This is a genomic window from Janthinobacterium sp. 1L-D-8-B-C4, from assembly GCF_057291295.1.
Map to the genome: position 1 here is coordinate 57,672 of NZ_JBXAVX010000002.1, position 56,585 is coordinate 114,256.

Here is a 56,585-nt window from a genome sequence, read left to right on the forward strand (position 1 = left end):
GTGTGCGTGAGGAGCAGGATGCCGACCTGGCCGAAGCGACCGACCGTTATGACCTGGAGTTCCGCATGCGCAAGCAGGACCGTTCGCATGGCGGCAGCTACTGGAGCAATGGCAACAATCGCTGATCCTTCGGCTGATACGCCGACTGTAATTTGAAAAGCCCCGTACCTGCTTGCCAGGTACGGGGCTTTTTTATATTACTGCTTCATCACATTGGGCCGCGCCTGCGGTGGCACGGGCACCGTGCCGCTGCGTCCCGGCGCGAATGACGCTTCCGTCGTGCCCTGGACCGGTACCGACGTCTTGCGCAACTTGGCCACCTGCGCGGCCGTTGCGGCGCTGCCGTAATTGCCCCAGCTGGTCTGGATAAAGCTGACCACCTCGGCGATCTGCTGGTCGTTCAGGGTCTTGGCGTAGCCGCCCATCACCAGCGCGGAAGGCGCCGTATGGGTGGCCGGCACCATGCCGCCCGACAGCACGATATTGATGGCCGAGGTCGGATCTGCCGTCTGCAGCACTGCGTTGCCGGCCAGCGCCGGGAAGGCTTTGCTATAGCCCTTGCCGTCCGAACGGTGGCAGCCGGCGCAGTTGTTCAGGTACAGCTGCGCGCCGGTGGTGTCGACCTTGCCTGCAAACAGCGCCTTGGCCACCTTGTCGTCGCCGACAAACGGCTTGGCGCTGGTATTGGCCGGCGGCAGCGATTTCAGGTATTTGGCGATGCTGCCCAGATCGTCCTTGCTCATGTACTGCATCGAGTGGGCGACCACATCGTTCATGGCGCCAAACGAGGCGCTATGGCTGTTGCGGCCGGTTTTCAGGAACTCGGCAATATCGGCTTCGCTCCAGCGCGCCAGGCCACCGCCGTGCTCGTTGCGCAGCGACGGCGCGACCCAGCCGTCGATGGCGGCGCCGCCTGCCAGCCAGGCGCTGCTGTCGAGTTCGGTCAAGGCTTTTTCCTGCATGCCGACGCCGCGCGCCGTATGGCAGGCGCCGCAGTGGCCCAGGCCCTGCACCAGATAGGCGCCGCGCAGCAATTGCTGGTCGCCGCCTGCGGTTGGGGTGTACGGCGCCGGCGTCGGCGCAAATACCCAGCGCCACACCGTCAAGGGAAAGCGCATCGACAGCGGCCAGGGGATGTCGGAGGCGCGGTTTGGTGACGCGTTGGCCGGCACGCCATGCATCAGGTAGGCATACAGCGCACGCATGTCGGCGTCGCTCAGGCGCGAATACGAGGGGTAGGGCATGGCCGGGTAGACCGTGTAGCCCTGTTTCGTCACGCCGGTGCGCATCAGCTTGTCGAAGTCTTCAAACGTCCAGTTGCCGATGCCGTGCTGCTTGTCGGGCGTGATATTGGTGGAATACACCTTGCCGATCGGCGTGGCCATGCCGAGGCCACCGGCATAGGGCTTGCCTTGCGGGGCCGTGTGGCAGGCGATGCAGTCGCCGGCGCGGGCAAGGTATTCGCCCTGCTTGATCAGTTGCGCGTCGGCCGGGGCCGCCTGGCTGGCGGCGGACAGCAGCAGCGACAGGGCGGCAAGCAAGCGTTGTGTATGTTTTTTCAAGGGGCGCTCCTTACGCGGCGACCAGCGGTCGCGGGTCTTTCAGATATTGTTCGCGCACGGCCTTGGCGCACCAGTAGGTCAGGGCCGCAGCCAGGCCGGTCGGGTTGTAGCCGATGCCGACCGGGAACACGCTCGAACCGACGACAAACACGTTCGACACATCCCAGCTTTGCAGGTAGCGGTTGACGACGCTGGTACGGCGGTCCGTGCCCATGGCGGTGCCGCCGGCCCAGTGGGTAGTCTGGTAGTTGCGCAAGTCCAGATGATCACCGAAGTTTTTCACCGACACGTGGATCGATTTCGGCTTCATGGCTTTCGCCACTTCCGTCATTTTTCCCGTCACGTAACGGCTCATCTTGATGTCGTTGTCCTTCCAGTCGAAGGTGAAACGCAGCAGCGGCTGGCCGAAGACGTCGGTATAGGTCGGATCGAGGTCGACATAGCAGTCGCGATACACCATATTGGCGCCGTGCACGTCGAACGACACGGTATTGGTGTAATTGTCCTTGACGGCTTTTTTCCAGCCAGAACCCCACGACGGCGTGCCGTCCGGCACCGGAATGCCGGCGATCGGCTTGACGCCGGCCGGGTTGCACCAGGCCGGCGAGCCGCCGACAAAGCCCAGCGGGCCATGGTCGAAATTGTCGCCGTTATAGTCGTCGACCGCCACGCCGTTGCCGCCGGAACCGATGAAGGGGTTGGTATTCTTGCCAGGCTCGTAGAACATCTGTACGGTCGACATGGTCTGGTAGGCGATATTGCGCCCGACCACGCCTTCGTTGCTCACCGGATCGTACGGCTTGCCGATGCCCGACACCAGCAGCAGATGCGCATTGTTGTAGGCAAAGGTACTGGCGATCACCAGGTTGGCTGGCTGCTCGACGGTCTTGCCGTCGGCATTGACATAGGTCACGCCAGTGGCCTTATGCTTGCCGCCGTCGAGGTTGATGCGCAGTACATTGCAGTTGGCGCGCAGTTCGAAGTTGGCCGCCAGGCGCAGCGCCGGCATGATATTGACTTGCGGCGAGGCCTTGGAATAGTTGTAGCAGGCAAAGCCGGAACAGAAGCCGCAGAAATTGCACGGCCCCATCTGGCAGTTGTACGGGTTGGTGTAGGGCTGCGAGGCGTTCGACGAGGCCGACACGAACGGATGCAGTCCCACTTCCTTGGCGGCCAGCTGGAACAGGTGCGCCGTGTACGGCACTTTCTGTGGCGGCAGCGCAAAGTTGTCGGAGCGGTCGGCCTCGAAGACATTGCCGTCGCCGACGATCTTGCCCTTGACCTTGTAGGCCTGGCCCGAAGTGCCAAACACTTTTTCGACGAAGTCGAAATGCGGTTCGAGCTCTTCATAGGTGACGCCGAAATCCTGGATCGTCATGCCTTCGGGAATGAATTTCTTGCCGTAGCGCTTTTCGTAGTGGCTGCGCAAATTCAACTCTTCCGGCAGCACGCGCCAGTGCTGGCCCGACCAGTGCAGGCCGGCGCCGCCGACGCCGGTGCCCGGCTTGAAGGCACCGATCTGGCGATATGGCACGGCGATGCCTTTGACCTCGTGACGGAAGGTGAACGAGCTCTTCGACATGTCCTGGAAGATCTTGCTGCGCTGGATATAGGTCAGTTCGTCCAGCGTCTTCGGATACGCGCCGTCCGGGTAGGTGTCGCGATACGGGCCGCGCTCCAGGGCCAGCACGTTCAGGCCCGCCTCCGTCAGTTCCTTGGCCATGATGGCGCCGGTCCAGCCGAAGCCGACGATGACGACGTCGACCGGTTTCAATGTAATGTCTGCCATGGTGTGTCCTTATGCGATCGAGGCGGGTGGCAGCGGGTATTTGACGCCGTATTGTTCGACCCAGTCCATGTAGTCGGCGCGCGCGCCCGGGAAATTGATCATGCGCCAGGCGGCCATGTCCTTGTTGCCGCCATGGGCGGGGTCGCAGAAATAGCCTTCGCGCGTGTTTTGCAGCAACTGCTTGAAGAACACGGTGGCCGGTACTTCGCCGATCGGCAAGCTGCCTTTTTCCAGTTCGCTGATCAAGGCGTCACGCTGCGCCACCGGCAGGTCCCCATAGGCCTTGCCGGTCTTGCGCTGCACGGCTTGCGCGAAGCCGGGCAGGGCGCTGCGGTACAGTTCGCGCGGCGCCATATGGAACTGGTAGCCGAATTCGTCCGGCGATGGCACGAATGGCGCCTGCATGTACCACAACTTGCCGTAGGCATACGGCGTGTCCATTTGCAGGTCGATGAATTCATGCACGCCAGCCTGCAGCGCGCCCGGCCCTTCCGCATCGGCCGGGATCAAACGGTCGACCAGCGCGCACAAGGTGGCCCATTCGGCGGCGGTGAAATAGGTGGGCTGGTAGGGTTTGTCCTGCCCGTCGCCGGTGGCCAGCACGGTGCCGGCCGTGCCGATCGCACCGATGGTGGCCGCGACCGGGACGGCGACAGCCGCCTTGCGCAGGAAATTGCGTCTGTGTGGCGAGATGCCGATGACTTTCATGTAAAGCTCCTATGGCGGTATGGCTGGGCGGATATGGATTGTAACATTTTCATTCATGTATATTACATTTATGAATTAAGTAGTGGTGCGTAGAACAGAATGAAACAGTGTCAACATGGTTGCATTACAGCATGTTCGACTGTCGGAGGATATGGCAAAAGGATAGGGAGGGGCGCCGGGGTGGCTGAGAGGTACGGCTGTGGATATTTATGCGCGTAGGTAACGCCTGCTTTTACAACAGAAGCAAGAGCTGGGGTCAGACCCGACGGGTCTGACCCCGGAATTCCGCTGCGTGTCGTCGGCTAAAACTCCACGATACGCCGCTCGCGCATCGCCACCGTCATAGCAATGGCCAGCCGCGTCGCTTCGGTGGCGTCATTCAGGGTCAGCGACAGGGTGCGCCGGCCCAGCGCCGCGTCGGTGAATTCCTGCGCTTCGGTCAGGAAGGCGTCGGCAAATCGGGCGTAGAAGTCGGGCGTGCACTCGTTGCGCACGCCGTGCACGTCGGAAATCTCGACGCGGTTCAGGCGCGGATTGCTGCCCACGCTCAAACGTCCTTTGGTGCCGAACACTTCGGTCAGCGTTTCGTGGCCGTGCGCCAGGGTGCGCGAGGCCATGAAGGTGGCCATGCTGCCGTCGGTAAATTCGACTGTCGCCAGGCCGTTGTCGACGTCGCCGAATTCCTGCAGGCCCTTGTGGATGGCGTTGGTGCCGCTGGCATACACGCGGGCCGGCACGGGGTTGCCCAGCAGCCAGCGCGCCAGGTCGATATCGTGCACGCTGCAGTCGAGAAAGATCCCGCCGCTGGTCGGTGCAAAGCGCATGAAGGCGCCGCTGGGGTCGTTCTGGTCGCAGGTTTGCGAGCGCACCAGGTACGGTTTGCCGATCAGGCCACGGGCGATCTTTTGCTGGGCGTCGTGGTAGCTCGTGTCGAAACGGCGCACGAAGCCGATCATGGTAATCAACTGCGGGTGGCGCGCCGCTTCCGCTTCCACCTTCAAACAGTCAGCCAGGTCCAGCGACAAGGGCTTTTCGCAAAACACGTGCTTGCCGGCGCGCAGGGCGGCGATGATCTGGTCCGGATGCATGGACGTGGGCGTGACCAGGAACACGGCGTCCAGGCCAGGGTGGGACAGCAGCGCGTCATAGTCGGCGTAGCCGGTCGTGATGCCCAGTTCGCGCGCGGCCCAGTCCAGTTCGCCTGGCACCGGGCTGCAGGCGGCGACGACGTCGGCGTTCGGCACGCGCTGGGCCAGGTTGATGGCGTGGCGCTGGCCCAGCCGGCCCAGGCCGACAATGCCGATTTTCAATGTTGGGGATGCCATGTGCTCTCCGATGTTTACAGGGTGACGACGCGCTGTTCACGCCACGACAGGGTCGCCGCTTCAGCCAGTTCCAGGGCTTTCAGGCCGTCTTCGACGGTGGTGCGCAGCGGCGTGCCGTGGCTCAATGCGTCAAAAAAGTGCGCCATCTCCTCGGCATAGGCGACGCGGTAGCGTTCCAGGAAAAAGTCTTCCGGCTTGTCCACGCTGACATTGACCGCGCCATAGGCCGTCACTTCGGTCGGCTTGTGGTTGCCCGCTTGCAGCATCCCCTTGCTGCCCAATACTTCGAAGCGCTGGTCGTAGCCATAGGCGGCGCGGCGCGTGGCGTTGATCTGGCACAGGCGGCCCGACCTGGTGCGGATAGTGACCACCGCCGTGTCCAGGTCGCCCGCCTCGCCGATGGCCGGATCGACCAGGCAGCTGCCGGTGGCGTGCACGCTGACGGCGTCGTCGTCGAGGATCCAGCGGAAGATGTCGAAGTCGTGGATCAGCATGTCCTTGAAGATGCCGCCCGATACCTTGATATAGCTGACCGGCGGCGGGCCGGGATCGCGGCTGGTCACCACCAGCAGTTCCGGCGTGCCGATTTCACCGGCTTCGATGCGCTGCTTGACGGCCTTGAAAGTGGGGTCGTAGCGGCGCTGGAAGCCCAGCATGCACAGCACGCCCGCTTCCTTGACGGCGGCGGCGCAGGCGCGAGCCCTGTCGATGGTCAGGTCGACCGGTTTTTCGCAGAAGATGGCCTTGCCGGCGGCGGCCGAGCGCAGTATCAGGTCGGCGTGGGTGTCGGTGCTGGAGGCGATCACGACCGCCTTGACTTCCGGGTCGGCCAGCGCCGCTTCGACCGAAGCGCTGCTGCCGCCATGGATGGCAGCCAGCGCGCCAGCCGCTTCGGCGTTGACGTCGACCACGTACTTGAACTGTACGCCGGCCTGCGCGGCCAGGTTGGCGGCATGGATCTTGCCGATGCGGCCGGCGCCAAACAATGCTACTTGGATCATCTGTGTTCTCCTGTTGTGGTGTGGATCGTCTCGCAATAATTATAAGAGCGATTTCAAAAAACAGAAACAATTTTCTATTTGAAAAAATCTTGAAATTTTCATTGCGTTCGCGTCAAGGCTGGACTAATCTATGCGCAGTGCACCGGACTGCATGCCGCAAAGGTGGCGCAGGCCGGTGTCACCCTTCATAAAAGCTGGCAACTATAAAAATTAATCCATCTAGGAGACATTCATGCAAAGCAATAAAAGCAAGGGTTTGTTGAAGTGCCTGGCGATCGCCGCCCTTGGTACTACTCTGGGCCTGAGCGCCGGCGTCAGCCATGCCGCAGGCGAAAAGTTCGTGATGGTCAGCCATGCGCCGGATTCCGATTCCTGGTGGAACACCATCAAGAACGCCATCAAGCAGGCCGGCGAAGACTTCAATGTCACGGTCGACTACCGCAATCCACCGAATGGCGACCTGGCCGACATGGCGCGCCTGATCGAGCAATCGGCGGCGCGCAACTACGATGGCCTGATCGCCGACATCGCCGACTTCAGCGTGCTGCAAAAGCCGCTGGGCACGGTGGTGGCCAAGAAGATCATGCTGGTCACCATCAACTCGGGCACCCTGGCGCAAAGCGAACAGCTGAAAGCCATCATGCACGTCGGCCAGCCCGAGTATGACGCGGGCCTGGGCGCCGGCAAGCGCGCCAAGGAAGCGGGCATCAAGTCGTTTGTGTGCGTGAATCACTATGCGATGAATGCGTCGTCGTTCGAACGCTGCCGCGGCTTTGCCGATGCGCTGGGCGTCGACTTCAAGTCGTCCACCCTGGACACCAACGGCGTCGATCCTGGCGTGATCGAAAGCAAGGTCAGCGCCTACCTGCGCAGCAATCCGAAAACCCAGGCGGTACTGGCGCTGGGCCCCGATTCGGCGCCGCCGGCGATGCGCGCGGTTGAAAAGATGGGCCTGAAAGGCAAGATGTATTTCGCCAGTTTTGATTTGTCCGAGGAAATCGCCAAGGGCATCAAGGATGGCAGCATCCAGTTCGCGATCGACCAGCAGCCCTACCTGCAAGGCTATATCCCGGTCGCCGTGATGGCCATCATGAAGCAGCAGAAGATCACCGACCTGGCCAAGGTCAAGGAGATCCTGATTGCCAATCCGAAGTACCAGGCGCGCCTGGCCGAATACGGCCTGACGCCTATCTATGGCCCGCGCCACATCAGCTCCGGCCCCGGTTTCGTGACCAAGGACAACATCTCCAAGGTCGAGAAGTACGCCGGACAATACCGCTAACCCCGACTCCGCCAGCGGCCCGCGGCTGTCAGCTGGCGGGCCGGTTCCCGGCGTTTCGCCGTCCGGTGGGCGGCGTGCGGCAGGCGCTCGCCTCGCGTCCGTATTTCTGGCAAACAAGTAACTGAAAGGATTTCACATGACTGCGCTCAAATCCAGCCTGTCCGCCCCCGGCGTGACCGCGCCTCCGAAGCAGGTACAGCCTGCAGCCGACGAACGGGTCGGCACCACCAGCCGCACCAAGCAACTGTTCGGCCGGCCCGAATTCGCCTCCATCTCCGGCACCGTGCTGGTATTTGCCTTCTTTATCATTACCGCCGGCGACTCCGGCATGTTCAACCTCGATGGCGTGGTCAACTGGATGCAGGTCGCGTCCTATCTGGGCATTATCGCCATCGGCGCCTGCCTGTTGATGATCGCCGGTGAATTCGACCTGTCGATCGGCTCCATGATCGGTTTTGCCGGCATGATGATCGCCATTCCCACCGTGTATTTCCACTGGCCGCTGTGGGCCGCCATCGTGTTCGCGTTTGCCGGTTCGATGGCGCTGGGCTGGCTGAACGGCTATATCGTCATCAAGACCCGCTTGCCCTCGTTTATCGTGACGCTGGCCTTTTTGTTCATCCTGCGCGGCCTGACCCTGGCGCTGTCGATCATGTTTGCCAACCGCACCATCGTCAGCGGCGTGGGTGATCTGGCGGCCAACGACTGGCTGGCCAGCCTGCTGTTCCAGGGCAATGTTGCCACCGGCCTGTTCCACTGGCTGGGCGCGCATGGCTGGATCGCCGTACTCGATGACGGCTCGCCGCTGGTCAAGGGCATACCGAAAGTGATCGCCTGGTGGGTAGTGCTGGCCGCTGGCGCCGCCTTCGTGTTGTCGCGTACCCGTTTCGGCAACTGGATGTTTGCCGTCGGCGGCGACGCCAATGCCGCCAAGAACGTTGGCGTGCCGGTACGCAAGGTCAAGATTTCGCTGTTCGTCTTCACCGCTTTCTGCGCCTGCCTGTTTGCAACCCTGCAAGTGTGCGACATCGGCTCGGCCGCCGCCGACCGCGGCATGCAAAAGGAATTCGAAGCGATTATCGCGGCAGTCATCGGCGGCGCCTTGCTGACCGGCGGCTATGGCTCGGTGGTTGGCGCCTGCTTCGGCGCGCTGATCTTCGGCGTGGTGCAGATCGGCATCACCTACACCAATATCAATTCGGACTGGTTCCGCGTGTTTCTCGGCGTGATGCTGCTGATCGCGGTGCTGTTCAATAACTTTGTACGTTCACGCGTCACGGAATCGAGGTAAATCATGAGCGAGCATATTCTTGCCCTGGAAAATGTCAGCAAGCGCTTCGGCTCCGTGCTGGCGCTGCAGAACATCACCATGCGCTTGCGCGAGGGGGAGGTTCATTGTCTGCTGGGCGATAACGGCGCCGGCAAGTCGACCCTGATCAAGACTCTTGCCGGCGTGCACAAGCCAACCGATGGCCAGTACCTGGTCGACGGCAAGCCGGTGGTCTTCAATTCGCCCAGCGAGGCGCTGGACGTGGGCGTGGCCACGGTGTACCAGGATCTGGCGCTGGTGCCGCTGCTGTCAGTGGCGCGCAATTTTTTCATGGGCCGCGAGCCGATGAAAAAGCTGCTGGGCCTGGTGCCGGTGATGGACATCGATTATGCGGCCGAAACGGCGCGCGCCAAGCTGGCCGAGATGGGCATCATGGTGCGCGACCCGCACCAGGCCATCGGCACCATGTCGGGCGGCGAAAAGCAGTGCCTGGCGATCGCCCGCGCGATCCACTTCGGCGCGCGCGTGCTGATCCTCGATGAACCGACTGCCGCGCTGGGTGTGAAACAGTCGTTCAATGTGCTCAAACTGATCTACAAGGCGCGCGAACGCGGCATCTCGGTGATCTTCATTACCCACAATGTGCACCATGCGTATCCGGTCGGCGACTCGTTCACCCTGCTGAACCGGGGCAAGTCTCTCGGTACCTTTACCAAGGACACGGTGACCAAGGAAGAATTGCTGGACATGATGGCGGGCGGCGCGGAAATGCAGACGCTGATGAGCGAACTCGACGGCGTCACGATTTAAGGACAACCATGAAAAACACCACACAATTTGCCCCGGGCCGCAGCCTGGACGTGATCTGCCTGGGCCGCCTGGCGGTGGACCTGTACGCGCAGCAGATCGGCAGCACCCTGGAAGACGCCACCAGCTTTGCCAAATACCTGGGCGGCTCGTCGGCCAATATCGCCTTCGGCACGGCGCGGCTGGGATTGAAGTCCGCCATGCTGTCGAAGGTCGGCGACGACCATATGGGCCGGTTTTTGACCGACACCCTGGCCAGGGAAGGCTGCGACGTCAGCCATGTCGGCGTCGACCATGACCGGCTCACCGCGCTGGTGATGCTGGGCATCAAGGACAAGGATACCTTTCCGCTGATTTTCTACCGTGAAAACTGCGCCGATATGGCGATTGAAGCGGCGTCGGTGGATCAGGCGTTTATCGCATCGAGCAAGGCGCTGTTGATCACCGGCACGCATTTTTCCACCGCCGCCATGCACGCCGTCAGCTCGCAGGCATTGGCCCTGGCGCGCGCCAATAACGTGCGCACCGTGCTCGATATCGACTACCGGCCGGTGCTGTGGGGTTTGTCGGGCAAGGCCGATGGCGAGACGCGCTTTGTGTCGAATGACGGTGTCACGCAACATCTGCAGGGCATCTTGCCGCAGTTCGACCTGGTGGTCGGCACGGAAGAGGAATTCATGATCGCAGGCGGCGGCGCGGACATCATGGCCTCCTTGCAGGCGGTGCGCGCGGTCAGCTCTGCCACGCTGGTGGTCAAGCGCGGCCCGCTCGGTTGCGCCGTGATCGAAGGGGCGATTCCGGCCAGCCTGGACGACGCCTACAACTATCGCGGCGTGCGCGTGGCGGTATTGAATGTGCTGGGCGCCGGCGATGCTTTCCTGTCGGGCTTTTTGAGGGGCTGGCTGCGCGGCGAAGACTACGAGGCCTGCTGCCGCTACGCCAATGGCTGCGGCGCGCTGGTGGTGTCGCGCCATGGCTGCGCGCCGGCCATGCCGTCGCCGGTCGAGCTCGATTATTTCCTGGCTAACGCCGACAAGCTCACCCATCCCGACCAGGATGCGACGCTGGCGCGTTTGCACCGCACCACCGTGGCGCGCAAGCAATGGGATGAGCTGTGCGTATTCGCGTTTGACCATCGCACGCAGTTTTTCGAACTGTCGCAGCAGGCCGGCGCGAACGAGGCGGCCATTTCAAGGCTGAAACAGTTGATGGTGCAGGCGGTGGCGCAAACGCAGGAGTCGCTGCAGTTGTCGGGCAAAACCGGCGTGCTGATCGATGGACGTTATGGCGTCGATGCCTTGAATGACGCGACCGGACGCGGCTGGTGGATCGGCCGCCCGGTCGAGCTGCCGGGCTCGAACCCGCTGCAATTCGACTGGGGCCGTTCGATCGGTTCGCACCTGGTCAGCTGGCCGAAGGAACATGTGATCAAGTGCCTGGTGCAGCTGCACCCGGACGACCTGCCAGAAAACCGGCTGGAACAGGAAGCGCAGATCAAGGCCCTGTACGATGCGGCGCAAGTGAGCGGTCACGAACTGCTGCTGGAAATTATTCCGTCCGATGCATTCCCGCAAGACGACAACACCGTGCTGCGCGCCGTCAAGCGCCTGTACAACCTGGGCATCTACCCGGAATGGTGGAAGCTGGAAAGCCTCTCCGCTGCCCAATGGCAGGCCATCGATGCGCTGGTGCACGAGCGCGATCCCTACTGCCGTGGCGTGGTGCTGCTTGGCCTGAACGCGCCGATCGACAAGCTGGCCGCCAGCTTCGAGGAAGCGCGCCATAGCACCTCCTGCCGCGGCTTTATGGTTGGCCGCACCATCTTCCAGGAACCGAGCCGCCGCTGGCTGGCCGGCCAGATCGATGACGCCACATTGATTGCGCAGGTACGCGCCAACTTCGAACAACTGATCAAGCTGTGGCGACAGACCCGCAACCAGCTGGAGCGTGCGGCATGAGCGCGACCATACGACTGACCATGGCGCAGGCGCTGGTACGTTACCTGGCGGCACTGCGTGTCGAGAGCGGCGAGCCGCTGTTTGGCGGCGCGTTTGCGATATTTGGCCACGGCAATGTGGCGGGCTTGGGCGAAGCCTTGTACCAGTATCGCGAGAGTTTTCCCACTTACCGCGCCCATAACGAACAGGCGATGGCGCATGCGGCGATTGCGTATGCCAAGGCCCATATGCGCCGGCGCATGATGGCGGTGACCAGTTCGATCGGTCCCGGCGCCACCAATCTGCTGACGGCCGCCGCGCTGGCACATGTCAACCGCTTGCCGGTGCTGCTGTTGCCGGGCGACGTGTTTGTGTCGCGCGCACCGGACCCGGTACTGCAGCAGCTGGAAGACTCGGTTGATGGCAGTGTGTCCGTCAACGACGCCTTCAAGCCGCTGTCGCGCTATTTCGATCGCATTATCTATCCGGAACAGCTGCTGACGGCCCTGCCGCGCGCCATCGCCGCCCTGACCGACCCGGCCGCTTGCGGCCCCGTCACCCTGTCGCTGCCGCAGGATGTGCAGACGATGGCGTATGACTATCCGGAGGAATTTTTTGCACCGAGGGTGGTGCGTTTCCGCGCCATTCCGCCGGTAGCTTCCGAACTGGACGAAGCGGCGGAAGTACTGAAAAAGTCCAGGCAGCCGTTGATTGTGGCCGGTGGCGGCGTGCTGTACGGCAAAGCCGGCGAGGCCTTGCGCGCGTTTGCCGAGCGCCATGGCGTACCGGTCGCCGAAACCCATGCCGGCAAGAGTTCCTTGCCGTGGGATCATCCGCTGCAGTTGGGCGCCATTGGCGTCACCGGTGCGCCGTCGGCCAATGCGCTGGCCAGCCAGGCCGATGTGGTACTGGCTGTGGGCACGCGCTTGCAGGACTTTACAACCGGCTCGAACTCGCTGTTTGCCAAAGCCGAACTGGTCAGCCTGAACGTCAATAGTTTCGATGCGCTCAAACGCCGTGGCCTCGGCGTGCAGGCGGACGCTACCCTGGGCCTGCAAGGACTGTCGGCCTTGTTGCCTGACTGGACCAGCAGTGCCGAATGGAACGAGCTGGCGCGCCGTGAAGCGGCCGGCTGGTGCGAAACCGTCACGGCGATTGCCGGCAAGCGCGAGGTGGCCGGCTTGCCGTATGACGGCGAGGTGATCGGCGCCGTGCAGCGTTCATCAACCACCTCGGCCAGCAACGATATCGTTGTTTGCGCGGCAGGTACCTTGCCGGCTGAGCTGCACAAGCTGTGGCGCACCAGCACGCCCGGTGGCTACCATATGGAATACGGTTATTCCTGCATGGGCTATGAGATCGCCGGCGGCCTGGGCGTGAAGATGGCGAAACCCGAGTCCGACGTGATCGTGATGGTCGGCGATGGCAGCTATCTGATGATGAATTCGGAAATCGCCACCTCGGTCATGCTGGATAAAAAGCTGATCATCGTGGTCCTGGATAACCGTGGCTATGGCTGCATCAACCGCCTGCAGCAGGCCTGCGGCAATGTGCCGTTCAACAATATGCTGGCCGATTGCCTGCAGGCGGGCGAGGGCGCTCCCCATATTGATTTTGCGCTGCATGCGAAGTCCCTGGGTGCCTTGTCCGAACATGTCGATGGCATTGCCGGCCTGGAAGCCGCGCTGGTACGCGCCCGTGCCGCCAGCCGCACCTATCTGATTTGCATCGATACCGACGACACGCGCACGACAGAGGAGGGCGGCTGCTGGTGGGAAGTGGCCGTGCCCGAGGTTTCGACCCAGCCCGGCGTGCAAGCGGCACGCGCCCGTTATGAACTTGAGCGCCAAGGACAATCAAAATGAATACATGGAATGTAAAAATCGGCATCAACCCGATCTCGTGGATGAACGACGACCTGCCATCGCTGGGCGGTGAAACGCCGTTGGAAACGGCCTTGAAAGAGGGCGCCGAAATCGGCTATGCGGGTTTTGAGCTGGGCAACAAGTTTCCCAAGGAATCGTCCGCCTTGCGCGCCGTGCTGGGCAAGTATGACCTGGCCTGCGTCTCGGGCTGGTATTCGGGCCGGCTGGCCAGCCGTTCGGCCGAGGAAGAAATCGAAGCAGTGCAATCGCATTTGCGCTTGCTTGCCGAAAGCGGCGCCACCGTCATGGTCTATGGCGAAGTGGCCGACGCGATCCAGGGCGAAGCGCGCCCGCTGTATAAACGCCCGCGCTTCCAGTCGCAACAACAATGGCAGGACTATGCCGACAAGCTGACCGTGTTTGCCAGACATCTGCTCGATAACGGCGTGCGCCTGGCCTACCACCACCATATGGGCGCGTATGTGGAGTCGCCGGCCGATGTGGATCAACTGATGGCCTTGACCGGCGACGAAGTGGGCCTGCTGTTCGATACCGGCCATATTACCTTTGGCGGCGGCGATGCCTTGACAGTGTTAACGAAGCATATCGATCGTATCTGCCATGTGCACTGCAAGGACGTGCGCCCGAACGTGATCAAGCTGGCGCGCAACGGCCACTGGAGTTTCCTGCAGGCCGTAATCAATGGCGCCTTCAGCGTGCCCGGCGACGGCAGCATCGATTTTCCCGGCATTTTGACGGCGCTTTATCGCCATGGTTATCAGGGCTGGCTGGTGGTGGAAGCCGAGCAGGACCCGGCGGTGGCCCCCAGCTATCAGTACGCCAAGATGGGTCATGATTATTTGGCCAAACTGGTCGACGAGATTCCGCGCCTGGGACAGGAGGCCGCATGAACAGCCTGCTGGTCAAGGCGCAGGCTGGCCCAAAAATTGTCGAAGTGACGCCAGAGTCGGCCGGCTGGACCCATGTCGGCTTCGCCGCGCACCGGCTGGCGGCCGGCGAGCAGATCAGCCTGGAAACTGGTGAGCGCGAGCTGTGCGTGGTGGTGATGACCGGTACGGTCACGGTGCAGGCTGGTGACCAGGTGTGGCGCGATATTGGTACGCGCCAGAGCGTGTTCGACGACCGCGCGCCGGCAGCCGTGTATGTACCGCGCCGCATGCAGGTCACGGTCACTGCGAGCACCGGCGCCGAAGTGGCGCTGTGCAGCGCGCCGGGCACTTCCGACCGTCCGGCCCGCCTGATCGACACCAATACCATGACGCGCTCGGTGCGCGGCAAGGGGGCCAACACGCGCTATGTGTGCGACATCCTGCCGCAAACGGAAGCCGCCGATGGCCTGCTGGTGGTCGAGGTGGTCACGCCATCTGGCCACTCGTCGAGCTACCCGCCGCACAAGCACGATAACGACAATATTCCGCTGGAGAGTTCGCTCGAAGAAACCTATTACCACCGCCTCAATCCCGAGCAGGGTTTTGCCTACCAACGCGTGTATACGGACGATCGCAGCATCGACCAGGCGCTGGCGGTGGAAAACCACGATGTGGTGATGGTGCCGCGCGGCTACCACCCGGTCACCGTGCCGTATGGCTACGACGGCTACTACCTGAATGTGATGGCCGGCCCGAAACGGGTCTGGCATTTTAAAAACGATCCGGCCCATGAATGGCTGATGACAAAATAATCAAGGAAAAATAATGACAACCCCGACAATTGGTCACTTTATTGGTGGCAAAGCCATGGCTTCGCGTTCCGAGCGCCTGTCCGATGTATTCAACCCGGCCACCGGCGCGGTGACAGCCAAGGTTGCGCTGGCGACCAGCAGCGAACTGAATGCGGCCGTGGCCGCGGCCCATGCGGCGTTTCCGGCCTGGTCGCAAACCTCGCCGCTGCGCCGCGCGCGAGTGATGTTCAAGTTCAAGGAACTACTGGAAACCCACTCCGATGAACTGGCGGCCTTGATTACCGCCGAGCATGGCAAAGTATTTACCGACGCGAAAGGTGAAGTGACGCGCGGTATCGAAGTGGTGGAGTTCGCCTGCGGCATCCCGCAAATGATGAAGGGCGAATACAGCGAGCAGGTGGCCGGCGGCATCGACGCCTGGTCGATCCGCCAGGCACTGGGTGTCTGCGTGGGGATTACGCCATTCAATTTTCCGGTGATGGTGCCGATGTGGATGTTCCCGATGGCAATTGCCTGCGGCAACACGTTCGTGCTGAAACCGTCCGAGCGCGATCCGTCGGCCAGCCTGCTGCTGGCAAAATTGCTCACCGAAGCAGGCCTGCCGGACGGCGTGTTCAACGTGGTGCAGGGCGACAAGGAAGCCGTCGATGGCCTGCTCAACCACCCCGACGTGCGCGCCGTCAGCTTTGTCGGTTCGACGCCGATCGCCGAATATATCTACGCCACCGGCTGCGCGCAGGGCAAACGGGTGCAAGCCTTGGGCGGCGCGAAAAATCATATGGTGGTGATGCCCGACGCCGATATCCCGCAAACCGTGGACGCGCTGATGGGCGCTGCCTTCGGCTCGGCCGGCGAGCGCTGCATGGCCATTTCGGTGGTAGTGGCAGTGGGCAATGTGGCCGACCAGCTGGTCGAAGCCTTGCTGCCAAGAATTGCAGAGTTGAAAATCACCCAGGGCATGGATCTGTCGGCCGAAATGGGCCCGGTGGTCACGCAAGTGCACAAGGATAAAATCAGCGGCTATATCGCCACCGGCATCACGGAGGGAGCAAAGCTGGTGGCCGACGGCCGCGGCTTTGTGCTGCCGGGCCATGAAAAGGGCTTCTTCCTCGGCGGCAGCCTGTTCGACCATGTGACGCCGGAAATGACCATCTACAAGGAAGAGATCTTCGGCCCGGTGCTGTGCATCGTGCGCGTGCCCGATTTCACCACCGCGCTGGACCTGGTCAACGCCCATGAATACGGCAACGGCACGGCGATCTACACGCGCGACGGCAACACGGCCCGCGAATACACGCACCGGGTGCAGGTCGGCATGGTCGGCGTCAATGTACCGATTCCCGTGCCGATGGCCTTCCACAGCTTCGGCGGCTGGAAACGCAGCCTGTTTGGCGACCATCATGCACATGGCCCGGAATCGGTGCGCTTCTATACCAAGCAGAAAGCGGTGACGCAGCGCTGGCCGGCGTCGACGGCGGCCGGCGCTGAATTTGCCATGCCGACCCTGAAGTAAAAAAGGTGGTTTGATTCTTGCTTGCTACGATGGCACTGTAGCCATTGTAGAAAAGCCCATGACGCCCAGCCCGTCTAGCCGTAACCCGCCGCCGCATGCCGAGCGTCCCTTGCGCATCGTGGTCGTCAATACCATTGTCGACCACGCTGCGCATACGGATAGTGCGCTGGCGGCCCAGGCGCAGCGCGGCAATGCCCTGCGCATCGGCCTGCTGGAAGCGGGCTACGACATTATCGCCTCGCTGCCGGCCGACCTTTACCTGCCCGAGCGCATCGCCCAGCTGCAGCCCGACCTCATCATTATCGACGCCGAATCCGATGCACGCGACGTGCTCGAGCATATCGTGATCGCCACGCGCGACGAGCGCCGCCCGATTGTCTTGTTTACCGAAGACAGCGCCACGGCCAGCATCGATGCGGCCATGGCGGCCGGCGTGTCGGCCTATATCGTTGCCGGCCTTCAATCGGAGCGCATCGCGCCCGTGCTGAACGTGGCGCTGTCGCGCTTTCGCCAGGAAGAAAAGCTGCGCACCGAACTCGACGATACACGCCACAAGCTGCTTGAACGCAAGGTGATCGAGCGCGCCAAGGGCTTGCTGATGACGCATCACGGCCTGACGGAGGAGCAGGCTTACCAGCGCCTGCGCACCATGGCCATGAACAAGAAACTGAAACTGGCGGAGATCGCCCAGCGCATCCTTGACGTGGAGGACCTGCTGGGATGACGCAGCGACGCCGAATGGCCAGCTCATTGTGGTGCGATGCACCAATGCAGTGCATTATTTTGAATGCCGCGACACGGCAGACTTTTCAGCAAGGAATGGTATGACTGAGCAAGCAAGTGGTCAGATGCGATTGACGCAGCCTGAAAAACAAGTGGTACGGATCGGTTATCTGCCGTTGACCGATTGCGCGTCGCTGGTGATGGCGTCGAAACTGGGTCTCGATGAAAAGCATGGCATCAAGATAGCGTTGAGCCGCGAAGCCTCTTGGGCCGGCGTGCGCGACAAGCTGGGCAATGGCGAACTCGATGTGGCCCATGTGCTGTATGGCCTGGTGTTCGGCGTGCAGATGGGCATAGGCGGCCAGCAGCATGACATGGCCGTGCTGATGAATCTGAACCAGAACGGGCAGTCGGTGTCGCTGTCGGCGGACCTGGCGCGCGCCGGCGCGGTCGATGGCCCCTCGCTGGCGCGGCAGGTACGCGGCGCCGCGCGGCTTCCCGTGTTTGCGCATACCTTCCCGACCGGTAACCACGCGATGCTGCTGCAATACTGGCTGGCCGCGCACGGCATCGATCCGGTGCGCGAGGCGCGCGTGATGACGGTGCCGCCATCGCAAATGGTGGCGGCCTTGCGCGCCGGCCAGATGGACGGCTTTTGCGCCGGCGAACCATGGGGCTACAAGGCGATTGTCGACGGCGTGGGCGTGACAGCCACCAGCAGCGGCGCCATCTGGCCCGATCACCCCGGCAAGGTGCTGGGCACCAGCGCCGCATTTGCGCATGCCAACCCCAATACCTGCCGCGCGCTGATCGCCGCCGTGCTCGAAGCGGGCCGCTGGATCGATGCAAGCGATGCCAACCGGCTGCAGATGGCGGCTACGCTGGCCGCGCCCGAGTTCCTCAATACGCCGCAGGAAGTGCTGGCGCCGCGCATCCTTGGCCATTACCAGGATGGTGTCGGCAAGACCTGGCAGGAACAGCATGGTTTGCGCTTTTACCAGGATGGCGCCGTGAATTTCCCGTATCTGTCCGACGGCATGTGGTTCATGACCCAGCACCGGCGCTGGGGCCTGCTGCGCGACGAGCCAGACTACCTGGCCGTGGCCCGGCAGGTCAGCCGCCTCGACCTGTACCGCCAGGCGGCCGAGATGACGGGCACCCCGGTGCCCGCCAGCCCGATGCGCGCCTCGACCCTGTGCGATGGCGTGGTGTGGGACGGCAGCAATCCCGAGCAGTACGCGGCCGCATTTGAAATACGCCACTTTTTTTAACTCAATCATTGCAGGCAGGAGATTCAATCATGGCACAAGGCTACGTTACCCTGGTGGGCGCCGGTCCCGGCGACCCGGATCTGTTGACCTTGAAGGCCGTCAAGGCCATCGCAGCGGCCGATGTGGTGCTGATCGACGATCTGGTCAACCCGGCCATGCTGGCCCATGCGGCACCCGGCGTGCGGGTAGTGGAAGTGGGCAAGCGCGGCGGCTGCGCCTCGACGCCGCAGGCATTCATCGAACGGCTGATGCTCGCTGAAGCGCGTGCCGGCCTGCATGTGGTGCGCCTGAAAGGGGGCGATCCTTATCTGTTCGGGCGCGGCGGCGAAGAGCGCGCCTACTTGCGCAGCCATGGCGTGCGGGTCGAGGTGGTGCCCGGCATCAGCAGCGGCCTGGCAGCGCCGTCGGCCATCGGCGTGCCATTGACCCACCGCAGCTGGAGCCAGGGGGCGATTTTTGTTACCGGCCACGGCAAGGACGCCGCCTCGGAACCGAACTGGGCGGCGCTGGCGCAAAGCGGGCTGACCCTGGTGATCTACATGGGCGTGGCGCGCGTGGCGGCGATCCAGGCCGGGCTGCTGGCCGGCGGCATGGCGCCCGGCACGCCGGTGGCCGTGGTGCAATCGGCCAGCCTGGACGCGCAGCGCCAGTTGCTGAGCACCTTGCAGGACTTGCCGCGTGACCTGCAGGCCAGTGGCATGGGCAGTCCCAGCATCATCGTGGTGGGCGAAGTGGTGCGCTGCGCCGATGCCTGGGATGCGCATGGAGCGGCGCTCCAGGCGGCCACTGCTTGCTAAAGGGAAATTTTTTTCCATGCGTGTATTGTGTGCGGGCTTTGATAGTATCCTCATGACGTGCGGGGCATTGCGCCCCCAGGCTGAGGAACCGGAAAAAGCGATCGACAATGCATACTCTGAACAAGGGCTGGACGGTATCACATGTGAGGATATGGGCCGGCGGCTTGCTGCTGGCGCTGGCGGTTGGCGGCGCCCTGTACGCGGGTGCGCAGCGTACCGTCAACCAGGATGCACGCCAGCGCTTTGAAAACCTGACCTACAGCGCCCAGCAGAGTCTTGCGGCGCGCGTGAAAAGCTATTCCGACCTGCTGCGCGGTCTCGAAGGTCTCTTTCGCACCAACGACAAGCTGTCGCGCAAGCAGTTCCATGACTACGTGTCGGGGCTCGATATCAAGCGCCAGTTCCCGGCCATCGATTCAATCAACTATGCTGCGGCTGTCGGCGCTGGCCAGCGCGCCGCCTTTATCGACGCCGTGCGTGCCGACGACAGCCTGGTGGCGGGCGGCTATCCCGGCTTCGAGATCCGCCCCGCTGGCGAGCGCGCCGAATATACGGTGCTGACTTTCCTGGAGCCCGATGCCCTGGTGGCCGAGCGCCAGGGGGTCGATATCGGCGCCAGCCCGGCCATCGCGCAGGCCCTGGCGCAGGCGCGCGACAGCGGCCAGATCAGCGCATCGGGCCAGGTCATCATGATCAAGGGCCCGCCTGCACGCGTGGGCCTGGGCATGCGCCTGCCCGTCTACCGCAACGGCATGCCGCGCGCCACGGTTGTCGAGCGCCGCGCCGCCTATCAGGGCTCGGTCGGCATCGGTTTTGGCGTGGCGCAGCTGGTACACAGCGCGCTCGAAGGCAGTACCCTGCAACCATTGCACCTGACCTTGTACAGCGCGACCCAGCCTGCCGCACCGGGCACTGCGCTGCAGCTCGCGCCGCAGGACCGGCTGCTGTTCAACGACGACGGCGACCTGATGACGGCGTCCAAGCCTGGCAAGGACGAGGCGTATTTCGACCAGTTGCTGCCCATCGAATACCACGGCGGCCTGTGGAAAGCCCATTTTCGCGTGCGCAAGAGCGATCTCTACAGCAGCTTTGACAGCTATCTGCCGATGCTGGCGCTGGCCGTCGGCGCGGCCGGTACCTTGCTGATCTATGGCTATATCCTGATGCTGTACCGTTCGCGCCGCAGCGCCATCACCCAGCGCATGCTGCTCGACACGGTACTCGACAGCGTCGACGCCTATGTCTACATGAAAGATGAAAACCTGCGTTTTCGCTATGTCAATGCGCGCATGGTGGAAATGCTCGAGCGGCCGGTCGAGCAGATCCTCGGCCGCCAGGCGGGCGAGCTGATCGGCGAAGAACTGGCGGCGGTTTTCCATGGCCGCGAACAGCAGATCTGCGCCACCGGCGTCAAATATGTTGGCGAGGAGCGCTTTGTCGACAGCCAGGGCAGGGTGCATCATCTGTGGAGCGTGAAAGTGCCGATGGGCCCGCCGGGCGCCGTGACGGGCATGATCGGCCTGTCCACCGACGTGACCGAATTGCACCGGCTCAAGGAACGTGCGGACGCGGCCAGCCAGGCCAAGAGCGACTTTTTGTCGAACATGAGCCATGAAATCCGCACGCCGATGAACAGCATTATCGGCATGGCCCACCTGGCGCTGAAGTCGGTGGCCGATGCGCGCCAGCGCGACTACCTGCAAAAAATCTACCATTCGGGCCAGCATCTGCTGGGCCTGATCAACGATATCCTCGATTTTTCCAAGATCGAGGCGGGCAAGCTGGAGCTGGAAGTCAAGCAGTTCCGCCTCGATACCCTGCTGGCCAATATTTCCAGCCAGCTCGGCGAGGCGGCTGCCGCCAGGCGCTTGCAGCTGCATTTCGAGATTGCGCGCGAGTTGCCGCAGCGCTGGTGCGGCGACGCCCTGCGGCTCGAACAGGTTTTGCTGAACCTGACCAGCAACGCCATCAAGTTTTCCGACAGCGGCAAGGTATTCGTGCGCGTCGGCATGGCCGAGGAGGAGGGTCGCCACGCCATGCTGCGCTTCGAGGTGCAGGACAGTGGCATCGGCATGAGCCAGGAGGAAGTGACGCAGCTGTTCCGCTCCTTCCACCAGGCCGACACCTCGACCACGCGCAAGTATGGCGGCAGCGGGCTGGGGCTGGTGATCAGCAAGCAGCTGGCCGACCTGATGGGGGGGACTGTGGGCGTGAACAGCCAGCCGGGGCTGGGCAGCACCTTCTGGTTTACTGCCCGCCTGGAAAAATACGCGGGCGCGCCGGAAGACAGCACCAGCACGGGCGAGCCGCCGTTGCTGGACGTGATACGCGGCGCTTCGATCCTGCTGGTGGAAGACAATGTGTTCAGCCAGCAGGTGGGCTGCGAACTGCTGGAAGACGCGGGCGCCTTCGTGCGCGTGGCCAACAATGGCCGCGAGGCGCTCGAATTGCTGGCACAGCAAAGCTATGACTGCGTGCTGATGGACGTGCAGATGCCCGAGATGGACGGCTTCGAGGCCACCCGCCGCATCCGCGCCGATCCGCTGCTGGCCGGCCTGTTGGTGATCGCCATGACGGCCAATGCGGGCAGCGAAGACCGCGTGCGCTGCCTGGAGGCGGGCATGGATGAATTCGTCACCAAGCCGATCGCGCCGATGCTGCTGTTCCAGCTGCTGGCCAAATGGCTGCGCCGGCGTGGCGGCATCGCCGTGCAGGCGCCGGCTGCCGCACCGCCGTCGTCAACGGACGCTGCGCGTGACATGTCGGTGCTCGACGTGGCAGCCTTGTCGCAGACCTTCAGCAACGATCCGGTCAAGATGCGCAAGTATGCCCAGCTGTTCATCGATACGGCGCGCGACGGCCTGGCCGAAATGGAGCAGGCGCTGGCGCTGGAGGACCTGAAACGCCTGGCCGACCTGGGCCACCGCACCAAATCGTCGGCGCTGGCCGTCGGTGCCAATGTGTTCGCGGCCCTGTGCCTGGCGCTCGAAGGCTTGCGCCATGGCGGCGACCTGGCGCAGGCGCGCGCCTTGACGTCGGCCATGGGGCCGGCGCTGGCGCGGGTGGCCGAACAAATTTCCCTCGATTTTGCCAGCAGCGACACCACCTGAGGCAGGCAGCGGCGATAATAGGCGCTGGCCCACCCTGAACTTCACCGCATGCATACTCCCATCACGCCTGGCCTGTTGATTTTGCACGGCAACCAGCTGGAACACCTGCGCGCCGCCGTCTTCCAGTGGCTGCGCAATCATCCGCTGGCGCCGCTGGAAACCGATATCTTCCTGGTGCAGTCGAACGGCGTGGCCGAATGGCTGAAAATCGCGCTGGCCGAGGAAATGGGGGTCTGCGCCGCCACCCGCATCGCCTTGCCGGCGCGCCTGCTGTGGGAAAGCTATCGCGGCATGCTGGGGCGCGAGCGCGTGCCGCGCATCTCGCCGTTCGACAAGTCGCCGCTGACCTGGCGTTTGATGCGGCTGCTGCCGTCCTTGCTGGCCGATCCGGTGTTCGCGCCGCTGCGCTACTTTCTGGCCGATGGCGACTGCGAACGGCGGCTGCAGCTGGCCGAACGCCTGGCCGACCTGTTCGATCAGTACCAGGTGTACCGCGCCGACTGGCTGGCCGACTGGGCCGCCGGGCGCAATGTGCTGAAAACGGCGCGCGGCGAGGATATCAGGCTCAGGGAAGAACAGTTGTGGCAGCCGCAGCTGTGGCGCGCCGTCAATGCCGACGTGGCGGCGTTCGAACGCGACACCGGCCGCGCCGATATCCATGACGCCTTTCTGGCGGCGATTGCCGCCGGCGCAGCGCCCGCCGGCAAGCTGCCGCGCAGGGTGGTGCTGTTCGGCGTGTCGGCCTTGCCATATCAAACCTTGCAGGCGCTGGCGGCGCTGGCGCGCCACATGCAGGTAGTGCTGGCCGTGCCCAACCCGTGCCAGTACTACTGGGGCGACATCATCGAAGGGCGCGACCTGCTGCGCGCCAGCTACAAGCGCCAGCAGCAGCGCAATGGCCAGGACCTGGCGCAGCTGCCGCTGGAAGAACTGCATGCGCACAGCCATCCGCTGCTGGCCAGCTGGGGCCGGCAGGGGCGCGACTTTATCCGCCTGCTCGACGAATTCGACGAGCAGGCGCACGCCGAAGGGCGCGACGACAGCCTGCGCATCGACCTGTTCGGCGAAGAAGAGGGCGAGACGTTATTACAGCAGGTACAGGTCGCCATCCGCGAACTGCGCCCGCTGGCCGAGCATGCGCAAGTGCCGCCCGAGGCACATGACCGCTCGATCGAATTCCATGTGGCGCACAGCGTGCAGCGCGAAGTCGAGGTGCTGCACGACCAGCTGCTGGCGATGTTTGCCCACAGCAGCCAGAGCGGTTTGCGTCCGCGCGACGTGGTGGTGATGGTGCCCGATATCGACGTGTTCACGGCGGCGATCCACGCCGTGTTCGGCCAGCACCGCCGCACGGACCCGCGCTTCATTCCGTTCGAGATCGGCGACGTCAAGGATCGCAGCGTCAATCCGCTGCTGGTCGCGCTGGAATGGCTGCTGCAACTGCCGCTGCAGCGCTGCCGCCAGAGCGAGGTGCGCGACCTGCTCGACGTGCCGGCGCTGGCGGCCCGCTTCGGTCTGCAGGGCGACGACCTCGATATTCTCGGTGCCTGGATCGAAGGCGCCGGCGTGCGCTGGGGCCTGGACCGCGAGCACCGCGCTGGCCTGGGCCTGGGTGCGGCTGGCGAGCAGAATGCCTGGATCTTCGGCGTGCGGCGCATGCTGCTTGGCTACGCCAGCGGTGGGCTTGGCTCTGGTGATGCCAGTTTCGACGGCATCGAGCCATATGCGGAAGTTGGCGGCCTGGACGCCGCGCTGGCGGGTTCCTTGGCACAGCTGGTCGAAGCGCTGCTGCACTGGCGCGCCGTGCTGGCGCAATCGCGCACGCCAGATGAATGGGGCGGGCAGGCGCGCGCGCTGCTGGCAAGCTTTTTTGACGCCGGCGACGAGGGTGACCGCCTCACCCTGGCGCAACTCGAAGACGCCTTGCAAGGATGGCTGGAAACCTGCGAGCATGCAGGTTTTGTCGAAGCCGTGCCGCTCGATGTTTTGCGCGTGGCCTGGCTGGGCGCGCTCGACGAGCCGACCCTGAACCACCAGTTCGTTTCCGGTGGCGTGACCTTCTGCACCCTGATGCCGATGCGCGCCGTGCCGTTTCGCGTGGTGTGCCTGCTGGGCATGAACGATGGCGACTTTCCGCGCCGCGCTCAAAAAGCCGATTTCGACCTGCTGGCGCTGCCCGGCATGGCGCGCCCTGGCGACCGCTCGCGCCGCGACGACGACCGCTATCTGATGCTCGAAGCCCTGCTGGCGGCGCGCGACAAATTGTATGTCAGCTGGGTCGGGCGCAATGTGCGCGACAATTCCGAGCAGCCGCCATCGGTGCTGGTGTCGCAGCTGCGCGACTACCTGGCTGCCGGCTGGGCGCTCGGCCCTGATCTGGCAACGCTGACCACCACGCACGCGCTGCAGCCGTTCAGCCGCCGCTATTTCGAAGATGGCGGCCTGCTGACCTATGCCGGCGAATGGCGGATTGCTCATGCCGAGGCCGGCCAGTCGCCCGATCTGCTGGCGTTGGGACCGTATGAGCTGAACCCCGATACCCGTCTGAGCCTGGGCGAACTGGCCAGCTTCGTGCGCCAGCCCGTCAAGTATTTTTTCCGTCGCCGCCTGTCCGTGTACTTTGCCGACGCGGCCATGCTGGGCGAGGACGAAGAACCGTTCGGCCTGAACGCTCTGGAGCGCTATCTGCTGGAAGACACCATGCTCGACGATGGCGGCGCGCAGGAAGACTTGTCCGACGTGCGCGCCAGTTTGCAATCGCGCGCCGACAAGCTGGCGCGCGAAGGGGTGCTGCCGATCGGCCTGATCGGCCGCCAGGTGCAGGAGCAACTGGTCGAGGCACTGGTGCCGGTGCGCAGCGCCTGGCTGTCCCTGCGCGCCTCGTTTCCCGAAGTGGCCGCCAAGCGCGCCATTGCGCTGCCGTTTGGCGAACTGCTGGTCGAGGACTGGCTCGATAAATTGCGCAGCAATGGCGCTGAAACAGCGTGGCTGGAACAGATTTCGTCGAAGGTGATGGACAAGTCGGGCCTGGCGCGCGGCGACAAGCTGATGCTGATGTGGCTGCGCCAGCTGGCCGCCGCCGCCATCGGTTTTCCCGTCACCGGCTACCTGGTGGCGCGCGACGCCATCGTCAGCATGGCGCCGCTCGACCCGGCCGCTTCGCGCGAGGCGCTGGCGACCTTGCTGGCGCTGTGGCGCGAAGGCATGAACCATCCGCTGCCCACGGCCTGCAAGACCGGCCTGGCGCTGGTGCAGGAGGGCGATCCGCGCGCCGTGTATGACGGCGGTTTTGACGTCGGCGGCGAGCGCGAGGAACTGTGCCTGGCACGCTTGTGGCCCGAGTTTTCCGCGCTGGCTGCCGAAGAAGCATGGCAGGACTGCACGCGCGAGCTGTACGGCCCGCTGGCCGACTGGCTGCGCGAGCATGTCACCCTGGACCCGATAGGCGCGCCGGACGGCGCAGGAGAAGAACAATGACCAGCCATCTGCTCGACCCGCTGGCGTTTCCGCTGCATGGCTCGCGCCTGATCGAAGCGTCCGCCGGCACCGGCAAGACCTGGACCATCGCCGCCCTGTACGTGCGCCTGGTATTGGGCCATGGCGACGACGACACCCGCTTTGCGCGCCCGCTGCTGCCGGCCGATATCCTGGTGATGACGTTTACCCGCGCCGCCACGCGCGAACTGTCGAACCGGGTGCGCGAGCGCCTGATCGAGGCGGCCGCGTATTTTCGGCACGAATCCAATGGCAGCGACCCGTTTCTCGACGCGCTGCTGGACTCCTACCCGGACGACAGTGCGCGGCAAAAGGCGGCGCACCGGCTGATGCTGGCCGCCGAGACCATGGACGAAGCGGCGATCTTCACCATCGACGCCTGGTGCCAGCGCATGCTGCGCGAACACGCGTTCGACAGCGGCAGCCTGTTCGACGAGGAACTGGTCAGCGACGAGCAGGCGCTGTTCGAGGATGCGGCCCACGATTACTGGCGCCAGCAGGTCTACCCCTTGCGCGAGCAGGCGCTGGCGGTGCTGCTCGACTGCTGGGTGGATGTGGCGGCGCTGAAAAAGGCCGTGCGCGAGCTGGCGCGCCGGCCCGGCATGATGGGCATTAGCGGCGACGAATCGCTGTCGTCGCTGATTGTTCGGGAGCAGCAGGCGATGGCTGCACAACTGGCTGGCCTGAAGCAGGGCTGGGTGGCGCGCGCGGACGCCATGGAAGCGTGGATCGCCGGCCACCGCAGCGCCAGTCCCAAATGCTTCAACGGCGTCAAGATGAAGCCCGAGAATGTATCGAAATGGTTCGATGGCCTGCGCCGCTGGGCGCAAGATCCCTTGCTGCTGATGCCGGCCATTACCGCCAAGGCCTGGGAGCGCCTGACGCCGTCCGGCATCGAAGATGCGTTTGCCAAGAGCTTCACGGCCAGTGTGCCCGAATGCTTTGAACATACGGAACAGCTTGGGCGTGACCTGGCGGCCATCACGCCGCTGGCGCACACCCTGCACCTGCATGCGGCAGCAAAGATTGCGCGGCGCATGGACCAGCTCAAGCGCCAGTCGCGCCAGTTCGGCTTTGCCGACATGCTGCAGCGGCTGCACGACGCGCTGGCCGGCGAAAACGGCGCCGCGCTGCGCCAGCGCATCGTCGAGCAATATCCGCTGGCGATGGTCGATGAATTCCAGGATACGGCCCCAAGTCAGTACCAGATATTCAACCTGCTGTACCGGATTGCCGACAACGACCCGGCCCAAGGCCTGTTCCTGATCGGCGACCCGAAGCAGTCGATCTACGGCTTTCGCGGCGCCGACATTCAAAGCTACCTGGCGGCGCGGCGCGCCACCGAAGGGCGCCACTACCAGCTGGGTACCAACTACCGCTCGACGGCGCCGCTGGTGGCGGCCGTCAACCAGCTGTTCCTGCATGCCGAGCGCGCCGAAGTACCAAAGGGCGCCTTCCGCTACCGCCACGGTGACGCCAATCCGCTGCCGTTCGAGGCGGTCGGGGCCAAGGGCCGCGCCGAACAACTGGTCAATGCTGAGGGCGCGCTGCCGGCCCTGCTGGCCGCCTGCGCCAGCGATGAATCGCTGCGCGGCGATACTTATCGCGCGTATTTTGCCGATCACTGCGCCGAGCATATCGTCGCGATGCTGAACGATGTACAAGCCGGCTTCGAAGGCCCCGATGGTTTTGCGCGGCTGCAGCCGGCCGATATCGCGGTGCTGGTGCGCGACCGCAAGGAGGCGGCGGCGGTGCGCCGCGCACTGGCGCGTCGCCGCGTGGCCAGCGTGTATTTGTCCGACAAGGACTCGGTGATCGACAGCGAAGAAGCGGCCGACGTGCTGCGCTGGCTGGCGGCGCTGGCCAATCCGCTCGATGGCGCCCTGGCGCGCGCCGCCTTTGCCACCCGCACCATCGCCTTGCCGCTGGGCGAACTGGCGCGCCTGTCGAGCGACGAACTGGAATGGGAACGCCGCATCGAGCAATTGAAGGCGCTGCACCTGATCTGGCAGCGCCAGGGCGTGCTGGCCATGCTGCGCCGCTTTATCCACGAGTTGCAGCTGCCGGCCATGCTGCTGCAGCAGACGGGCGGCGAGCGGCGCCTGACCAACTTGCTGCACCTGGCCGAACTGCTGCAGTCGGCCAGCCGCCAGCTCGATGGCGAGCAGGCGCTGATACGCTGGCTGGCCGAGCAGATCGCCGGCGAGGGCGAAAGCGGCGACGAGCGCGTGTTGCGCCTGGAAAGCGACGCCGAGCTGGTGAAAGTGATCACCGTGCACAAATCAAAAGGCCTTGAGTATCCGCTGGTCTACCTGCCGTTCGCCGTCACGGCGCGCAAGGCCGAAAAGCGCAACCGCAGCTTTGTCGACTATGCCGACGACGAGGGCGAGCGCCACCTGGACCTGTCGCTGTCGGACCAGGCGATGGCCTTTGTCGAGGAAGCGCGCATCGAGGAAGACCTGCGCCTGCTATACGTGGCGCTGACACGCGCGCGCCATTTTTTGTGGCTGGGCGTGGCCGCGCTGGCGGCGCGCAAGGCCGGCGAAAACACCTTGCATGAGTCGGCGCTCGGCTACCTGCTGACCGGTGGCGACAAGCTGCCGGCCGAACAGCTGCAGCAGCGCTGGCACGAGGTCTGCGGCGGCTGCGATGCGATTGCGATTGCCGGCCTGGCGCAGCCTGCTGCGCCCACGCTGCTGAACCGCATCGAGCAGCGTCCCGAGCTGCGCGAGGCGCCGCAATTTACCGGCCGCTTCGAGCGCGACTGGTCGGTTGGCAGTTTTACCTCGCTGACGCGCCAGATCGGCGCCGTGGCCAGCCATGTGCCGCAGCGGGCGCTGGAAGAAACGCTGCTCGAAGATGGTGCCGGCGCGGCGCCGGCTGCGCCGGCGCAGCATACGGCCGACGCGCCGCAGCACCGTTTTCCGCGCGGCTCGCTGGCCGGAACCTTTTTGCACAATCAGCTTGAATGGATGGGCGGCGAAGGTTTCGATTGCGTCCACCAGGCGGCGTTTGATGACCGGCTGGCCAAGCGCTGCGTGCAGGCCGGCTGGGGTCACCGCCAGGAAGACGCCATCGCCTGGCTGCGCGAGGTGGCGCTCACGCCGCTGCCGCTGCTGGGTGCGCCGCTGGCAGAACTCGACAGCACCTTGCCGGAGATGGAATTCTGGTTCCCCAGCGAGCACCTGGCCACGGAGCAGCTCGACCAACTGTGCACGCGTTTGCTGCTGGACGGCGCGCCGCGCCCGGTGCTGCCGCGCCGCCAGCTGCACGGCATGCTGAAAGGCTTTGCCGACCTGGTGATCGAGCGCGATGGCCGCTACTGGGTGCTCGACTACAAATCGAATGCGCTCGGCAATAACGACGCGGCCTATCACACCGATGCGCTGGCGGCCGGCATGGCCCAGCACCGCTACGATATCCAGGGCGCCATCTACATGCTGGCGCTGCACCGCCTGCTGAAAAGCCGCCTGGGTGACCGCTACGATCCGGCGCGCCAGCTGGGCGGCGCGATTTTCCTGTTCCTGCGCGGCATCGCCAACCCGGACACGCACGGCTGCTACTGGCTGGCGCCGCAATTGGCGTTGCTGGACGGCCTGGATCAATTACTGGAAGAGACCCATGCATAGCACCACCGTGGAACCGTTGCTGACCTATTTCGATGGCGTGGCCGATGCCGGCCAGGTGCGCCGCCTGGGCGCGGCGTTTGCGCGCTTTGTCGGCGGCCTGGCGCAGGAGCAGATGCAGGGCGCAGATGCACCGGCGCTGGCGGTCGCCTGCGTGGTGCTGTCCGAGCTCGAAGGGCGCGGCCACAGCTGCGTGATGCTGGCCGAACTGGCGCATGCGCCGTCGCAGCTGATGGGCTGGACGGAAGAACAATGGCAGGCGTTGCTGGCTGTCTCCGGCCCCTTGCCGGCCACCCTGGAAGACTGGTGCGCGCTGCTGGCCAGGGCGCCGCAGGTATGGTCGGCCGGCGTGGAAGATCGCCACCAGCCACTGGTGCTCGATGGCGAACGCCTGTACTTGCGCCGCTACTGGCGCGATGAAACGGCTGTCGGTTTTGCAATTGCCACGCGCGCCGCCAGCACGGTGGCGCCAGCGCCACCACTGGCCCAGGTGCGCCAGTGGCTCGACGTGCTGTTCGACCGGCCCCCGGAAGGCGGCGGCCCGGACTGGCAAAAAGTCGCCTGCGCGATTGCCCTGCGCGGCAAGGTGGCGATCATCACGGGCGGCCCGGGCACCGGCAAGACCTACACGGTGGCCAGCTTGCTCACGCTGTTGTTTGCCGTATCGCCGCAGCCGGACCAGTTGCGCATCGCGCTGGCCGCGCCGACCGGCAAGGCGGCCGCGCGCCTGAAGCAGTCGATCGACCAGGCCCTGGCGGGGCTGGCGAAAAAAGTCGGCGCAGCAGTTGGCGATGCGCTGCCCTTGATGACGCTGGCGCAGCGCATGGGCGCCGCGCGCACCCTGCACAGCCTCCTGGGCGCGCGTCCCGGCACGCGCGCGTTTGCCCACCATGCCGGCAACCAGCTCGACGTGGACGTATTGATTGTCGATGAAGCGTCGATGGTGCACCTGGAAATGATGGCTGCCGTGCTGGACGCCTTGCCGCCAAGCGCCATCCTGATCCTGTTGGGCGACAAGGACCAGCTGGCGTCGGTCGAGGCGGGCGCCGTATTGGGCGACCTGTGCCACGATGCGCAGGCCGGTGGCTACGATAGCGCCACCATCGCCTATGCGCACGCTGCCAGCGGCGTGGATATTCCCGCCGGCTTTGCGGGCAACGCCGGCGCGCTGGCCCAGCAGACGGTGATGCTGCGCCACAGCCACCGCTTCAGTGGCCCCATCGGCGCACTGGCGCAGGCCGTCAACGAAGGCCGGCCGGACCTGGCGAAAGCGTGTTTTGCCAGCGACACCGAGGGCACGGTGGCCTGGCGCGTGCCGGCCCAGCCGGACGAAGTGCTGCGCCTGGCCCTGGGCGGCCGCGAGCGCGCGCCGGGCGGCTACCGGCCGTACCTGGAAATGGTGAACCAGGGCAGCGATGGGCATGCGGATCACGACGACTGGGTGCGCGGCGTGCTGCGCAGCTTCGAGTCATTCCGCATTTTATGCGCCGTGCGCGATGGCGAATGGGGCGTGGCGGGCCTGAATACGGCGATCGAACTGCGCCTCGAAAGGGAAGGCCTGCTGCGCCGCGCCGAATGGTATGTGGGCCGGCCGGTGATGGTCACCCGTAATGACTACGGCACCGGCGTGTTCAATGGCGATATCGGCCTGACGTTGCGCGACCCGGCGCGGCCGGGTTCCTTGCGCGTGTATTTCCTCGAAGGCGACAAGGTGCGCAGCGTGCTGGCGACGCGCCTGCGCCAGGTGGAAACGGCGTTCGCCATGACGGTGCACAAATCGCAGGGCTCGGAATTTCGGCATACGGTGCTGGTGCTGCCGCAGGAAGGCGGCGCCATGCTGGCGCGTGAGCTGGTCTATACCGGCATCACGCGCGCGCGCGACTTTTTTACTTTGGTGTCGCCCACGCAGGCGGTGCTGTTCGATGCGATTCTGCGCCGTACCCAACGCGCCAGCGGGCTGCGCGGCCTGCTGGCCTGAGCCGTGTCAGCTGGCAGCGCTTGCCGCCAGCCGGCGTGCCGCCTGTGCTGGCGGGGCATCGTTCATCGGCAGTAGCCCAGCCAGGCGCGCCAGCGTGCGCACCAGCGTCGCTTCGCCCGGGCGCAGGCCACGGCCACGCAGCTGCGGCAGCGAACGCACGGGTTCGGGCGTCATCTCGACGGCGGCACGCATCAGCAGGCGCTGCAGCCAGCGCATCGATGCCGGCAGGATGGCCGCCTCGGACATGATGCGCATGAAATCGGCGAGTATTTCCGAGCCTTCCAGACCTGGCGCGGTGGCAGCGAGCAGCGTTTCCCATTGGCCCCACGAGCGCGGCGCGCCGGTCGCGCCGTACAGCAGCGCAGAATGCTGTGCTTCGTTGAAGGCGGCGTCCCTGCCGGTGGCGCCCAGCGGACGCACATAGCGGTGATACGCCTCGGTAAAGCCGAAGGTGGCGGTGGCATGGACCCAGTCGAGCAGGCGCGGATCATTGGCGCGGTAGGCAACGCCATCGGGCGTCGTGCCTTCGACATGGCCGTGCATCTTTACTACGCGCGCGATCAGTTTCTCGGTTGCCGAGCGCGCGCCGTAGACGGTCATCATGGCGGCAAAGCCGGTACGCCGCATGCGCAGCGCAGGATCGCGGCGGAAGCTGCTGTGATCCCACACGCCCGAACGTACCGACGGCTCGGCCAGTTCCAGCAGTACCGCCGCGGCGCCGCCGACGAAGAGGGAAACCGGATTGGCGAACACGCGCCAGGACACGCCGTGCGCTGGTGCCAGCGCCGGTTCGCCCGCCGGCTGGCTGAAGTCGACCTGCATGCCGGGCGGCGGGTGCATCAGATTGTTCAGCTGGTCGAGCATGGGCGGTCTCCGGCAGGCAGCGCATCAACATGATGGCCTTGCCATCGATACTACCGGAAACCGAGGCCGGCCTGCACATGCATGCGCCCGGGCATCAGGGCGGGAGCCATCTGCCTGGCCAGCGTCAGGAAGGCCTCGGTGGCCGGCGTGTTCTGGCGCCGGTCGCGCACGGCCAGCCCCACCTTGCGCAGTACGGGCGGATCGAGCGGCAGCGCCACCAGTTCCGGATACTGGCTGGCCAGGCGCTGCGGCAGCGCCAGTTCGGCCACGATGGACACCCCCGTGCCACGGCTGACCATGTCGAAAATCGTGATCATCTGGCTGATATGGTAGGGCACATCGGGTTTCAGCCGGGCATTGGCGAACAGCGGTTCGATCAGGGCCGCGCAGCCTGCTTCGGACATGATGAACGGGTCAACGCACAGCTGCGCCAGCGTGACGGATGCGTTGCCGGCCAGCGCATGGCTGCGCGGCAGCAGCGCCATCATCTGGTCTTCCACCAGCGGCACCGTATCGAAGCGCTCGTCGGGCAGCACCAAGAAACCGACGTCGACCCGGCGCTCGCGTATCCACTGCACCACCTCATGGTCGGCGCCTTCGTCGATGCGCAGCTCGATGCCGGGATAGCGCTCCTTGAACTTCGCCGTGATGGCCGGCAGCAGATTCAACGACGAGGTGGCGCCGAACGAGCCGATGCGCAGCGAACCCTGGCGCTGGCCCAGCACATCGGCCGCTTCCTGGCGCATCGCTTCGGACAGGCCGAGGATTTCACGCGCGCGCAGCAGCAGCTGGCGGCCTACTTCGGTCAGCTCGGCCGAGGCCTGGTGGCGCACGATCAGGTCCACGCCCATCTCTTTTTCCAGCGCCTTTAACGCATGCGAGACGGCCGACTGGCTGATGCCCAGCTGCATGGCGGCGGCGGAAAAGCCGCGCAGCTCGGCCACCAGGGTAAAGATTTCCAGTTGTGTAAAGGTCATCGCGGGCTTCGGTATCGGTATGAGTGTTTGCTCATTATTTCATGAGCCGGTATTAGTATTAATATATACGCACACCACCCGCCGCACAAGCGGCATCACAGGACTCACCATGCGCACCATTGCCGTTCCATCGCTTGCCAGCCAGTCGCCACTGGTCTATATCAAACTGATTTTTGTCGCCCTTTTCTGGGGCGGCACCTTTATCGCCGGGCGCGTGCTGGCCCAGCAAATGCCGCCAATGACCGCCGCCAGCGGCCGCTTTGGCGTGGCCGTGGTGCTGCTGGTGCTGCTGGCCTGGAAATTCGAAGGCGGCCTGCCTCGCCTGGACCGCAAGCAACTGCTGACCACCGCCGCGCTGGGCCTGACCGGCATTTTTCTTTATAACTTGTGTTTCCTGGCGGCGCTGTCGCGCATGCCAGCCGGTCGCACGGCGCTGTTCGTGGCGCTAAACCCGATCGTCACGGCGCTGGCCTCGGCGCTGCTGTTTCGCGAGCGCCTCGGTTCCTTCAAGTGGCTGGGCATCATGCTGGCGTTCTGCGGCACGGCCATCGTGATCACGCGCGGCGACCTGATGGGCCTCTTGCACGGCAATGGCGGCGGCATAGGCACCGGCGAGATATTCATGTTTTGCGGCATTTCCAGCTGGGCCGCCTATACCCTGATCGGGCGCGTGGCGCTGAAGGGCCTGAGCCCGGTGGCCGCCACCACCTATGCCGCCATGTGGGGCCTGGCGTTTCTGCTGGTGGGGGCGGCGTTCGAGTTTCCCGGCGTGCCGTGGCGCAGCTTCGGCTGGCAGGTATGGGCCGCCATCGGCTATCTTGGCGTGTTCGGCACGGTAATCGGTTTTGTCTGGTACTACGAGGGCGTGAAAGCGATCGGGCCATCGCGCACGGCCGTGTTCAACAATCTGGTGCCGGTGTTCGGCATCGTGCTGGCGGCCGGTTTGCTGGGCGAGCCGGTGCTGGCCTCGATGCTGGTGGGCGGGGCGGTGACGATTGCCGGCGTCATCATGACCAACCGGCCAGGCAAATAAGGAGCTGCTCCAAACCTATGGCCACGCCCGCATGGCTGCATGGCCCACTGCCAGCAACTTGTCCCGCGATGCGCCATCGCGTGCCAGGGTCGACATGCCCTGGATCACGGCCATGGTCATGGCCGCCAGGCTATCGGCGTCGGTATCGTCCGGCAGCGCCTGCTGCTCGATCGAGGCAAGGATTTTTGCGTGCAGGCGCGCCTCGATGGCGCGCCGTATCGCCGCCAGTTCCAGCCTGACGTCGTTTGCCGAATCCGAGCAGCTGATCGCCGAACTGGCCAACAGGCAACCCGGTGGCGTGTCCTTGCCGGTAAAACCGATGGCCGCAACGCGCAGCAGCTCGCACGCCGCTGCACGTGCGGATGGGGCTTCGTCGATGATGCTGTCCGACGTGACGGGGCCTGACAGATACAGGCCGATGGCATCGAGAAACAGCCCTTTCTTGTCGCCGAATGCCGAATACACGCTCGACGGCTTGACGCCCAGGGCTGCCGTGATGTCATTGAGCGAGGTGGCCTCGTAGCCATGTTGCCAGAACAGCAGCATGGCTTTTTGCAAGGCGTCCTGGCGGTCGAACGACAGCGGCCGTCCTTTCTTCTTGATGGTCTCGCTCATATAGTTTAGTGATCGATAGGAAATGTCTTGTACTGCCTGGAGAACTCGACTACTATTTTCCTATCAATCACTCGGAAAGTAAAGCCATGCCCATGACAGACTATCGTACCCTCGGCCGTTCGGGCCTGGTGGTCAGCCCGTTTTGCCTCGGCACCATGACTTTCGGCACGGCGCGCTGGGGTTCCGGCGAAGCGCAGTCGCGCGAGGTATTCGACGCCTTCCTTGACGCGGGTGGCAATTTCATCGATACCGCCGACGTCTATGCCGGTGGCGTCAGCGAAGAAATGCTGGGAAAATTCCTGGGCGGCGAGGGCAGCGCTTTGCGCGAGCGTATGGTACTGGCCACCAAATCGGGTTTTGCCAATGGCCAGGGGCCGCATGCTGGCGGCAATGGCGCCCGGCATATCCACGCTTCGCTCGACGCGTCATTGCGCCGGCTGCGCACCGGCCATGTCGATCTCTACTGGATACATGTGTGGGACTCGGTCACGCCGGCCGAGGAGTTGCTGGAAACCATGGCGGCCCTGGTTCGCTCGGGAAAAATTCGTTACTGGGGCATGTCGAACACACCGGCCTGGTATATCGCCAAGCTCGCTACCCTGGCAGCGCTGCGCGGCATGCCGGGTCCGATTGCGCTGCAGTATTTTTATTCATTGGCCAACCGCGATATCGAGGACGAATTCATGCCCCTGGCGGCGGAGTTCGGGATGGGCATCGTGCCGTGGAGTCCGCTGGCATTCGGCCTGCTGACGGGAAAATATGACCGCGCTAGCGTAGAAAGCGCCTCGCCGCGACCGGCCGGCTTGCCGCGCGACGCCGCGCCAGCCGGGCAGGAGCGCCCGGACGCAGACAAGCGCCTCGATGGCGCCAATCCGTTTGGCGATACATTATTTACCGAGCGAAATTGGGCCATTCTGGACACGCTCAAGCAAGTGTCCAATGACAGCGGCTACAGCCAGGCGCAGATCGCGCTGGCGTGGGTGACTGCGCGCGCGGGAGTGGCGGCGACACTGATGGGCGCAAGCCGCGCAGGGCAGGTTGCCGACAATGTTGCCGCGGTCGATATTGTGCTGTCACCGCAGCATCGTGAGGCGCTCGACACCGTCAGCATGCCCGAACAAAAAATGCTGTACAGCCTGTTCAAGCCCTTGTTGCGCCAGCATGCGGTATTTGGCGGCAGTTCCGTCCGCCAGGTTTAACGGGCGCGGCGGCGCTTCGATGGCTTGGCCGGTGCCTTCTTATGCCGGCTGGCCGAAGCGCGCACCACTTTCGGTTCGGCGACGCCGTTTTCGGCCGCCAGCATGCGGCGGATATTGACCGCGTCCATGGCGCGCACGGAATTGGCGCGCGCGTTGAGCAAGATCATGGTGGCGAACTTGCCGGCCGACTTGATGCGCATGATCAGGCAGCGCCCCGCTTCATTGGTAAAGCCGGTTTTCGACAAGCCGATATCCCAGCCCTTGGCGCCCACCAGGCGGTTCGTGTTGTGGTATTCCACGTCGCGGCCCTTGATCTGGATCACGTCTTTCGAATCGGTGGTGATGCGGCTGATTTCCGGGTAGCGCGAAGCGGCCACGGCCATCTTGACCAGGTCGGCGGCGGTCGACTGGTTATTCGGCGACAGGCCGGTCGGCTCTTCGATCACGGTCTGGCGCATGCCCAGCGCCTTGATCTTGGCGTTGACGGCCACTGCAAACGCCGTCGGGCCGCCCGGGTAGGTGCGCGCCAGCGACGCGGCGGCGCGGTTGTCGGACGACATCAGCGCCAGTTGCAGCACATCATGGCGCGTCAATGTGGCGCCAACCGGTACGCGCGACGTGCTGTGTTTCAGCATATCGACGTCTTCCTGGTCAATCAGGATTTCTTCCTTCATATTGGCTTTGGAATCGAGCACGACCATAGCCGTCATCAGCTTGGTCAGCGAAGCGATGGGCACGACCACGTTGGCATTTTTTTCAAGCAGGACTTTACCCGTACCGTCTTCGACCACCAGGATGGACTGGGAACCGAAGGGTACGGCGATGGCCGCTGTGGATAGTGTCATCAGCACGGCGGCGAAGATTTTTTTAAGCATTGGATTTTGTCTGGGAAAGCAGTTTTGGGGCGCCACGGGAGGGCGCTGCGCGCAAAAGGGCGACCATGTCCGCAGGCGTGACATGTATCTCTGAAGCAATATTTGCCAAGCATAGAAGATACCATCAACAAGCTGGCAATGTCTACGGCACACGGGCTCGTCAACCCCATTTTGGACCAATCAGGCAAAATAAATCACGGACTATTGCCGGAGTGAAAATTCTCGCCCACTGATTGATTTCATCTCGGAAACTTCGTACTATTTCAGCAATCTTGGCGGACTCTTATGGCGCTTTCGTCGTTGAGGCCTGCCGCTTCGTGTTTCGTCGCCCGCCGCTGTGCCTGCAAAGGCCGCCGCCGTAGACTGCATTCATGTTTGAATCAACGACCACGGAGAGCGCAACATGTTGAAAAAATACAGGGACTGGTACCGCAGCGTCGACGATGAATCGCTGCTGGTGCTGAAGCACCCGGAAATGGCGGCGCAGGTGCAGGGCCGTGTGCGCCGCTGCATCGCCCGCAATCTGTCGACCCTGACGCCGATCGAGCGCGAGCAATTGCATGATTTCCTGCTCAAATACCGTGGCGCCGGGTTTTATATCGCCGCCTTCAAGCTGATGCTGCTGTTCAGCGCTATCGGCTTCGCGCTGTACCTGGCATTGCCGGCCAGGTTCGAATTGCTCAAGGCCCTGCTCTTCAGCAATGGCCTGGGGTTTGCGCTGGTGTGGGGGCTGGTGGGCGTCTGGTTCAATTACCGCAGGTCCACGCGCCAGACAATAAAGAAACTGTTGCTGATCGTGTCGACCTGCGCGGCCGGGGTGGTTACCGGCGTGCTGCTGGCCGGCCTGAGCGATACCGGCTCCATGGGCTTGGCGTTCGAGCGCCTGCTGCGCGTGGGCGGCATCGCCTTGCTGGTGGCGGTGCTGTTTTACCTGGTGCCGCTGGCCATCGTCACCAAGTGGCGCAACCGCCAGTACGAAGCGCTGACCTTGCAGCTGCAGCAGGATGCCGAGCGCGACCGTCTGGCGCGCGAACTGAGCGAATCGCAGCTGCGCCTGCTGCGCGCCCAGATCGAGCCGCATTTCCTGTTCAATACCCTGGGCGCGGTGCAGCAATTGGCCGAGCAGGGTGCCGACGGAGCCCCCAAAGCGGCGGCGCTGACGGCCGACCTGATCGCCTTTTTGCGCGCCAGCCTGGCCGAGATGCGCAGCGAACACGTGCCTTTGCAAAGCGAGTTCGAGATGGTGGCGGCGTATTTGCGCGTAATGCGGGCGCGCATGGGTTCCCGGCTGCGCTATGCGCTGGACTTGCCAGCCGAATTTGCGCACGCGGCCATCCCCAGCATGATCCTGCTGACCCTGGCCGAGAACGCCATCAAGCACGGCATCGAACCGTCGCTGCGTGGCGGCGAGATCACCATGTCGGCGCAGCAAGTGGACGGCATGCTGCGCCTGCGGGTGCAGGATACGGGCATGGGCTTGCCGCAAGGCGGCGCCGGGCATGCCCCGGAAGGCGGCCTGGGCCTGGAAAACGTGCGCAGCCGGCTGCGCCTGTCCGACCCGTCCGCCAGTTTGAGCCTGCGTGACGGCGAAGAGGGCGGCGTGATCGCCGACATATTATTACCCATCAAAATGGCATCCAGCCTGAAAGAAACCGCCGCATGAACACTACCATCCTGATTGCCGAAGACGAGCCTTTGATGCGCGAACGCCTGCAAACCATGCTGGCCGTTGCCTGGCCCGAAGCGCGCATCGTGCTGGTGGCCGAAAACGGCAACGACGCCTGGGATGGTTTCCTGGAGCACGAACCCGAGGTGGTGTTTCTCGACATCCGCATGCCGGGCCTGTCCGGCCTGGAAGTGGCCCAGCGCATCGGCAAGCGCGCCCACGTGGTGTTCGTCACCGCCTACGACCAGTATGCGGTCGACGCGTTCGACGCCGGCGCCGTCGATTACCTGCTGAAACCGGTACAGGTCGAGCGCCTGCAGCGTAGCCTGTCCCGCCTGCGCGAAAAACTCGGCGCCCAGCCGGCCGACATGGCCGACCTGCTGCAATCGCTGCGCGCCGCGCTGCCGGCGCCGCCACGCGAAAAGATGAAATGGATCAGGGCCAGCGTCGGCAAGCAGATCCGCCTGATCGATATCGACGACGTGCTGTTCTTCCAGGCCGACACCAAATACACGCGCGTGGTGCTGGCCGGCTCGGAAGCGCTGGTGCGCACGCCCCTGAAAGACCTGCTGGGCGGCCTGGACCCGGACCAGTTCTGGCAAATCCACCGCGGCACCATGGTCAACGTGAAAGCCATCGAAGCGGCCGAACGCATCGACGCCGAACGCATGCAGGTGCTGGTCAAGGGGAGTAGTGAAAAGCTGCCGGTGAGCAGGACGTTTACCTATCTGTTTCGCGATTAGCTGCCGGTTAACGCCAACGCCCCGCGCTTGGCGGGGCGTTGCAATGGTATGGCATGCTCTTACTGAATCTTTGCAATCGACACTTCCGTCGACTTGACCAGCGCGATCACTTCGCTGCCCACCTTCAGGTCCAGGTCCTTGATCGAACGCGTGGTGATGACCGAGGTGACGATGCCGTGCGGGGTCTCGACATCGACTTCGGAGACGACGGAGCCTTCGATGATTTCCTTGATCTTGCCGCGAAACTGGTTACGTACATTGATTTCCGAGATAGCCATGGTCTGTCCTTTTGCTGGTGGGTACGCCGGTTGGCGCGACAGGGACAGAGTAAGGTTTTATGAGGGGTTTGCAAACGAATCGATTTGCATACCCATATGCAAAAAATCGCCTGAACATTGCTGTCAGGCGATTTTTTCAAATAAAGCGCAGCGTGGGCTGCGACTGATTATTTCTGGTAGATCTTGTCGAACTCGCCGCCGTCGTCAAAGTGTTTCTTTTGCGCTTGCTTCCAGCCGCCGAATACCTCGTCGACCGTGAACAGGTTGATCGGTTTGAAGCTGGCCGCGTATTTCTTGGCGACCGTGGCCGAGCGTGGGCGCAGGAAGTGCTTGGCGGCCCATTCCTGGCCTGGTTCCGAGTACAGGTATTGCAGGTAGGCGGTGGCTTCCTTGCGGATGCCGCGGCGGTCGACCACCTTGTCGACCACGGCCACCGGTGACTCGGCCAGGATCGATACGCTCGGGTAGACCACTTCGAAGTTATCGCCGAATTCCTTGCGCACCAGTTGCACTTCGTTCTCGAACGTGACGAGCACGTCGCCGATTTCACGTTGGGTGAAGGTGGTGGTGGCGCCACGGCCGCCGCCATCGAGTACCGGCACGTTCTTGAACAGGCGCGTTACCAGGTCGCGCGCCTGCGCTTCGGTGCCGCCTTTTTTCACGGCATAGCCCCAGGCCGCCAGATAGGTATAGCGGCCGTTGCCCGAAGTTTTAGGGTTGGGCACGATCACCTTGATGCCGGGTTTGGCCAGGTCGTCCCAGTCCTTGATCTGTTTCGGGTTGCCCTTGCGCACCAGGTACACCATGGTCGAGTAAAACGGTGCGGCGTTGTTGGGGAATTTCTTGGCCCAGTCGGCCACCACCAGGCCGCGGTCGGCCAGCAGGTCGATGTCATTGGCCTGGTTCATGGTCACGACCGATGCTTCCAGGCCATCGGCCACCGAGCGCGCCTGCTTGCTCGAGCCGCCGTGCGACTGTTTGATGGTGATGGTTTCGCCGGTCTTTTTTTGCCATTCGGCGATAAAGGCCGGGTTGACGTCCTTGAACAGTTCGCGCATCACGTCGTACGACACGTTCAGCAGCACCACCGGTTCGGCGGCGCCGGCCGCCATCGGCAAGCCCATGGCGCTGACAGCCATGGCGCCGGCCAGGAACCAGCGGCGCGTCAGGTGGGAAAGCGGCAAGGTGGTGTTTTGTTTGGACATGTTTTTCTCGTGTTGTGGTTGCAGAGGGACATAGTCTAAAATTCTGGCCGAAAAGGAAACGAACATTTCGTAATATGCTTAGATAGAATCGCGTTTTCCATCAAAAAACAGATATGGATTTTTGAAAACATTCGTGGGCAAGGCGTTCGCCAGCGCTTAGCCTGAACCAGTCCGCCATTGGCAGAGCCTGCTGGTGGCACGGCGCGAAAAAACCGGATCGCGCCGCTTGGTGTATAGTCGGAATCGCGCGCTGCAGGGTGAAACCTCCTGTATCGGCAACCGTAATAATTTGTGAGTATCCATGAGTCTTGAAATTCGTATTGCAACATCGGCCGACGCCGTCGAGGCGTGCAGGGTATTGCGGCGTTCCATCGTCGAATGCTGCGCGCTCGACCACCGGCAGGATCCGGCCATCCTGGAAGCCTGGCTGGGCAATAAAACACCACAGATGGTGGCGTGCTGGTTTGCCTCGCCCACCAACTTTGCGCTGGTGGCCGTCGAGGCAGGCGTGGTGGTGGGCGTGGCGCTGTTGACGCGCGCCGGCAAGCTGGCGCTGTGCTATTTGCTGCCCGAAGCGCAGCGCCGCGGCGCCGGCACGGCATTGGTGGAGCAACTGGAAGCGCAAGCCAAGCTATGGGGCATCAAGGCGCTGCAATTGCACAGCACGGCCAGCGGCCAGGCATTCTTTGCCAAGCAGGGCTATGCCGAGGCGGGCAACGTGCGCTCGCCGTATGGCGTGGAAACGATTTTCTGCTGGAAGGCGCTCGATCCGGCTTGCCTGGTGACGGGCGACCCCAAGGCGGACCCGAAGCGCAAGCGTTTTTGCAACTGCAATTCGGTCTGAGTTTTTCCACTTGCCGTGACCAGCTTGCTGAAGTCAAGCTATCCGACATATTCAAAGGTGCAAGGCAAAAAACGTGAAGATGGCGGGCCGGAGACGCGCGCCCGAGAAAATGCCGATGGCGGCGTTGCAGCTCCTCGCCGTACTGGCGTACTGTCTTCGTCGCTGCGCCTTGCCCTCGACATTTTTCAGGCCCGCTTGGCCCGATGTGCCTTTGCTTGCGACTGGTGTTTTAATTCTCTTCAGTAACTGATCTGGATATACACGGCGCCCTTGGGCGCCACTTCCTGCAGCAGCGCGCCGCCTGCAAACACTTTCAATTCGCCCGGCGCAAACGCCGTCCATGGTTCGTTTTCCGTCAGCGGATGGGTGGCGATGACGGCGATGCGGTCGTCAAGGTGGTTGTGCTGGCGAAAGTCGATGCTGCGCTCGCAGTCGATCAGTTGCGCTACGGAAAACGGATATTCGCGTATCACATAGTGCAAATGCGTCGAGCAGTGGGCGTACAGCAGTTCGCCGTCGGACAGGATGAAATTGAAACTGCCGTTGCTGGCGATCTCGGCTGCGATCTCGCCGATGGCCGCCCGCAGCGCCTCGCGCGCCGGTTCGCCGTCGGGAAAGCGCGTGCGCAGCGCGGCCAATAGATGGCAGAAGGCTTGCTCACTGTCGGTATCGCCTGCGGCATGGTAGTCGTCGTGCTGCGGCGAAGTCCATGCCTTCAGTTCGCCATTGTGCGCGAACGACCAGGTCTTGCCCCATAAAGTGCGGGCAAACGGATGCGTGTTTTCCGGTGCGATGCGGCCATGCGTGGCCTTGCGGATATGCGCGACGATATTTCTGGCCTTGACCGGTTTCTCGTGCAACTGCTTGGCCAGCGGCGAATCGATGGCGGCCAGGTGGTCGGTCAGCAGCGTGCAGCCTTCGCTGGAATGAAAGGCGATGCCCCAGCCGTCGCGATGCTCGCCGGTGCGGCCGCCCCGTTCCGTAAAGCCGGCAAAGGAAAAACCCAGGGCGGCGGGCTTGCTGCTGTTCATGGCGAGTAACTGGCACATATAAGTATCCTCCTGCTGATATCGGTACAGGCTCACAGTAAGGGCAGCACGCTTTGCCGAAAAGGATTTTTTCCGCATATGCATATGCCGTTGCGCCAAGGCCACGCTTATTTGCTGGGCGCATATCGAATGGCGAAAGCATTCGTTCACGCCCGCGCCGCGCTGCCTTAATCTGCACGCTTTGGCACCGCGCCATCCACGAGGCGGCGCACGGTGCAGCCTAACGAAGGAGTCAGCATGCCATTTCCCGTCCTCAAAAATTACCTGGCCCGTTTGTCGCACCAGACGCAGGCCGGCACCAGTGTCTGGCTGGATGGCGAGGGCAGGGCGCTGGGCCGTTTTTTCAATTGCACCATGACCAGCGCCTTCCAGCCGCTGCGCGAGTTGGAAAGCGGCAAGGTGCTTGCCTATGAAGGCCTGGCGCGCAGCGTGTCGCGCGACGACGAAGGGCTGTCGCTGTGGCGCTTGCTCGATCACGCGGCCAGCGACGATGAATCGGTGGAACTCGACCGGCTGTGCCGCATGCTGCACGCGATTAACTTTTTCCGCCAGCCCGAGGCCGAGCAGGCCGACCTGTACCTGAACGTGCACGACCGGCTGTTGAGTGCGGTAAGCAGCAACCACGGCCACGCTTTCCAGCGCATCCTCGACGCGCTGGGCCTGCCGATCGAGCGCATCGTGCTGCAACTGCCAACGGTGACCGCCAACCAGAGCTGGCTGTTGAATTACGTGGCCGACAATTACCGCCGCAACGGCTTTCGCCTGGCGATCCATGTCAACAGCGTCAACGAAGCCATCGGCCTGCTGGAGCGGCTGCACCCGCACAGCTTCAAGCTCGATGCAGGCAACCTCAGCGATGAAAACGCGGCGGCCAATTTTGTCACCCTGTGCCACGCGGCGAACATACGCGTGGTCTTCAAGCGCCTCGACACGCCCGCCGCGTTGCAGGCCCTGCAGCGCATCGCCGAGGCCACCGGCCTGCCGATCGTGGCCCAGGGTTATCTGCTCGATAAGCCGCTCAGTTCGCTGGCATTGGCTGCGGCGCTTGAGCCGCGCATCGCCACGGTTGCCTGAAGCATTACAGAATGGAAAATAGCGTGAAATGAGGGTGGCACGATAGCGACGAGGGTTTTTCTTCGCGGCACAATACGCTATAGTATTCCCCATTGTTTTATCGGGGACTGACTATGGCAACGCGCAGGAATTTTCTACAACACGGCATGGGCCTGGCCGCCATCGGACTGGTATCCACGCCACTGATCGGCTGCGCTTCACGCACCGAGAAACCGGCAATGGCCTCGGCCGGCGCCAAGCCACGCATGCCAAAGACCAGCGTGCCGCCGCAGCAACTGGCCAGCGTTGACCGCGCCATCACCACGCCGCGCGGTGCGCCGATCACGGAAATGGCGCCGCCGCCCGACATCTTCGATGCGCAGATCCTCGACCTGGAATTCTGGCTCAAGCCGCGCACCCTGGAAGTGGTGCGCCCGGCCAGCAATGAGAAGGCCAGGCTGCTGTACTGGAAAGATGGCGAAGTCATCGATTCGGCCTACCAGGAGCTGTGCCATCTGCTGCGCGACGTCAACGGCAAGAAGACGGCGCCGATCGATCCGAAACTGTTCGAGACCTTGTGGGGCACGCAGGCCTTCATCGCCCGTTATGGCATCGAGCAGCCGCTGGAGATATTGTCTGGCTACCGCACGGCCGAATCGAACAGCCGGCTGCGCGAAGCAGGGGTACCCGCCGCGCGCCAGTCGCTGCATATTTCGGGCAAGGCGGCCGATATCCGCGTGGCCAACCTCAATTCGGAAGTGCTCGGTTCGCTGGTGCGCAGCTTCAAGCAGGGCGGCGTCGGTTTTTACTACCGCGCTGGCCCGCGCGGCGGCTGGATCCATGCCGATACCGGCTTGCAGCGCACCTGGAAGGGCTGACGCCTAATCGTAGTGATAGGGCGGTTCCGGCACCCGGTCGGCCATGGTCCGTTCCATTTCACGCAAGTCCGCTGGCCGTTCCCAATAAATGCGCCAGCCGCGGCGCCGGCTCTCGCGTACTTCGGGATGCTGGTCCAGGAACTCTTCCATGAATTTGGTAAAATCCGATACATAGCCGCCATGCCCCTGGCGGTAGCGTAGTGTCTTGAACATGCTGCTCTCCTGAAATGGAACTTACAGCTTCGACTGCCAGTATCGGCAAAAGTTCATTTTTCCAAGCACGCTCATGAAGCTCTCCAGCAATAATATCGAACTGTTCCTGGCCGTCGTCGATGGCGGTTCGTTTTCCAGTGCCGCGCGCGCCCTGCGGCGCTCGCCCTCGGCAGTCAGCATGGCCGTCGCCCATCTGGAAGCCGAACTGGGCATTGCCCTGTTCGACCGTGGCGCGCGCATGGCGGTGCCGACTCCGGCCGCGATCGCGCTGTTGCCGCACGCGCGCCTGGTCGCAGAGCAGCTCAAGCAATTGCACCTGCATGTGCAGCAGCTGTCACAGGGCCTGGAAAGCCGCATCTCGCTGGGCATCGCGGCCGAGCTCGATCATGCACCTTTCCTGCGCGCAGTACAGGCCCTGTCGCAGCGCCACCCGCTGCTCGATATCGAAGTGCTGACTGCGCCGCAGGACGATGTACTCGACCTCTTGCACCGGGGCCGCATCAGCGCCTGCGTGGCCTTCGGTGGCGGGCGCATCAATCATGCGGAACAGTTCCAGCTGGTTGGCAGCGATGCCTTGCTGGCGATTATCTCGATGCAGCATCCACCCGGTGAGGCGGGCAGGGCGGTGTATATCGAGGAACTGGTCAACCTGCGCCAGATCGTCGTTGCCAGCCGCGAACTGGCGCTGGCCGACGCGCGCCCGGTGGTGGGCCTGTCGCACTGGCGCACCGACAGCCTGCCGATGGCGCTGGCGATGGTGGAGGCCGGCCTGGGTTGGGGCAACTTTGCGCAGTCGGCGATTGCGCACTCGCTGGCGGCCGGCCGCGTGCGCCGCCTGGCGTTCAAGAACACCGGCAACGGCCTGGCGCTGCCGATCCACATGGTGTGGATGAAGGACCGGCCGCTGGGCATGGCGGCGCGGCAATTTCTTCAGTTGCTGGCCGAAGCGCCCTGAGTCGCCGCCGCTACTTCCACCGGCTGCTGCGCCGACAGCGGCACGCCGAACAGGCCATCGAAAATATAATTGAACACAAAGCTGTAGCAGGGGATGATCAGCATCAGTGCAAAGTCCAGCACGAACGCCTGCCACAGGCTGATATTGAGCCACCAGGCGATCAGCGGGATCAGGGACACCACCAGGGTGATCTGGAAGCCGATCGCATGCACAATGCGGCGCCACACGGTGCGCGTGCGCGATACCTGGCGGATCTCCCAGTATTCAAAAGCCGTGTTGTAGAGCAGGTTCCAGATCACCGCGATGCTGGTGATCATCAGGGCCAGCGGCCCGGTGCTGGTGGGCGATTCGCCCGACAACAAGGTGAGCCACAGGGTGGAAATGGTCATGCCGATGATTTCAAAAGCGGTGACGTAGACGATTTTTCGTTGGATGCCTCGCATATGCTGCCCGTAATAATGAACTGGCCAGCATGATAGGTCAGGCTTGCTGATATTAAAAGTTGATAGCCATCAGTTTTTCTGATGGTTGTTCTTGCTGGCGTGAAAAGAGGATAATGAGGCCTGGCGGGCAGCGGGTTCCGCCGCATCACCGCAAAGAAGGCAATCATGCAAGGCGCAGCAGAGAACAATATGGCAAGCAACACCGGCGACGAGATCCTGGCGCGTCCCCGCTTCCGGCCCCGTCCGTGGGAACACCTGGAAACGCCGTACGACGTGGAAGTGTGGATCGAGGAACACAACCGCAGCATGCAGGATAATATCGGCGCGCAGGAAACCGGCGTCGGCATCTGCTTCACGCTGGCCGAAGGCGGCGACATCTACATGCAGACCAGCCCTGACGGCGCCGTCGTGCTTGACGTCACGCCCGATGCGGCCTGGGTGGCGCCCTTGATCAGCGCGGCGACCGGCTGCGAAACGCCGCCTTCCTCATTGTGGATATTGCCCGACGACAAGCTGATCCAGCTGATCGTAGGCCTGTCGAGCCTGGTTGCCAGCACCTTGCTGGTGGTGGGGCACAATTTTGGCTTGCGCCGGCGCGGCATGGGCTTCTGAGCTGCCGGTTATCCTGCCGAGGCTGGCGCTGCACGCTGCAGTCCTCGCAAGGTTTCCGGCCTTGCTGTTCGGCCGGCAACCTGCAATGGCGTTTGCTAAGGCAGCAGCGCTTCGACGGCCGCCAGCGTCTCGTCGGCGCTGACGTCCGACAGGCTCAGGCCTGGCGCCAGGATGACGCGGTAGTGGCGGCTGGCCGGGTAAAACCAGCGGTAGTTATCCGTGCGGATATAGTAGCCGACGATTTTCTTGTCAAAAGCCGACGCGATGTGGATCACCGAGGTATCGGGCGACAGCACCAGGTCGCAGCGACGAATCAGCGCTGCCAGTTCCAAAATGTGTTTGGTAGGCGGCGCCAGCATGACGTTGGCATGGCCGGCGCCGTCCACGATTTCGGCAACGCGCGCCTCGCTGCCCGGCGCCGCGATTACCAGCAGGGCGTGGCGCGGGTAGCGTGCGGCAAGGGCGGCGCAGCAGCGCCGGGCATCGGCCACGCTGACCGTGCGCTGCGCATTGCTACCCTGGAAATTCAGGCAGAACAGGCCATCGTATGCGCGCAGCAAGGTATCGCAGGCTGCGTCGATGGCCGCCGCGTGCGCGTCCACGCCAAACAGTTCGTAGCGCGGATCGATGTCGCGCAGGTCAAATTGGCCGAAAGCGGCGAAGTAGCTGTCGAGGATGTGGGCGCTGCGGTCACAGGGGACCGTATGGTCGAACATGCCGAGCCTGGCAGTCGAGGTACCGTATTTGGGAATTGCAAAACCGGTCAGGTAACGCGCGCCCAGCCATTTGATGCGAAATAGCAAGGGAATGGAAAAGCGGTTGTAGGGATTGAAGATGACGTCATAGCGGCGGCTGCGCAGCGCCGCGATGGTGGTGCGCAAGTCACGCAGCAGCGGCTGCTTGTCCCAGATGATGATCTCGCTGACATGCGGATTGTCGGCAATCACGTCGCGGTTGGCGCTGCTGGCCGCCACATCGATCTGCCAGTGCGGATAGTTTTTCTTCAGTTCACGCAGCAGCGCCGTGGTGACGATCATGTCGCCAATCTTGTCGTTGCGCAAAATCAGTACCTTGCGCACGCTGGCGATATCGAGCACTTGCTTGTTGGATTTTCCCAGCAGGGCGTAGCTGATGAGGCGGGCGGCGGTTTTTATCAAAGCGAACTCTTGGCGTGTATTGCCTGCAGGGCCGGTACTAGCGCAGGCCGAGCAGGGAAATCACGCGCTCGCGGCTGATGCCGACCAAGGCGGCACTGATGGACATCAGTGATTCGTAGCCCGGTTTGCTGGCCGTGTCGGTAAAACTTTGCGCCACCGTATCCATGCTGGTCTCGACCGGTGCGGCCTGGGCGCTCTCGACGCGCGCCGTGGCTTGCGCCAGCGCCAGACTGACGGCAGCGCGCGACTGCTGGATATGCGCCAGCGCCTGTACCACCTCATGCAAGGTGGCGCGCAATGCTTCGATATCGGCCGTGTCCCACTGTTCGGGCGCAATCGCGGCCGGTTCAGGATCGGTCCTGACGCGGTTCATCTGGCCGGTCGGGAAGCGGATGCCGCCGCCGCGCACGGCCAGGCTGTCGCGCACGTTGGCCCACGACGACTCTGGCGTACTGAACACGACCTGGCCGTCTTCGCCCTGGCGCACGCGGATATTCGACGGCATCAGGGCGCGGTCGAAGCGGGCGATGATTTCTTTGTCCGACAGCCCCGGTTCGATGCTGACGGATCGTAGTGCTTGGTTGGCGCCGCCGACGGAAAACGCCAGCACTTCCTGCGAACCTTCCTGCAGGCTGGCCATGGTCAGGCCACGGATAGTGAAACTTTGCTGAGCCGATTGCGGGCTGCTGTAGCCAAGCTGGGCGTCGAGCGAGCCGCCCGAGGCGCTGCTGCGCTCGCGCCAGGTGCTGCTGAACTGGCGCACGCGCGCTTCGACCTGGCCATCGCGGCCGGCACGCGCGGCCAGCTTGGCGGCCAGTTCGCTTTTCAATGCCTGCAACTGGCTGCTGCTGCGCTCCAGGTAATCGAGCGTTTGCTGCGCATTCGATATTTCGCCCTGCAACTGGTGATCCCAGTTGTTCAGCCCGCGCTTGAGCGTCGCTGTCGCCCCCCTCGGCGCGGCGCTATCGGTACGCGTACCGGCACCGTCGACACTGCCCGTGGCGCCTTCGACACCGCGTGCCGTGCCGCTGCCTTTGCCGGCAACGCCTGAAGAAGTGGGGAGCTGAGCGATTTGCATGGAGATCAGAGTAGGTCGAACAGGGAAAGTGAGCCGACTTTGCTGTAGGCTTTATAGGTTGCTTCCAGTGCGGTCTGATAGCCGGTCAGCTCGATCGCCGCCGCGCCGATGTCGGCCTTCTTCAATTCCAGCAAGGCCGTGTTGTTCGACAGCGAGACGTTGTCCAGGTTGTTGTTCAGCGTGGACAGGATGTTCTGCGCGCCGCCGAAGATGGCAATCTTGCCGGACAACAGTTCCATGCCCTCATCGGTGCCATCGAGCGCCGTCGTGACGACGCTGCGCACGGCAGGATCGGCCGGATTCAGGCCGGGCGCGCTGAGCGCCTCGATGGTCTGGTCAATCTTGTTGAGCCAGGTTTCCAGGTTCTTGACGTCGACGTTGGCCGCTTGCGTGATGCCATTGCCGACCACCACGGTCTGTGTTTCCGTGTTGCCGGTATAGCTATAGCGCGAACCGACCGCTGCGGCTGGATCATAGGCGATCGCGGCTGTGTCGGTGGCGGTGCCGGAAAACATGTAGCGGCCTTCCTGGTCCTTCAGGTTGGACGTGTAGAGCACGCTGTCGCGCATGGCGCGCAGCGATTCGGTCATTGCCTTCAGGTCGGATGGGGCATTGCTGCCATCAGCGGCCCAGACCAGCAGGTCGCGCGCCTGGCCCATGTCGGTCACCATGCTCGACAGGTAATTTTCATTTTTCAGCAATCGTGTCTGGACGGCGGAAATATTGTCCTTGTACTGCGCGACCATCGCCTGCTCGCGCGTCAGGCGCGAAATGCGCACGTTGCCGATCGGATCATCCGATGGCAACTGGATGCGCAAACCCGACGACATCTGCTGCGTCAGGTAATTGATGCGTTCCTGGTTTTGCTGGATCGATACATTGATCAACGCTTGATACTGGCTGTTGGCTACACGCATGTTCGTCGCTCCTTAACCCATCATTGCCAAAGTGGCGTCAAACAAGGTGTTGGCGACCGAAATGACTTTCATGTTCGCCTGATACATATTCTGGAATTCCACCAGGTTCATTGCTTCTTCGTCCTTGTTGACGGCGCTGGTGGCGCTCCAGTCGTTGACCGCCTGCGTGCGCACCGTCTCGGCCGTCTTCAGCAGCGCCTGGTTCTGCTGGCTGGCGATGCCCAGCTTGCCCACCAGTTGCGTATCGGCATCGCTGATCAGCACCTCGCCCAGCCTGGGCAAGGTGATCGGTTTGTTCTTGATGTCGATCAGGCTTTGCAGGTTCTTGCTGTCGCCGGCGGCGCCGCCGGCACTGGCCAGCGCCAGGTCGGCGGCGGCAAAATCTTTTTTGATCGACATCACGCCGTCAGTGTAGACGAACAGATCCGGCCCGGCCGCACCGCTCATGGTCTGGCCCAGGTTCAGCTGCTTGTTGATATTGTCCGTCAGTGTCTTGCCCAAGTCGCGCAGCGACTGCTGCAGCGGCTGCAGCGTGTTTTGCTCGAATTCGCCGAGGCCACCGATCTGGCCGCCGACGGCGACGTTGTCCAGCTTGAAAGTCGAGTTGGCAAATTTCAAGGTAATGCTCTGCTCGCCAATGGCGTTTTCGCTGCTCGTCAGCGTGCCCGACATGTTGCCGATCACCAGCGGCTGGCCGCTCTTGAGCGAGATGTTCATCGAGCCGTCCGGCTGGGTATTGACTTCGATCGCCATCTGCGAGGCCAGCCCGTCGACCAGCTGGTCGCGCGCGTCGATCAGCGCCGATACATTGGTGCCGGCCGCGTTCGAGGTCGAAATGCGCTGGTTCAGCGCGGCGATGTTCTGCAGCGCGGTATTGGCTTGCGGCATCATCGCTTCGCGTTGCTGGTGCAGCGACAGCACCTGGTTGCTCATCACATTGTTGATGCTGTTGAAATGCTGGGCCATGGCGTCGGCCGAGGTGATGATCTGCTGGCGCAGCGGGGTCGAGGTCGGATCGACGGCAGCTGCGTTGAGGGCCGTGAAAAAGCCGTCGATGCCGTTGCTGATGCTCGATTTTTCGTCGCCCATCACGCGTTCGAGCTGGGTCAGGTAAGGCTGGGCCTGCGAGCGAAAGCCCTGGTCCGACGCGGCACGCCACATCTGCTGGCTTTTATAGGCGTCGCTGAAGCGCATCAGTGCGCCAACTTCCACGCCATTGCCTGCCGACCGCACGCCGGCACCGGCGCCAAGCGAACTGAGCAATACACCCTGGCGGGTATAGCCCGGCGTTTGCAGGTTGGCGATATTCTGGCTTGCCGCCCCAAGGGCGGCCTGCGCGGCGATGCTGCCTGACAGGGCGTTGCTGATCATGCTCATGGCATTCTTTCGTGATAGGGGGCGATAGCGCTACCTTTGTTACAGGCGACACTTCAGGCAGGCTTATTAAGTCCGCCAGCAACTTTGTCCGCTTTGACATCGATTTTCGCGGCCGGTGTGGCGGCGGCGGGCAGCAACTGGCGCAAGATCGCGTCGGCGATGCCGAAGGCGCGCTGGCCTGCCATCTTGTCGGCCACCATGTTGTCGGCCAGTTCCAGCATGTCGCTGTTGACGGGGTCCTTGTAGACGCTGTCTTCGCCAGCCATCTCGCGCGTGCCCGAGCGCATCTGGCGCAGCATGTGCGAAATGAAGAAGGCTTCGAACTTGACGGCCGCTTCGGTGGCCTTGGCCGCGTAGCGCGGGTCGGCCGGCGCGACCGCGCCAGCGCTATGATCGTCCAGCGCCGAGGGCAGGGTGCCATTGGTGTTATCGATTTGCATGCTCATCAGATTACCACCAGTTCGCCTTCGATCGCGCCGGCCTGGTCCAGTGCCTGCAAGATCGCCATGATGTCGTCGGGCGAGGCGCCCAGGCTGTTGACCACGTCGATGATGGCCTGCAGCTTGGCGCCGGCGGGCCACTTGAACATATTGCCATTGCCCTGGTCAACCGACACTTTCGATTGTGGCGTGACGGTGGTCTGGCCGCGGCCAAACGGCGCCGGCTGGCTGACGGCCGAACTTTCTGAAATGACCACCTTGAGCGAGCCATGCGTGACGGCGGCCGCTTTCACGCGCAGGCCCTCGGCGATGACCACCGTGCCGGTGCGCGAATTGAACACCACCTTGGGCGTATCGACGCCGACGTCGACCGTCAATGCTTCGAGCTTGGCCATGAACGCCACGCGCTGGGTCGGGTTTTCCGGCGCGATCACTTCCACGCTGGTGGCGTCGCTGGTGGTGGCGACGGCGCCGAAGCGGCGGTTGACGGCTTCGACGATATTGATGGCGGTTTCGAAATGCGGGTGGCGCAAATTGAGGGTGACGGTCGGTTTGGTGGCAAAGTCGCTGAGAATCTCGCGCTCGATATTGCCGCCGTTCGGGATACGACCCGAGGTCGGGGTGTTGACGGTAACGGACGAGCCGCTCTTGCCGGTGGCGTTCAGGCCGCCAACCACCACGTTGCCTTGCGCCAGTGCATAGGTTTCATTGTCGGCCGCGCGCAGCTGCGTCAGCAGCAAAGTGCCGCCGCGCAGGCTTTTCGCGTCACCCAGCGAGGAAACCGTCACGTCGATCGCCTGGCCGCGGCGGTAGCCGGGCGGGAATACGGCGCTGACCATCACGGTGGCGACGTTCTTGCTTTTCGATTCGGCGCCGTCGGGCAGTTTCACGCCGAACTGCTTGAGCATGTTGACCACCGACTGGCTGGAAAACTTCACCTGGGTGGTGTCGCCGCTGCCGTTCAGGCCGACCACCAGGCCGTAGCCGACCAGCGGATTGTCACGCACGCCTTCGATGCTGACCAGGTTGCGCAGCACTTGCGCCGCCGTGGCGGGCAGCGACATGCCGCAAAAGACAGCCAGCAGAGCGGCGGGCAGGGCAGAACGAAATTTCATGATGTGACCTTAAAACGGCATCCATGGACCGACGAAAAAGCGCGTCAGCCAGCCCGGGGTATTGGCTTCGGCCAGGGTGCCCTGGCCAGAATAGGCGATACGCGCATTGGCGATGCGCAGTGACGACACCTGGTTGTTCGAATCGATGTCGGCCGCGCGCAGATAGCCGCGCAGGCGCACGAATTCCTCACCCTGGTTCAGGGTCAGGGTCTTTTCGCCCTGCACCCGCAACAAGCCGTTCGGCAGCACTTCCTGCACGATCACGGTGATCGCGCCGGACAGCGCGTTTTGCTGTGTGCTGGTCGCGTCGCCGGCGAAATTGCGGTCGGCCGACAGGTCGATGCCGGTCTTGGGAAAAGTCTTGCCCAGCAAACCGGCCGCCGCCACGCCAACCGAGGAGCCCTTGTTGAAGGAAGTGCCGGCCTTCTTGCTGGCCTGGGTGGTTTCCTGCAGCGCTACCGTCACCACGTCGCCAACGCGAAAGGCGCGGCTGTCGGAAGTGAGCGACAGGCCCGCATCGGGGTTGAACACGCCGCCTGCCACGCCGCCGCGGCCACTGCCGCGCTGGGCCACCAGCGGCTCTTCGGAAAACGTCGGCGCCACCGGTGCCACCGGGCGGCTGGCGCAGCCGGCCAGCAAGGCCAGCAGCAGCGCCGCGCCTGCTTGCAGTGCGGCTTTCATCAGCGTGCCGCTTGCGCCAGGTATTGCAGCATATTGTCAGCCGCCGACAGCACCTTGGTATTCATTTCATAGGTGCGCTGGGCCGCGATCATGTCGACCATTTCTTCGACCACCTGCACGTTCGAGCCTTCCAGCGCGAACTGCTTGAGCTTGCCCAAGGCGCCTTCGCCAGGACGTCCTTCGGTCGGCGTGCCGCTCGATGCCGTTTCCTGGAACAGGTTTTCGCCCAGTGCCAGCAAGCCGGTCGGGTTGACGAAACTGGTCAGGGTCAGTTGGCCCAGTTCGGTTGCCGCCACGTTGCCGGGAATCGTCGCCGAGACCATGCCGTTTTCACCGATGGTGATCGCGCTGGCGTTGTTCGGCACGGTGATTTGCGGCACCAGTGGCAGGCCCTGGGCGTTGACCATCACGCCGTTGGCGTCGATGCCGAGCTGGCCGGCGCGCGTGTAGGCCGCTTCGCCGTTCGGGCGCAGCACCTGCAGGAAGCCGTTGCCGGTGATGGCCACGTCGAATTCGCGGCTGGTCGTTTGCAGGCTGCCGGTGGTAAATACTTTTTGCGTGCCGACCATGTGCGTGCCGTTACCGAGCTGTACGCCCGATGGCGACAGGGTATTGTCGGCGCGCTGCGTGCCCGGTTGCTGCTCGACCTGGTAGAACAGGTCTTCGAACACCACGCGGTCGCGCTTGAAGCCGACCGTATTGACGTTGGCCAGGTTGTTGGCGATGGCCTGCAGCTTGGCGTCCTGCGCCTGCACGCCGGTCTTGCTGATCCACATTGCTGGATTCATTTGTTGCTCCTAGTGTTAAGTGGCGTTGGGCTCAGGCGCCCAGCAGGCGGTTGCCCGATTCCGTCATCGAATCGCTGGCCTTGAATACTTTCATCTGCATCTCGAAGCTGCGGTTCAGGCTCATGGTGGCGACCATCTCTTCGACCGCCGAGACGTTGCTGCCTTCGATATGGCGGTCGCGGATGCGCACCGTCGGGTCAGCCTGCAAGTCTTCGCCGGTACGCGAGACGATAAGGCCTGCTTCATTCTTGGTCAGTTCGCCCGTTTCGGCGTTGACCAGCTTGAGCTTGTCCACGGTCTGCATCTGCGCGGCGCCCGGTACCTGGATCGAAATGGTGCCGTCCGAACCGATCGACAAGCTGGTGTGTTCGGGCAAGGTAATCGGACCGCCTTCGCCCAGCACCGGCCGGCCGTTCAGCATCAACGCACCGGTTTCATCGAGTTCCATGGCGCCGGCGCGGGTATAGGCTTCGCCGTTTTGCCACTGCACCGCCAGAAAGCCGTTGCCCGTGATGGCCACGTCGAGCTCGCGTCCGGTTTCCTTGATGGTTCCGTTGCGCGTGGAAATTGCGCTCGACTGCGTCTGCGCCATGTGGCGGTCGTCGTAGCCGTAGCCATTCTGCAACGACTGGCCAGTCGAGACCTCCAGGTTGGCCCGAAAGCCGCTGGTCTCGATATTGGCCAGGTTGTTGGCGTGTACCTGCTGTGCCCGCAGGGCACGGTCGGCACCGCTCATGGCGGTATAAATCAGGGCATCCATGCTGGTTTACCTTTGCGTGACCGTGATTACAACGCTTGCATCAGCGACTGCAGCATGGCGTTTTCGGTCGACAGCACTTTCGAGTTGGCCTGGTAGTTGCGCTGCGAGGTCATCAAGCCCACCAGTTCGGTAGTGATGTCGACGTTCGACTGTTCCAGCGAGCTGGTCGCCAGTTTGCCGGCCATGCCCACGCCAGGACGCTCGTACAGCGGCGCGCCGGAAGCGGTCGAGGCGGTCCAGCTGGTGTTGTCGGCGGCCGTCAATGCGCCTTCATCGGCGAAGTTGGCCAGCGCGATGGTGCCGACGTTCTTGGTTTCGCCGTTGGTGTATTTCGCCATGATCGAGCCGTCCGACGCCAGTTCCACGCCGGTGTAGGTACCGGAGGCATAGCCGTCCGACTTGTTGGTCGAAGTGGTCGCTTCGCCTGCAAACATGGTCGTATCGGAATAATTGAGATTGAATGCAAGGTTTGCTGCGCCAGAGCCGGTAATCGGATCGGAAAGCTTGACAGGATCAAATACAGCTTTCCAGCCTGTTGGTGGCGTGGTACCGGCAGGCACGGCATTATTCGGAGCTTTGCCATCAATAGTGGCGAGTTGGCCATCCTGATCAAATTTCAGGACTACTGGCAGCGCAGGCACAGAAGTTGCCGGAGGCACCGGTGTGGCCGGGTTTGCCTGCGAAGCGAGTGGCTTGTCATCAAGCATGTAGTGCACAGCCACCGTATTGGCATCGGTCTTGACGAAATACTGGCTCATGGTGTGCTTGGCGCCCAGAGAGTCATACAGTACCGATACCTTGGCGCTGTTGTAGGTCTGGATATTGTCTTTGTCGAAGACGTTGGCGGCAGGCTTGGCCACCCATTCAGAAGAAAGGTTGGCGACATAATTGAGGTTTCCGGTCGCTTGTGCTGGGATCTGGCCGGTAGGAATTTTCATATCGCCCATTGCGCCAAGAGTCGTGCTGCCTTTTACGGCGGCCGCATAGCCTTGCACCATCTTGCCATTCG

The 56,585-nt window shown here is 63.4% G+C and carries 49 protein-coding genes (2 of these 49 cut by a window edge); 25 read left to right on the plus strand and 24 right to left on the minus strand.

Translation table 11 applies throughout. The features are described 5' to 3' along the window. A protein-coding gene (locus AC0Z42_RS03305; RefSeq protein ID WP_485467307.1) for a DUF3563 family protein crosses the window boundary here: on the plus strand, positions 1 to 125 show its 3' portion. The gene continues 43 nt to the left of window position 1, outside the view; the window shows 125 of its 168 coding nt (coding positions 44–168); its start codon lies off the left edge, out of view; its stop codon occupies positions 123 to 125. Positions 126 to 197: 72 nt separating this feature from the next. Here the strand turns inward: AC0Z42_RS03305 and AC0Z42_RS03310 are convergent, their stop codons facing one another. The 5 genes from AC0Z42_RS03310 to iolG all read right to left on the minus strand — a co-directional run bounded on the left by AC0Z42_RS03310 (position 198) and on the right by iolG (position 6,385). Then, positions 198 to 1,562, minus strand: coding sequence for a cytochrome c (locus AC0Z42_RS03310; protein WP_485466820.1), 1,365 nt, complete (start codon positions 1,560 to 1,562; stop codon positions 198 to 200). Between the two features lie 10 nt (positions 1,563 to 1,572). After that, positions 1,573 to 3,351 (minus strand): GMC family oxidoreductase, encoded by a 1,779-nt coding sequence (locus AC0Z42_RS03315; RefSeq protein ID WP_485466821.1) that lies wholly within the window; start codon positions 3,349 to 3,351, stop codon positions 1,573 to 1,575. Between the two features lie 9 nt (positions 3,352 to 3,360). After that, positions 3,361 to 4,059, minus strand: coding sequence for a gluconate 2-dehydrogenase subunit 3 family protein (locus AC0Z42_RS03320; protein WP_485466822.1), 699 nt, complete (start codon positions 4,057 to 4,059; stop codon positions 3,361 to 3,363). Between the two features lie 302 nt (positions 4,060 to 4,361). Then, entirely contained in the window at positions 4,362 to 5,384 is a 1,023-nt protein-coding gene (locus AC0Z42_RS03325; RefSeq protein WP_485466823.1) for a Gfo/Idh/MocA family oxidoreductase, read from the minus strand. Positions 5,385 to 5,398: 14 nt separating this feature from the next. Then, complete coding sequence (iolG, locus tag AC0Z42_RS03330) at positions 5,399 to 6,385, minus strand: inositol 2-dehydrogenase (RefSeq protein WP_485466824.1); 987 nt, start codon at positions 6,383 to 6,385, stop codon at positions 5,399 to 5,401. A 232-nt stretch (positions 6,386 to 6,617) separates the two neighbouring features. On the opposite strand from iolG, the gene AC0Z42_RS03335 reads away from it, so the two are divergent. The 15 genes from AC0Z42_RS03335 to recD all read left to right on the plus strand — a co-directional run bounded on the left by AC0Z42_RS03335 (position 6,618) and on the right by recD (position 31,761). Beyond that, a complete protein-coding gene (locus AC0Z42_RS03335; RefSeq protein ID WP_485466825.1) occupies positions 6,618 to 7,667 on the plus strand; it encodes a sugar ABC transporter substrate-binding protein in 1,050 nt (349 codons plus the stop codon). Between the two features lie 136 nt (positions 7,668 to 7,803). Further along, complete coding sequence (locus AC0Z42_RS03340; protein ID WP_485466826.1) at positions 7,804 to 8,958, plus strand: ABC transporter permease; 1,155 nt, start codon at positions 7,804 to 7,806, stop codon at positions 8,956 to 8,958. A gap of 3 nt (positions 8,959 to 8,961) precedes the next feature. Further along, complete coding sequence (locus tag AC0Z42_RS03345) at positions 8,962 to 9,747, plus strand: ATP-binding cassette domain-containing protein (RefSeq protein WP_485466827.1); 786 nt, start codon at positions 8,962 to 8,964, stop codon at positions 9,745 to 9,747. A gap of 8 nt (positions 9,748 to 9,755) precedes the next feature. After that, positions 9,756 to 11,702, plus strand: a complete 1,947-nt coding sequence (locus AC0Z42_RS03350; RefSeq protein ID WP_485466828.1) for a bifunctional 5-dehydro-2-deoxygluconokinase/5-dehydro-2-deoxyphosphogluconate aldolase — start codon at positions 9,756 to 9,758, stop codon at positions 11,700 to 11,702. Next, positions 11,699 to 13,546 (plus strand): 3D-(3,5/4)-trihydroxycyclohexane-1,2-dione acylhydrolase (decyclizing), encoded by a 1,848-nt coding sequence (gene iolD / locus AC0Z42_RS03355; protein ID WP_485466829.1) that lies wholly within the window; start codon positions 11,699 to 11,701, stop codon positions 13,544 to 13,546. Before AC0Z42_RS03350 ends, iolD begins: the two co-directional genes overlap by 4 nt. Then, entirely contained in the window at positions 13,543 to 14,457 is a 915-nt protein-coding gene (iolE, locus tag AC0Z42_RS03360) for a myo-inosose-2 dehydratase (RefSeq protein ID WP_485466830.1), read from the plus strand. The genes iolD and iolE overlap by 4 nt, the downstream gene beginning before the upstream one ends. Then, a complete protein-coding gene (gene iolB / locus AC0Z42_RS03365; RefSeq protein WP_485466831.1) occupies positions 14,454 to 15,248 on the plus strand; it encodes a 5-deoxy-glucuronate isomerase in 795 nt (264 codons plus the stop codon). The genes iolE and iolB overlap by 4 nt, the downstream gene beginning before the upstream one ends. Positions 15,249 to 15,261: 13 nt before the next feature. After that, complete coding sequence (locus AC0Z42_RS03370; protein WP_485466832.1) at positions 15,262 to 16,761, plus strand: CoA-acylating methylmalonate-semialdehyde dehydrogenase; 1,500 nt, start codon at positions 15,262 to 15,264, stop codon at positions 16,759 to 16,761. A gap of 58 nt (positions 16,762 to 16,819) precedes the next feature. Continuing rightward, on the plus strand, positions 16,820 to 17,485 hold the full coding sequence (locus AC0Z42_RS03375; protein ID WP_485466833.1) for an ANTAR domain-containing response regulator: 666 nt from the start codon (positions 16,820 to 16,822) through the stop codon (positions 17,483 to 17,485). A 100-nt stretch (positions 17,486 to 17,585) separates the two neighbouring features. Further along, positions 17,586 to 18,755: a CmpA/NrtA family ABC transporter substrate-binding protein gene (locus AC0Z42_RS03380; RefSeq protein ID WP_485466834.1), complete on the plus strand. Its 1,170-nt coding sequence runs from the start codon at positions 17,586 to 17,588 to the stop codon at positions 18,753 to 18,755. Positions 18,756 to 18,784: 29 nt separating this feature from the next. Beyond that, positions 18,785 to 19,552 (plus strand): uroporphyrinogen-III C-methyltransferase, encoded by a 768-nt coding sequence (gene cobA / locus AC0Z42_RS03385; protein ID WP_485466835.1) that lies wholly within the window; start codon positions 18,785 to 18,787, stop codon positions 19,550 to 19,552. A gap of 107 nt (positions 19,553 to 19,659) precedes the next feature. Beyond that, complete coding sequence (locus tag AC0Z42_RS03390) at positions 19,660 to 22,662, plus strand: CHASE domain-containing protein (protein WP_485466836.1); 3,003 nt, start codon at positions 19,660 to 19,662, stop codon at positions 22,660 to 22,662. Between the two features lie 48 nt (positions 22,663 to 22,710). Then, the gene (gene recC / locus AC0Z42_RS03395) at positions 22,711 to 26,139 is read left to right on the plus strand and encodes an exodeoxyribonuclease V subunit gamma (protein ID WP_485466837.1); all 3,429 of its coding nucleotides are present in this window, start codon (positions 22,711 to 22,713) and stop codon (positions 26,137 to 26,139) included. After that, the gene (recB, locus tag AC0Z42_RS03400; protein WP_485466838.1) at positions 26,136 to 29,786 is read left to right on the plus strand and encodes an exodeoxyribonuclease V subunit beta; all 3,651 of its coding nucleotides are present in this window, start codon (positions 26,136 to 26,138) and stop codon (positions 29,784 to 29,786) included. Before recC ends, recB begins: the two co-directional genes overlap by 4 nt. Then, positions 29,779 to 31,761, plus strand: coding sequence for an exodeoxyribonuclease V subunit alpha (recD, locus tag AC0Z42_RS03405; protein WP_485466839.1), 1,983 nt, complete (start codon positions 29,779 to 29,781; stop codon positions 31,759 to 31,761). Before recB ends, recD begins: the two co-directional genes overlap by 8 nt. Before the next feature lie 6 nt (positions 31,762 to 31,767). Here the strand turns inward: recD and AC0Z42_RS03410 are convergent, their stop codons facing one another. Both AC0Z42_RS03410 and AC0Z42_RS03415 read right to left on the minus strand, forming a co-directional pair. Then, positions 31,768 to 32,625 (minus strand): oxygenase MpaB family protein, encoded by an 858-nt coding sequence (locus tag AC0Z42_RS03410; protein ID WP_485466840.1) that lies wholly within the window; start codon positions 32,623 to 32,625, stop codon positions 31,768 to 31,770. A gap of 50 nt (positions 32,626 to 32,675) precedes the next feature. Beyond that, complete coding sequence (locus AC0Z42_RS03415; RefSeq protein ID WP_485466841.1) at positions 32,676 to 33,602, minus strand: LysR family transcriptional regulator; 927 nt, start codon at positions 33,600 to 33,602, stop codon at positions 32,676 to 32,678. Between the two features lie 109 nt (positions 33,603 to 33,711). Between AC0Z42_RS03415 and AC0Z42_RS03420 the strand changes: the two genes are divergently transcribed. Beyond that, complete coding sequence (locus AC0Z42_RS03420) at positions 33,712 to 34,635, plus strand: DMT family transporter (RefSeq protein ID WP_485466842.1); 924 nt, start codon at positions 33,712 to 33,714, stop codon at positions 34,633 to 34,635. Positions 34,636 to 34,650: 15 nt separating this feature from the next. On the opposite strand, the gene AC0Z42_RS03425 is transcribed toward AC0Z42_RS03420, so the two are convergent. Next, positions 34,651 to 35,250, minus strand: coding sequence for a TetR/AcrR family transcriptional regulator (locus AC0Z42_RS03425; RefSeq protein WP_485466843.1), 600 nt, complete (start codon positions 35,248 to 35,250; stop codon positions 34,651 to 34,653). A 92-nt stretch (positions 35,251 to 35,342) separates the two neighbouring features. Here AC0Z42_RS03425 and AC0Z42_RS03430 point away from each other — a divergent pair, with 92 nt between their 5' ends. Then, on the plus strand, positions 35,343 to 36,449 hold the full coding sequence (locus AC0Z42_RS03430) for an aldo/keto reductase (protein WP_485466844.1): 1,107 nt from the start codon (positions 35,343 to 35,345) through the stop codon (positions 36,447 to 36,449). Here the strand turns inward: AC0Z42_RS03430 and AC0Z42_RS03435 are convergent. Further along, positions 36,446 to 37,324, minus strand: coding sequence for a serine hydrolase (locus AC0Z42_RS03435; protein WP_485466845.1), 879 nt, complete (start codon positions 37,322 to 37,324; stop codon positions 36,446 to 36,448). The two genes, AC0Z42_RS03430 and AC0Z42_RS03435, sit on opposite strands and share 4 nt — an antisense overlap. 403 nt (positions 37,325 to 37,727) lie before the next feature. On the opposite strand from AC0Z42_RS03435, the gene AC0Z42_RS03440 reads away from it, so the two are divergent. Both AC0Z42_RS03440 and AC0Z42_RS03445 read left to right on the plus strand, forming a co-directional pair. Continuing rightward, positions 37,728 to 38,987, plus strand: a complete 1,260-nt coding sequence (locus AC0Z42_RS03440) for a sensor histidine kinase (RefSeq protein ID WP_485466846.1) — start codon at positions 37,728 to 37,730, stop codon at positions 38,985 to 38,987. After that, positions 38,984 to 39,733, plus strand: coding sequence for a LytR/AlgR family response regulator transcription factor (locus AC0Z42_RS03445; RefSeq protein WP_485466847.1), 750 nt, complete (start codon positions 38,984 to 38,986; stop codon positions 39,731 to 39,733). The genes AC0Z42_RS03440 and AC0Z42_RS03445 overlap by 4 nt, the downstream gene beginning before the upstream one ends. Before the next feature lie 59 nt (positions 39,734 to 39,792). On the opposite strand, the gene AC0Z42_RS03450 is transcribed toward AC0Z42_RS03445, so the two are convergent. Next, positions 39,793 to 40,011 (minus strand): TOBE domain-containing protein, encoded by a 219-nt coding sequence (locus AC0Z42_RS03450; protein WP_436545119.1) that lies wholly within the window; start codon positions 40,009 to 40,011, stop codon positions 39,793 to 39,795. A 167-nt stretch (positions 40,012 to 40,178) separates the two neighbouring features. Further along, positions 40,179 to 41,216, minus strand: a complete 1,038-nt coding sequence (locus AC0Z42_RS03455) for a sulfate ABC transporter substrate-binding protein (RefSeq protein WP_485466848.1) — start codon at positions 41,214 to 41,216, stop codon at positions 40,179 to 40,181. A gap of 301 nt (positions 41,217 to 41,517) precedes the next feature. Here AC0Z42_RS03455 and AC0Z42_RS03460 point away from each other — a divergent pair, with 301 nt between their 5' ends. After that, positions 41,518 to 42,060, plus strand: coding sequence for a GNAT family N-acetyltransferase (locus tag AC0Z42_RS03460; protein ID WP_485466849.1), 543 nt, complete (start codon positions 41,518 to 41,520; stop codon positions 42,058 to 42,060). 239 nt (positions 42,061 to 42,299) lie between these two features. Here AC0Z42_RS03460 and AC0Z42_RS03465 read toward each other — a convergent pair whose 3' ends face one another. Continuing rightward, positions 42,300 to 43,109 (minus strand): class II glutamine amidotransferase, encoded by an 810-nt coding sequence (locus tag AC0Z42_RS03465; protein WP_485466850.1) that lies wholly within the window; start codon positions 43,107 to 43,109, stop codon positions 42,300 to 42,302. Positions 43,110 to 43,346: 237 nt separating this feature from the next. Here AC0Z42_RS03465 and AC0Z42_RS03470 point away from each other — a divergent pair, with 237 nt between their 5' ends. Beyond that, on the plus strand, positions 43,347 to 44,183 hold the full coding sequence (locus AC0Z42_RS03470) for an EAL domain-containing protein (protein WP_485466851.1): 837 nt from the start codon (positions 43,347 to 43,349) through the stop codon (positions 44,181 to 44,183). Positions 44,184 to 44,296: 113 nt separating this feature from the next. Then, positions 44,297 to 45,040: a YcbK family protein gene (locus AC0Z42_RS03475; protein WP_485466852.1), complete on the plus strand. Its 744-nt coding sequence runs from the start codon at positions 44,297 to 44,299 to the stop codon at positions 45,038 to 45,040. 3 nt (positions 45,041 to 45,043) lie between these two features. Here the strand turns inward: AC0Z42_RS03475 and AC0Z42_RS03480 are convergent, their stop codons facing one another. Beyond that, positions 45,044 to 45,253 (minus strand): DUF3460 family protein, encoded by a 210-nt coding sequence (locus tag AC0Z42_RS03480; RefSeq protein WP_485466853.1) that lies wholly within the window; start codon positions 45,251 to 45,253, stop codon positions 45,044 to 45,046. A 73-nt stretch (positions 45,254 to 45,326) separates the two neighbouring features. Between AC0Z42_RS03480 and AC0Z42_RS03485 the strand changes: the two genes are divergently transcribed. Beyond that, positions 45,327 to 46,208, plus strand: coding sequence for a LysR family transcriptional regulator (locus AC0Z42_RS03485; RefSeq protein ID WP_485466854.1), 882 nt, complete (start codon positions 45,327 to 45,329; stop codon positions 46,206 to 46,208). On the opposite strand, the gene AC0Z42_RS03490 is transcribed toward AC0Z42_RS03485, so the two are convergent. Continuing rightward, positions 46,184 to 46,651, minus strand: coding sequence for a PACE efflux transporter (locus AC0Z42_RS03490; protein WP_485466855.1), 468 nt, complete (start codon positions 46,649 to 46,651; stop codon positions 46,184 to 46,186). The two genes, AC0Z42_RS03485 and AC0Z42_RS03490, sit on opposite strands and share 25 nt — an antisense overlap. A 189-nt stretch (positions 46,652 to 46,840) precedes the next feature. Between AC0Z42_RS03490 and AC0Z42_RS03495 the strand changes: the two genes are divergently transcribed. After that, entirely contained in the window at positions 46,841 to 47,263 is a 423-nt protein-coding gene (locus AC0Z42_RS03495) for a hypothetical protein (protein ID WP_485466856.1), read from the plus strand. Between the two features lie 95 nt (positions 47,264 to 47,358). Here AC0Z42_RS03495 and AC0Z42_RS03500 read toward each other — a convergent pair whose 3' ends face one another. The 10 genes in view from AC0Z42_RS03500 to AC0Z42_RS03545 are tightly spaced (at most 53 nt apart) and all read right to left on the minus strand, a layout consistent with a single transcriptional unit that may run on beyond the window. Then, the gene (locus AC0Z42_RS03500; RefSeq protein WP_485466857.1) at positions 47,359 to 48,420 is read right to left on the minus strand and encodes a glycosyltransferase family 9 protein; all 1,062 of its coding nucleotides are present in this window, start codon (positions 48,418 to 48,420) and stop codon (positions 47,359 to 47,361) included. Between the two features lie 37 nt (positions 48,421 to 48,457). Further along, the gene (locus tag AC0Z42_RS03505; protein ID WP_485466858.1) at positions 48,458 to 49,498 is read right to left on the minus strand and encodes a hypothetical protein; all 1,041 of its coding nucleotides are present in this window, start codon (positions 49,496 to 49,498) and stop codon (positions 48,458 to 48,460) included. A gap of 5 nt (positions 49,499 to 49,503) precedes the next feature. Next, the gene (flgL, locus tag AC0Z42_RS03510) at positions 49,504 to 50,415 is read right to left on the minus strand and encodes a flagellar hook-associated protein FlgL (protein ID WP_485466859.1); all 912 of its coding nucleotides are present in this window, start codon (positions 50,413 to 50,415) and stop codon (positions 49,504 to 49,506) included. A gap of 12 nt (positions 50,416 to 50,427) precedes the next feature. After that, positions 50,428 to 51,792, minus strand: coding sequence for a flagellar hook-associated protein FlgK (gene flgK / locus AC0Z42_RS03515; RefSeq protein ID WP_485466860.1), 1,365 nt, complete (start codon positions 51,790 to 51,792; stop codon positions 50,428 to 50,430). Between the two features lie 53 nt (positions 51,793 to 51,845). Then, on the minus strand, positions 51,846 to 52,238 hold the full coding sequence (locus tag AC0Z42_RS03520) for a rod-binding protein (RefSeq protein WP_485466861.1): 393 nt from the start codon (positions 52,236 to 52,238) through the stop codon (positions 51,846 to 51,848). Further along, a complete protein-coding gene (locus AC0Z42_RS03525; protein ID WP_485466862.1) occupies positions 52,238 to 53,347 on the minus strand; it encodes a flagellar basal body P-ring protein FlgI in 1,110 nt (369 codons plus the stop codon). Before AC0Z42_RS03525 ends, AC0Z42_RS03520 begins: the two co-directional genes overlap by 1 nt. A gap of 9 nt (positions 53,348 to 53,356) precedes the next feature. After that, complete coding sequence (gene flgH, locus AC0Z42_RS03530) at positions 53,357 to 54,028, minus strand: flagellar basal body L-ring protein FlgH (protein ID WP_485466863.1); 672 nt, start codon at positions 54,026 to 54,028, stop codon at positions 53,357 to 53,359. Then, positions 54,028 to 54,816, minus strand: coding sequence for a flagellar basal-body rod protein FlgG (flgG, locus tag AC0Z42_RS03535; protein WP_485466864.1), 789 nt, complete (start codon positions 54,814 to 54,816; stop codon positions 54,028 to 54,030). Before flgG ends, flgH begins: the two co-directional genes overlap by 1 nt. 31 nt (positions 54,817 to 54,847) lie before the next feature. Further along, the gene (gene flgF, locus AC0Z42_RS03540) at positions 54,848 to 55,576 is read right to left on the minus strand and encodes a flagellar basal-body rod protein FlgF (protein ID WP_485466865.1); all 729 of its coding nucleotides are present in this window, start codon (positions 55,574 to 55,576) and stop codon (positions 54,848 to 54,850) included. A gap of 26 nt (positions 55,577 to 55,602) precedes the next feature. Further along, positions 55,603 to 56,585 carry the 3' portion of a flagellar hook protein FlgE gene (locus AC0Z42_RS03545; protein ID WP_485466866.1) on the minus strand. 331 nt of this gene lie beyond the right edge of the window, so the window shows 983 of its 1,314 coding nt (coding positions 332–1,314); its start codon lies beyond the right edge, outside the window; its stop codon occupies positions 55,603 to 55,605.

What these genes read in the sequence shown, in the direction of transcription:
- AC0Z42_RS03380 (WP_485466834.1), top strand. Translation starts at nt 17,586, where the DNA reads ATGACTGAGCAAGCAAGTGGTCAGATGCGATTGACGCAGCCTGAAAAA.
- flgL (WP_485466859.1), bottom strand. Translation starts at nt 50,415, where the DNA reads ATGCGTGTAGCCAACAGCCAGTATCAAGCGTTGATCAATGTATCGATC.
- iolE (WP_485466830.1), top strand. Translation starts at nt 13,543, where the DNA reads ATGAATACATGGAATGTAAAAATCGGCATCAACCCGATCTCGTGGATG.
- AC0Z42_RS03345 (WP_485466827.1), top strand. Translation starts at nt 8,962, where the DNA reads ATGAGCGAGCATATTCTTGCCCTGGAAAATGTCAGCAAGCGCTTCGGC.
- AC0Z42_RS03435 (WP_485466845.1), bottom strand. Translation starts at nt 37,324, where the DNA reads ATGCTTAAAAAAATCTTCGCCGCCGTGCTGATGACACTATCCACAGCG.
- AC0Z42_RS03495 (WP_485466856.1), top strand. Translation starts at nt 46,841, where the DNA reads ATGGCAAGCAACACCGGCGACGAGATCCTGGCGCGTCCCCGCTTCCGG.
- AC0Z42_RS03465 (WP_485466850.1), bottom strand. Translation starts at nt 43,109, where the DNA reads ATGTGCCAGTTACTCGCCATGAACAGCAGCAAGCCCGCCGCCCTGGGT.
- recC (WP_485466837.1), top strand. Translation starts at nt 22,711, where the DNA reads ATGCATACTCCCATCACGCCTGGCCTGTTGATTTTGCACGGCAACCAG.
- AC0Z42_RS03325 (WP_485466823.1), bottom strand. Translation starts at nt 5,384, where the DNA reads ATGGCATCCCCAACATTGAAAATCGGCATTGTCGGCCTGGGCCGGCTG.
- AC0Z42_RS03420 (WP_485466842.1), top strand. Translation starts at nt 33,712, where the DNA reads ATGCGCACCATTGCCGTTCCATCGCTTGCCAGCCAGTCGCCACTGGTC.
- AC0Z42_RS03430 (WP_485466844.1), top strand. Translation starts at nt 35,343, where the DNA reads ATGACAGACTATCGTACCCTCGGCCGTTCGGGCCTGGTGGTCAGCCCG.
- AC0Z42_RS03460 (WP_485466849.1), top strand. Translation starts at nt 41,518, where the DNA reads ATGAGTCTTGAAATTCGTATTGCAACATCGGCCGACGCCGTCGAGGCG.
- iolB (WP_485466831.1), top strand. Translation starts at nt 14,454, where the DNA reads ATGAACAGCCTGCTGGTCAAGGCGCAGGCTGGCCCAAAAATTGTCGAA.
- AC0Z42_RS03415 (WP_485466841.1), bottom strand. Translation starts at nt 33,602, where the DNA reads ATGACCTTTACACAACTGGAAATCTTTACCCTGGTGGCCGAGCTGCGC.
- flgG (WP_485466864.1), bottom strand. Translation starts at nt 54,816, where the DNA reads ATGAATCCAGCAATGTGGATCAGCAAGACCGGCGTGCAGGCGCAGGAC.
- AC0Z42_RS03455 (WP_485466848.1), bottom strand. Translation starts at nt 41,216, where the DNA reads ATGTCCAAACAAAACACCACCTTGCCGCTTTCCCACCTGACGCGCCGC.
- AC0Z42_RS03450 (WP_436545119.1), bottom strand. Translation starts at nt 40,011, where the DNA reads ATGGCTATCTCGGAAATCAATGTACGTAACCAGTTTCGCGGCAAGATC.
- flgK (WP_485466860.1), bottom strand. Translation starts at nt 51,792, where the DNA reads ATGAGCATGATCAGCAACGCCCTGTCAGGCAGCATCGCCGCGCAGGCC.
- AC0Z42_RS03470 (WP_485466851.1), top strand. Translation starts at nt 43,347, where the DNA reads ATGCCATTTCCCGTCCTCAAAAATTACCTGGCCCGTTTGTCGCACCAG.
- AC0Z42_RS03410 (WP_485466840.1), bottom strand. Translation starts at nt 32,625, where the DNA reads ATGCTCGACCAGCTGAACAATCTGATGCACCCGCCGCCCGGCATGCAG.
- AC0Z42_RS03340 (WP_485466826.1), top strand. Translation starts at nt 7,804, where the DNA reads ATGACTGCGCTCAAATCCAGCCTGTCCGCCCCCGGCGTGACCGCGCCT.
- AC0Z42_RS03520 (WP_485466861.1), bottom strand. Translation starts at nt 52,238, where the DNA reads ATGAGCATGCAAATCGATAACACCAATGGCACCCTGCCCTCGGCGCTG.
- iolD (WP_485466829.1), top strand. Translation starts at nt 11,699, where the DNA reads ATGAGCGCGACCATACGACTGACCATGGCGCAGGCGCTGGTACGTTAC.
- AC0Z42_RS03425 (WP_485466843.1), bottom strand. Translation starts at nt 35,250, where the DNA reads ATGAGCGAGACCATCAAGAAGAAAGGACGGCCGCTGTCGTTCGACCGC.
- AC0Z42_RS03315 (WP_485466821.1), bottom strand. Translation starts at nt 3,351, where the DNA reads ATGGCAGACATTACATTGAAACCGGTCGACGTCGTCATCGTCGGCTTC.
- flgH (WP_485466863.1), bottom strand. Translation starts at nt 54,028, where the DNA reads ATGAAAGCCGCACTGCAAGCAGGCGCGGCGCTGCTGCTGGCCTTGCTG.
- AC0Z42_RS03525 (WP_485466862.1), bottom strand. Translation starts at nt 53,347, where the DNA reads ATGAAATTTCGTTCTGCCCTGCCCGCCGCTCTGCTGGCTGTCTTTTGC.
- cobA (WP_485466835.1), top strand. Translation starts at nt 18,785, where the DNA reads ATGGCACAAGGCTACGTTACCCTGGTGGGCGCCGGTCCCGGCGACCCG.
- AC0Z42_RS03485 (WP_485466854.1), top strand. Translation starts at nt 45,327, where the DNA reads ATGAAGCTCTCCAGCAATAATATCGAACTGTTCCTGGCCGTCGTCGAT.
- AC0Z42_RS03480 (WP_485466853.1), bottom strand. Translation starts at nt 45,253, where the DNA reads ATGTTCAAGACACTACGCTACCGCCAGGGGCATGGCGGCTATGTATCG.
- recB (WP_485466838.1), top strand. Translation starts at nt 26,136, where the DNA reads ATGACCAGCCATCTGCTCGACCCGCTGGCGTTTCCGCTGCATGGCTCG.
- AC0Z42_RS03475 (WP_485466852.1), top strand. Translation starts at nt 44,297, where the DNA reads ATGGCAACGCGCAGGAATTTTCTACAACACGGCATGGGCCTGGCCGCC.
- AC0Z42_RS03505 (WP_485466858.1), bottom strand. Translation starts at nt 49,498, where the DNA reads ATGCAAATCGCTCAGCTCCCCACTTCTTCAGGCGTTGCCGGCAAAGGC.
- AC0Z42_RS03370 (WP_485466832.1), top strand. Translation starts at nt 15,262, where the DNA reads ATGACAACCCCGACAATTGGTCACTTTATTGGTGGCAAAGCCATGGCT.
- AC0Z42_RS03375 (WP_485466833.1), top strand. Translation starts at nt 16,820, where the DNA reads ATGACGCCCAGCCCGTCTAGCCGTAACCCGCCGCCGCATGCCGAGCGT.
- AC0Z42_RS03440 (WP_485466846.1), top strand. Translation starts at nt 37,728, where the DNA reads ATGTTGAAAAAATACAGGGACTGGTACCGCAGCGTCGACGATGAATCG.
- AC0Z42_RS03335 (WP_485466825.1), top strand. Translation starts at nt 6,618, where the DNA reads ATGCAAAGCAATAAAAGCAAGGGTTTGTTGAAGTGCCTGGCGATCGCC.
- flgF (WP_485466865.1), bottom strand. Translation starts at nt 55,576, where the DNA reads ATGGATGCCCTGATTTATACCGCCATGAGCGGTGCCGACCGTGCCCTG.
- AC0Z42_RS03390 (WP_485466836.1), top strand. Translation starts at nt 19,660, where the DNA reads ATGCATACTCTGAACAAGGGCTGGACGGTATCACATGTGAGGATATGG.
- recD (WP_485466839.1), top strand. Translation starts at nt 29,779, where the DNA reads ATGCATAGCACCACCGTGGAACCGTTGCTGACCTATTTCGATGGCGTG.
- AC0Z42_RS03320 (WP_485466822.1), bottom strand. Translation starts at nt 4,059, where the DNA reads ATGAAAGTCATCGGCATCTCGCCACACAGACGCAATTTCCTGCGCAAG.
- iolG (WP_485466824.1), bottom strand. Translation starts at nt 6,385, where the DNA reads ATGATCCAAGTAGCATTGTTTGGCGCCGGCCGCATCGGCAAGATCCAT.
- AC0Z42_RS03445 (WP_485466847.1), top strand. Translation starts at nt 38,984, where the DNA reads ATGAACACTACCATCCTGATTGCCGAAGACGAGCCTTTGATGCGCGAA.
- AC0Z42_RS03350 (WP_485466828.1), top strand. Translation starts at nt 9,756, where the DNA reads ATGAAAAACACCACACAATTTGCCCCGGGCCGCAGCCTGGACGTGATC.
- AC0Z42_RS03490 (WP_485466855.1), bottom strand. Translation starts at nt 46,651, where the DNA reads ATGCGAGGCATCCAACGAAAAATCGTCTACGTCACCGCTTTTGAAATC.